This window comes from Streptomyces sp. NPDC056486 (assembly GCF_042795295.1).
Lineage (GTDB): Bacteria > Actinomycetota > Actinomycetes > Streptomycetales > Streptomycetaceae > Streptomyces.
Genome location: NZ_JBHTSF010000014.1, coordinates 11,623 through 68,449, shown reverse-complemented (window position 1 = coordinate 68,449; position 56,827 = coordinate 11,623). Strand labels below are relative to the sequence as shown.

The following is a 56,827-nucleotide window of genomic DNA, read 5'->3' as shown; positions in this document are numbered from 1 at the left end:
GCTCTGTCGGCTCTGTCGGCTCTGTTGGCTCTTCGGTCGTCGTGCCTGAGCAGGCTTCGCCTGCCACCGGTGGCGGGCGGCGGCGCGCTCGGCGGGCTGCTGGGCCCTCGGTGGACTCCTTCTTGGAGAGTTCGGATTCCGGGGGTGCTGCCGCCGGGAGCGAGGACGGGGCTTCTGGCGGGGTTTCCGGTGGGGTTTCTGGTGGGGTTTCGCCCAGCGGGACCGGGCGGCGTCGTGGGCGCCGTGCGGCGGAGGCTGCTGAGGCGCAGGCCGCCGCTGAGGCCGCGGGTTCGGGATCGGGATCGGGATCGGGTTCAACTTCAGGCTCGGGCATGGGCGCCGGCTCGGGTGAGGTTCCTGTTGCTCCGGAGACGCCCGCGCAGGGCGAGGGTTCGCAGGCTTCCAGTGGTACCGGGCGGCGTCGTGGACGGCCCAGTGCAGCGGAGGGCTCTGCGAGCTCCGTAGGTTCCTCTGTGAGCTCCGTCGGCTCGGTGGGCTCTGTGGTGACGGCTGCCGAACACGCGGCTGCCGGGTCGGCGACTCTGGGGCAGACGGTGCCGCCGCAGGGCGTGCCGGTTCGCGCGGGGGCTGTGGCCCCCGCCCCTTCGGGGCAGCGGGCGCGGCGGAGCGATGAGCAGTTGGCGTTGCCGCCTGCACTGCCTTCGGGCAGTGGGGGTTCCGGGGCCGGTGGATCCGGGACCGGGACGGCCGTGGCTGTCGCCGGTTCGGCTGCTTCCGCCGGTGACGCGGGCGAGGCCTCGCCCCGGCCGACGGGGCGGCGCCGCCGCGCGCTGGCCGCCGCCAAGGAGCGGGCCGCCGCCGAGGAGGCTCCCAGCGGGCGCGTCTTCGCGCTGCCGCCCGCGTCCGCCGACCAGGAAGACACGGGGCAGCACGAAGCCGCCCTGCACCATCCGGCCGACGACCACACCCCGCCGCAGCCTCACCCGGCCCAGGCGCCGACGGGCCGCCGCCGGTCCCATTCAGCATCGGGGGCATCGGGGGCTGCCGCTGCATCGGGTACGCCTGCTGCTCCTGGGGCGTCCACGGCTTCCGGTACGGCGGGGGACACGCAAGGCACCCCGCCCGCCGGTGTTCCCTCGCAGGCCACCACGTACGGCGAAGGCACTCCCGCGCGGGGCGTGCACACGCCCAGCAGGGGTGTCGCCCTCCCGCCCGAGCGCGGGACCGAGGCTCGGGCCGCGCAGCCGCTGCCCGCCGAGGCCGGCGACCCCAACTCGACGCAGGGGCGCGCGATCAGCGTGCGTACGCTCGGGCAGGGTGTGCCGTTCGGCCAGCAGATCGCCGAGCAGCAGCAGCGTCGGCTCGGGCTGCAGCAAGGCGGCCAGGCCTCGGCGGGGGCACCGCAGACGCCACAGAATCCGCAGATCCCGCAGGCACCGCAGCCTCCGCTGCCCCCGCAGACGCCTCCGGGGCAGCAGGCTCCCCAGCCGCAGCGGCAGCCACAGGCGCCGACCCAGGACCAGGCACAGCCCTCCGCGCCGACACCAGACGCCCCGCAGTCCGCCGCAGGCCCGCTGCCGGAGCAGGCACCGGCGCAGCCCTCTGCTGGGGGGCAGTCGCAGTCCCACACCCTCGGCGGCTCCGTCAGTGGCTCCGGGCGCCGCCGCAGGCTGTCCACTCCCCCGAACCCCGCGGGCGATGACCGCCCCGAGACCGCGGCCCGCCCGCACCCTCAGGCGCAAGCCCAGGCACAGGCACAGGCACAGCCGCAGTCCCGGATCGGGTCCTCCACCGAGGGCACGGGCCGCTCGTACGCGATAGGCGCACCGGACGAGGACGCCGACGAGGGCCCGGAGCCGCTGGACGGTCCCGGCGGCGCGGTCGAGGTCGCCAACCGGCCCCAGCCGCAGCCCATGGACGACGAACTGCCGCCCGAGCCGCTGGACAACCCGCGCCGCCTCCTCGTCTGGCCCGCGCCCGACGTCACCACGCAGCAGGCGCTCAGCGACCGCGGCTACCGTCCCGTGATCGTGCACTCCCGCGAGGAGGTCGACGCCCAGATCGCGGCGTTCCCCGCGGCGCTCTTCGTGGACCCGCTGACCGGACCGATCACGCGTACGGCCCTGCAGTCCCTGCGCACGGCCGCCGTGGCCGCCGAGGTCCCCGTGCTCGTCACGGCGGGACTCGGCCAGGCGACGCGCGAGGCGGCGTACGGCGCCGACCCCGCCGTACTCCTGAAGGCCCTCGCGCCCCGCGACAGCGAGCAGCACCCGCCCCGCGTCCTGCTCATCGAGGAGCACGAGGAGATCGCGCTCGCCCTGACCGCGACGCTCGAACGGCGTGGCATGCAGGTCGCGCGGGCCGAGAGCGACGCGGACGCGGTGACGCTCGCGGCACAGATGCGGCCGAACCTGGTGGTGATGGACCTGATGCAGGTACGTCGCCGCAGGGCCGGAATCATCGACTGGCTGCGCGCGAACGGCCAGTTGAACCGCACGCCGCTCGTCGTCTACACCGCCGCCGTCGACCAGACGGAACTGCCGCGGCTCGCGGCGGGGGAGACGGTGCTGTTCCTCGCGGAGCGTTCGACGAGCGACGAGGTGCAGGGCCGCATCGTGGATCTGCTGGCGAAGATCGGCACGAACTGATCGGCACGGACCAGGCCTGGGCGACCTGGGTCTGCGCGAACCGAGTCTGCGCGAACCAGGCCTGATTTCTCAGGCAGTGATGCGGCGCACCGCGGCCTTGATCGAGGTGCGCAGCCGCTCCCGGTCGTCGTCCCCGTCACCGACGAGGATCCTCCGCATCTGCGGAACCGCCGTCGACCAGCCGGCCAGCGCGACCAGCATGAACATCAGGTGGGGCGCGGGGATCTCGTCGCTTATGACGCCTCGGGCCTGGGCGTCGGTGAGCACGGCGACCTTGCGGTCGTAGTGGTTCTGGCGCTCCGGCTCGTCGGGGAGCTCGTCCGTGCGGTACTCGATGCCCTCCCAGAAGAGCAGGCGCAGGAGCTCGGGATGAGCGGCGTGGTAATCCATCAGCCGGTCCATCCAGCCGTCCATGTCGTCGGCGTCGACGGGATGACTCTTCGCCATCTCGAGCATCCGCTCCCCCAGGACCTGGGTGAACAGCTCGGCCTTGTTGCCGAAATAGGCATAGATGAGTTGCTTGTTCGCCTTCGCCTCGCTCGCGATGCGGTCGATACGGGCGCCCGCGATGCCGTACCGCGCGAACTCGGCCACCGCCGCCTCGTAGATCCGGGCCTTGGTGGCTTCGGGGTCTCTCACTGCCATAGAGACAGGGTAGCCAATCCATTTGGGTAACCAACTGGTTGGTTGCTTGACATTGCACCGATCGGCGGCGCAGACTTTTTCCAACCAACCAGTTAGTTGCTTCGCCGGATTGTCATCGCCTGATCGTCATCGCCTGATCGTCATCGCCTGATCGTCATCGCCTGATCGTCATCGCCTGATCGTCATCGCCTGATCGTCATCGCCTGATCGTCAGCGTCTGCTCGTCACCGCCTGCTCGTCATCGTCGGATCGCCAACGCCGGACCGGGCGTTGCCTTACGTATTCACGCAAGGAGTCCTGTCTCTCATGCCGCCCACACCCTCAGCCATCAGGAGCCGGACCGCCGGAACCCCGGGAAGCACGGGGAACACCGGGAGAACGGGGAAGACCGGCAGCACCGGGGCCGCGCCGCCCGGGCGCGTCGTCCGGCCCGGCGTGCTGCTCGCCGTCGTGGCGATCTGCACCGCGGTGACCGCCGCCAACATCTATCTTGCGGCTCCCCTGCTCCCCCTCATGGCGCACGACTTCGGCACCCAGCCCTCCGACCTGGCCTGGCTCGCCTCGGTGTCTCTTCTCGGGTACGCCACGGGACTGCTGTTCTTCGCCCCGCTGGGTGACACCGCGAACCGCCGCCGCCTCGTCGGCATTCTCTCGGTCGCCGCGACCCTGGCCCTGGCGGCGGCCGCGGTCTGCTCGGGCTCCGTCGCGCTCGCCTGCGCCCTGTTCGTCGCCGCGGCGGCGAGCGTCATACCTCAGCTTCTGGTGCCGCTGGTCGCCGAGCGCGCGCCTGCCGACCGCCGGGCCACGCATGTAGCGGCCGTGATCGCCGGACTCTTCGCGGGAGTTGTCGCCGCGCGGGTGCTCGGCGGGCTCGTGGGCCAGGCCCACGGCTGGCGCGTCGTCTTCGTGGGCGCGGCCGTCCTGACCCTGATACTCGGCCTCACCACCGCCGCACTGCTGCCCGCCGATGACCGGCCGCGCCACACGGGTCCTGCCCTGGCCGGTCTCGCCCGACTGCCCCAGGTCCTGAAGGACTCGCCGGAGCTGCGCCGCGCCTGCCTGCGCCAGGGCGGGATGTACGGAGCGTGGAGCGCGGTGTGGACCTCGCTCGCCGTGCTCCTCACGAGCGGTACGTACAGCATGTCGACCGGAGCCGCCGGGCTCTTCGGCCTCCTCGGGCTCTCCGCGACCGCGGTCGCCCCGCTGGCCGGCGGGCTCGTCGACCGTTTCGGAGCGGCGCGGGTCACGGCGACCGCGTACGTCGGGGCGGCGATCTGCCTGCCGCTGTTCTGGCTGGGCGGGCGGCAGCTGTGGGCGCTGTGCGCCGCCGGGATCCTGATCCACGCCGCCCTGGTGGCGAGCCATGTCGCCAACCAGACCCTGGCCCTGACCACCACCAGCCTGCCCGCCACCGCCAACACCGCCTATGTGGTGGCCGGTTTCGCGAGCGGCGCGGGAGCCTCGGCCCTGGCCGGGAGCGCCTTCACCCACTGGGGCTGGGGCGGGGTGTGCGCCATCGCGACGGCGTGGCTGGCCCTCGGCTGGACCACGGCGATACGCCGCTCCGGCTGGGCCACTGCGATACGCCGCTCCGGCGGGGGAGCGGCGTAACGCGCGGGCTACGGACCGAAGGGCCCCTGCCTTGCAGGGAAAGCCCTCAGATGCCTTGCAGGGAAGCCCGTCAGAGCTTCGTGACGTCCAGCTCCCCGTCGGCGTACTGCCTGCGCAGCACCTTCTTGTCGAACTTGCCGACGCTCGTCTTGGGCACGGCAGGCACGATCGCCCAGCGCTCGGGCAGCTGCCACTTGGCGATGGTGCCCGCGAGGAAGTCGCGCAGGACGGCGTAGTCGATGCTCGCGTCCTCCTTCAACACGACCGTGGCGAGCGGGCGTTCGCCCCACTTGTCGTCGGGTACGGCGACGACCGCCGCCTCGGCGACATCCGGGTGGGACATGATCGCGTTCTCCAGCTCGACGCTGGAGATCCACTCGCCGCCCGACTTGATGACGTCCTTCGCACGGTCGGTGAGCGTCAGGAATCCATCGGAGGTGATCACGCCGACGTCGCCGGTCTTCAGCCAGCCGTCCGCACTGAACTTGTCCTCGGGCTTGAGTGCCTCGCCGTCCGCGCCGCCGTAGTAGGCGCCCGCGATCCACGGCCCGCGCACCTCCAGCTCGCCCGCCGACTCGCCGTCCCACGGCAGGTGCTCGCCACCGGGTCCGACAAGGCGGGCCTCGACTCCGGTCGGGAAGCGGCCCTGGGTGAGGCGGTAGGCGAACTCGTCGTCGGTGCCGATGGACTTGGCCGGCGGACGGGCGACCGTGCCGAGCGGGGAGGTCTCCGTCATGCCCCAGGCGTGGCAGACGCGCATGCCCAGCTTGTCGAAGGCCTCCATCAGCGAGGGCGGGCAGGCCGAGCCGCCGATGGTGACCTGGCCGAGTGAGCTGACGTCACGCGGTTTCACGCTGAGTTCGGCGAGCAGGCCCTGCCAGATGGTGGGGACGGCGGCCGCGTGCGTGGGCCGCTCCGACTCGATCATCTCGGCGAGCGGGGCGGGCTGCAGGAAGCGGTCCGGCATCAGCATGTTCACACCGGCCATCAGGGTCGCGTGCGGCAGGCCCCAGGCGTTGACGTGGAACTGCGGGACGACGACGAGCGTGGTGTCCGCGTCCGTCAGGCCCATGGACTCGCTCATGTTGACCTGCATGGAGTGCAGGTAGATGGAGCGGTGCGAGTAGACGACGCCCTTGGGGTCGCCGGTCGTGCCGGAGGTGTAGCACATGGCGGCGGCCGTGCGCTCGTCGAGCTCGGGCCAGTCGTAGGCCGTGGGCTTGGCGGCGATCAGGTCCTCGTACTCGTGTACCTGCGCCTGGATTCCGGCCAACGGCGAGCGGTCGCCGGGGCCCGAGACCACCAGGTGCTCGACGGTCGGCAGCTGCGGAAGGAGGGGTGCGAGGAGCGGGATGAGGGAGCCGTTGACGATGATGATGCGGTCGGCCGCGTGGTTCACGATCCAGGTCAACTGGTCGGCGGGCAGCCGGAGATTAAGGGTGTGCAGGACGGCGCCCATACAGGGGACCGCGAAATAGGCCTCGACGTGCTCAGCGTTATTCCACATAAAAGTGGCAATTCGCTCGTCGCCGTCGACCCCGAGGTCTTCGCGCAGTGCGTGCGCCAGCTGGGCGGAGCGTTCACCGATCTCACGGAAGCTGCGGCGGTGCGGAGCGGCCTCGCCGGTCCATGTGGTGACCTGCGACGACCCGTGCACGGTCGTCCCATGCCGGAGGATGCGGGTGACGGTCAGTGGTACGTCCTGCATCGTGCTCAGCACGGCGTCCTCCCGGTGGGCGCGCGGCATTCATCCGGGGCGGCTCCCGAATGACCTACCTGGCAGTAGGGCTCGCCAGATTCTTGCCGCATACCGCACGGTATGTCACTAGGGCGGGAGAAGAAAGGTCCGGCGGAGCTGCGCTGATCACTGGACAGGCCGCGGTGATCACCGGACAGGAAGCGCGATGATCAGCGACCAGGAAGCGCGACGATCACCGGACCGGCGTGAGCTCCGGGTCCTCGCGCAGCTTGCCGAGAGCACGCGACACCGCGCTCTTGACGGTGCCGATGGACACCCCGAGCACCTCGGCCGTCTGCGCCTCGCTGAGATCCTCGTAGTACCGCAGGACGACCATCGCCCGCTGCCGCGCGGGCAGCTTCATGATCGCGCGCCACATCGCGTCCTTGAGCACCTGCTGCTCGGCCGGGTCCGCGACCGGCGTCACCTCGGGCTCGGGCAGCTCGTCGCACGCGAACTCGTCGACCTTGCGCTTGCGCCACTGCGAGGTCCGGGTGTTCAGCAGGGCCCGGCGCACATAGCCGTCGAGCGCCCGATGGTCCTCGATCCGGTCCCACGCGACATAGGTTTTGGTGAGGGCGGTCTGCAGCAGATCCTCGGCATCGCTCGGATTCGCTGTCAGCGAGCGCGCGGTGCGCAGCAACACAGGCTGCCGTGCCCGTACGTACGACGCGAACGACGGATACGCCGAAGGAACCGCTGTCCGCGTCGCGGCCTTCGATGCGCTGGTGCACATGGACACCATGGATACGGTCATGGCTCCACGCTAGGAGCACCCCCTACTTCAGCGGATCGGCCGCAGGTCCCGAAGCCGTGTCCGCCTCAGGTTGTACGCGGGGTGTTAGCCCCACCTCCTGAAGGTGGAGGAGGCGGAGCACGCCACTGAGGGTTCATCCCTGAGAAGTCGCGCTCCCACCCCATGAGATGCCGCGCTCCCGCCTAGCCGATCCGGGCCACCGGGGCATGCACGAGGTTCCGGTCGATCATCAGTTTGCGCCCGCCGTGCTTCTCCTTCACGTTCCCCGCGTACTGGTGAATGCGCCGCTCAGGGCGCCACGCGTTCTTCGCGAGCACGGGCTCGCGGTACAGGTGCGGCCGTGTGTGCCAGCGCGCGAACCACATCACCGCCGGCAGATCCCGCACCCCGGCCCGCCGCGCCGTCTCCATGTGCCGTACGCCCGAGTCCGCACTGCTGTAGAACCCCGGTACGTACCCGAGCCTGCGCACCTCACGGTCCCAGGCCCGCACGAAGGCCAGGGTGGTGTTGCCGCACGTGGCCTTCCGGTAGGTGTACGCCTCCATGTCCAGATAGAGCGGGCTGCTGCGCCGCATCCCGAGCGCCTTCGCCTTCTGTACCGCGTCACGCCCCTCCCGCGTCCCCTGTCGCCAGGGATACCGCCCGATGCGTACGCCCCTCTTGTGCTTCGCGGTGACACAGGGCGACTGCGAACCGACGTACACCGGAAGGACCTTCCACCCCTGCCCTCGCACCGAGCGCATCCAGCCGTGGTTCAGGTGCGGCTGGCGCTTGCACGCCCGGCCCCGGCCCGCGTAGTACACGCCCACCGCTTGGTAGGCGGAGGCGGACCAGCGGCGCATCGTGTCGACGGACGGGGCGAGGCAGGTGTCGAAGGCCCAGCCATGGAAAGTCGTGACCCCCGCCTGCCATCCGGCCGCGCGCCCCTCAGGCACAGTCGCGCGCCCCTCGGCCCCGGGTCTGCTCACGGCGCCCGCCGGCGGCGCGCCCATGGCCGGAGCGGTCAGGGCGACGGCGAGGACAAGGCCCATCATCAGCTTTTTGCAGCTCATGAGCCGAGTGAAAGGCCCCGGGCCCGCGCCCCGGCCGGGACACGCTCCGCGTTCAGCCGTCCGCCGCCAGAATCAACCCCGACGTGGGGACACCGGTGCCCGCAGTGACGAGCGTGCGCGCGGCCCCCGGTATCTGGTTCACGGATGTGCCGCGCACCTGCCGGACCGCTTCCGCTATGCCGTTCATCCCGTGCAGATACGCCTCCCCGAGCTGCCCCCCGTGCGTGTTCAGCGGCAGCATCTCCCCGGCCACGAAGTCCGCCGCCTCGCCCGGCCCGCAGAAGCCGAACTCCTCCAGCTGCATCAGCACGAACGGAGTGAAGTGGTCGTAGAGAATGCCCACGTCGATGTCGGAGGGCGCGAGCCCGGAACTCCGCCACAACTGGCGAGCCACCACGCTCATTTCAGGCAGCCCGCTCAGATCGTCGCGGTAGAAGCTGGTCATCTGCTCCTGCGCCCGGCCCGCGCCCTGGGCCGCTGCCGTGATGACGGCCGACGGTTTCGGCAGGTCCCGGGCCCGCTCCACGCTCGTCACGACGATGGCCTGCCCGCCGTCGGTCTCCTGGCAGCAGTCCAGGAGCCGCAGCGGCTCGACGATCCAGCGCGATGCGGCGTGATCGGCGAGCGTGATCGGCTTCCCGTGGAAGTAGGCCGCGGGGTTGGTCGCCGCGTACTTCCGGTCGGTGACCGCCACATGGCCGAAGACATCGGGGGTCAGGCCATAGGCGTGCAGATAGCGCTGGGCCGCCATCGCCACCCAGGAGGCGGGGGTCAGCAACCCGTACGGCAGGGACCAGCCGAGCGCCGCGCCCTCCGCCGACGGCTCCCGGTGCTGCACGCCCGAACCGAAGCGCCGGCCCGATCGCTCATTGAACGCGCGGTAGCAGACGACGACTTCGGCCACTCCTGTCGCCACCGCGAGCGCCGCCTGCTGGATGGTCGCGCAGGCCGCGCCGCCGCCGTAGTGGACGCGGGAGAAGAACGAGAGCTCCCCGATCCCGGCTGCCTGCGCGACGGTGATCTCCGGGTTCGTGTCCATCGTGAACGTGACCATGCCGTCGACGTCGGCGGGGCCGAGCCCGGCGTCGTCGAGCGCCAGGCCCACCGCCTCCACGGCGAGCCTGAGCTCACTGCGCCCCGAGTCCTTGGAGAACTCGGTGGCGCCGATCCCGACGACGGCGGCCTTCCCGCCGAGATGGTCGCCTCTGCTTACGCTCATGCCGCGCCCCCTGCTGATGCCCCGCCCAAGAACGCCCCACCCGTGACCGTGACCGTGCCGGTGACGTGCTTGCCGATGCTGTTGGCCCCGACCACCCTGACCGTGGCCGTATCGCCGTCGAGCTGCTCCACGGAACCGGTCAGCACCATCGTGTCCCCCGGATAGTTGGGTGCCCCAAGGCGGATCGCCACCTTGCGGAGGGTCGCCCCGGAGCCGAAGTGGTCGGTGATGTACCGGCCGACCAGGCCGTTCGTGGTCAGGATGTTCATGAAGATGTCGGGGGAGCCCTTCTCCCGGGCCGCCACGGCGTCGTGGTGCACGTCCTGGTAATCCCGCGACGCGATCGCGCCGGAGACGATCAGCGTCCGGGTGACCGGGATGGTGAGCTCCGGCAGCTCGTCACCGACCCTCATGCCGTCTCCTCCTGCGCGCTCGGTGCGTTGTGAGCGCTCTGCGCGCTCTGTACGTCTTGAACGCTCTGTGCGTTCCGAGCTATCAAGTCGCCCATTTCTTCGAGGACCTCACTCCCGCATCCCAGGTACGCGTCCAGCTGCCGCCCCCACAGAAAATGCCGGTGTACGGGATGGTCGAGGTCGGCCCCCATGCCACCGTGCAGATGCTGGCCCGCGTGCACGACGCGCTTGCCCGCCTCCGACGCCCACCAGGCGGCGGTCAGCGCATGCGTGCCGTACGGCAGTGCGGCATCGCGCCGCCAGGCCGCCTCGTACGCCGTGACCCGTATCGCCTCGGTGTCCATATGGGCGTCCGCCGCCCGGAGCTGGACCCCCTGCTTGGCGGCGAGCGGCCGCCCGAACTGTTCCCGCTCGTTCGTATGGGCGACCGCGCGGGCCAACGACCCCGCGCACACCCCGGCCTGCAGCCCGGCGAAGGCCGTACGCGCGGTCGCAAGGACGTCGTCGTACGCCCCTTGCCCGCCGATCCGCTCCCCAGGGGCCCCGTCAAGCACCAGCCGCCCCGCCGCCCATGGCGCGGTCAGCTCAACGGGTCCGGTGTCCGCGTCGGCCACCCGCACCCTCCACAGACTGTGGCCGCCGCGCGGCGCCGGATCGCGCACCGCCACCAGAACCTCCGTGGCATCCCGCAGCCACGGCACCCAGGGCACCACCCCGGTCAGCGTCCCCTCCACGGAGACCGCCAAGCCACCCCGCGCCGGGAACGCCCCCGTCGCGACCGCCGTGCCGTCCCGCAGCCCGGGAAGCAGCCGCCCCCGCTGCTCCTGCGTGCCATGCGCCGCCACAGCGAGCAGCCCATAGACACAGCTCGCCGCGAACGGCACCTGCGCGGTCACCCGCCCCTGCTCCTCGAGCAGCAGCACGAGCCCGAGCAATCCGACGTCCTCCACCGCACCCGGCAGCCCCGCCGCGCACAGCGCCTTCCACAGTTCGGCGTCCGGTCCTGTCCCCGCAGCCGCGAGCCGCTCGGGCGTGGACAGGTCCCCGAAGATCTCTCCGGCGAGGTCCCGTGCGGCGGCCTGCTCCTCCGTAGGTGTGAAGTCCATGTCAGACCCCGCCCCCCGTCATGCCCGCCGTACCCGTCATGCCCGCCATACCCGTCATGCCCTCGACGACCCGGAACACCGGGAGCTCCAGCTCCGCGTCCACCTGCTGGAATTCGAGCCGCACCGGCTGCCCGATCCGCACCTTGTCACTCGGCACGCCCACCACGTTGCTGACCATGCGCACGCCCTCCGCCAGCTCGATGAGCCCGACGGCGTACGGCGGATCGAAGGCGGGGAAGGGCGGATGGTGCATGACGACGTACGAGTAGACCGTGCCTTCGCCGCTCGCTTCGACCGTGTCCCAGACGAGCGACCCGCAGACATTGCAGCCGGGCAGCCAGGGGAAGCGCAGTGCCCGGCAGCCGCCGCAGCGCTGAATCAGGAGCTGATGCCGGGCCACGCCCTCCCAGAAGCCTGCGTTGTCGCGATTGATCACGGGGCGGGGCCGCTTGCCCTTGGGATTGCCCTGGGGATTGCCCTGGGAATTGTGCTGGGAATTGTCCTGAGGTTCGCCCTGGGGTTCGCCCTGGGTTTTGCGTCGCTGCGCGGGCGCGTACTTGAGGATCCGGAAGCGGTGTGTCCCCGCCGGCTCGCCGCCCGCTCTGACGTCCATCCGGGTCGTGACGAAGTGTCCCGTGCCCAGCTTCGTCGTCTTGCGCTCCGACACCGACTCGATGACCGCGTCGAAGGTGATCTCGTCCCCCGGCCGCAGCGCCCGCAGGTACTCCTGCTCGCAGTCGGTGGCGACGACCGAGGTGTACCCCGCGCCGTCCAGGAGCGCGAACAGCTCGTCGTACGCGGCCGAACGCCCCTGATGCCCGGAGAGGCCGCCCATCGTCCAGGCCTGGAGCATGGTCGGCGGCGCGATCGGGTCCGCCCCCGCGTAGGCCGTACTGGCGTCCCCCATGGCCTCGCACCAGTGCCGGATCATCGGTTCGTTGACCGGGTCCTTGCCCGCACCCGATGTGGCGGCCGCCCGCCCCTCGAACGCCTTCAGCGTCTCGTACGAAAGATCGGTCACCGCCGCCCCCTCCGCATCCCGAGGCGCATCGTCGCCACGATCTCCCGCTGCACCTCGCTCACCCCGCCCCCGAACGTATTGATCTGGGCCGCCCTGTTCATCCGCTCCAACTCCCCCTCAGCGCCTGCGCCGAGCGCCAGGGATCCAGGTGAACCGGCCCGCACCAGGCCCGCGTCGCCCGTGACTTCCTGACATATTCGGTAGACCTCCACCGCCGATTCGGTGCCCGCGAACTTCACGCCGCTCGCGTCTCCCGGCGCCAGGACACCCGCCCCGACATCCCCCACCAACCGCCAGTTGAGCAGGCGCGTCGCCGCAAGGCGTGCCTGCGCTTCGGCCAGCCTCGACCGGACCCACGGAGCGTCGATACGGCGCTCGCCCGTCACCGGATCGGGTGTGCGGGCGAAGGTGAGGGCCGCGTCGTAGAAGTCCTCGGCCTGCATGCCGATCGCGGCGAGCGCCACCCGCTCGTGGTTGAGCTGGTTGGTGATGAGCCCCCAGCCGCCGTTCTCCTCACCGACGAGGTTCGTGGCGGGCACGCGGATGCCGTCGTAGTACGTCGCTGTCGTCGTGAGGCCGCCCACGGTCTCGATCGGAGTCCACGAGAACCCGGGGGCGTCGGTCGGCACGAGGATGATCGAGATGCCTTGGTGCTTGGGAGCTTCGGGGTCGGTACGGCAGGCCAGCCAGATCCAGTCGGCGTTGTGGGCGTTCGACGTGAAGATCTTCTGCCCGTCGATGACCCACGCACCGCCGGGTGCCTCCTCGCCGTCGTGCCCCTCACCGACGGGCGCCTCATCACGCACCTCGGTATCGCACACCTCGGCATCACGCACCTCGGTATCGCACACCTCGGCATCACGCACCTCGGTACCGCACACCTCCGTATCGCGCACCGCCCGCGTCCGCAGCGAGGCCAGATCCGTCCCCGCCGAAGGCTCGCTGTACCCGATCGCGAAGACGAGGTCGCCGCTGAGGATGCGCGGCAGGAAGGCGGCCTTCTGCTCCTCGGTGCCGTACTTCATGAGGGTCGGCCCGACGGTGTTCAAGGTGACCATCGATACGGGCGCGCCCGCGCGGTAGGCCTCGTCGAAGAAGACGAACTGCTCGTCGGGGCCGCGCCCCTGCCCGCCGTACTCGACCGGCCAGCCGAGGCCGAGCATGCCGTCGGCCCCGATACGCCGCAGCAGTCGGCGCTGCCCCTCCAGGTCACGCCCTTCGGGCGGCCCTCCCGGCATCAGATCGCGGAAGTACGCGCGCAGTTCGCCGCGCAGCTGCTGTTGGCGTTCGGTGGGGGCGAGGTGCACGGCGGCGGCCTCTCCTTCGCGTAAGGGCGTCGCACCGACAATGGTTTCTGACTGTCCGTCAGAAACTGTTCCGGTGTCAAGAGATCACCCCGTATGCGAGCGCGGGCCGCGCCCTGTATGCGAGAGCGGCCCGCGCCCCGTATGCGAGAGCGGCCCACCCCGTACGTGACGTCGGACCACCTCGGCCGCAGCCCCCGAACGCTCCTGCACGGCGGCGCAGATGCCCCCGGACGCGCCTGCGCGGCGATGCAGAAGCACCGCCGCGCAGACCGCCACACACCCCATCGAGCGGGCTCCAGGAGACCCCCGTCCCGGAGCGCCGCCGCCTCACCAGAGATTGGTGAAGTTGACGGCGAGGTTCTCGTTCGACTGATCGATCGCCGTGAAGGCCGAGCCGTTCACCTGAGCGGTGTTGTTCTGGTTCGAGGCGCCGGAGCCCACCGCCTGCTGCTGCGTCGTGGACGAGTTGCCGCTGTTGTTGCCCCCGACACCACTGCCGTTGACCGACGCCACGCCCGCATTCGATCCGTCGTTCGCGAAGGAGCCGTTGTCGGCCGTCGCTACACCCGTGAAGAGTGCGGCAGCCAGGGGCAGGGCCGCGGCGGCAGCGATGACGCGGGCGGTACGGATGCTTGCCATGTCAATTCCTCCAGAACGGGGACACGCACCGGCGATATTGCCGGGCGCACCTCAAGTGCGTTGGTTTCCAAGGCAGTTGGCCGACCGCCTCGGGGGGTTCTGCACGACGTCGCGACTCCAGAGTTGCCCACCGAATCCCCGGCGAACCAGCCCGGAAGCCCCAATTCCCCCGCAAGCGTGAGTACAAGGCGATAAACACGCCCCGCGCCCCCAAAGCCCCAGCTCAGCCCCTAAAACCCCGCCCAAACCCAGTCGCCGCACGGGCTGAAGCGTTCCGCCGCACCGTGAAGATCGGCGGTCGCGCCCGCGTGTCGTCCGTGCGCCGTGCACGCCCCTCTTCCTTTCTTCGAACACTCGTACGAAAATGAAGGCATGGCCACCATCGACCGCCATGCCACGGCGCTCGCTCTCGCCCACGCCCTGTCCGCCGCCGAGCGCGGCCTCGCCGTCATCCCGCTCTCCCGGACCAAGCTGCCGGCGTTCCGCTCCCCCCACCACGAACAGCCCGAACCGAACCCCTGCCACGGAGAATGCGGCCGCCCCGGACATGGCGTGTACGACGCGTCGACCGATCCGCGCCGCATCCGCGAGCTCTTCACCGCCGCCCCCTGGGCCACCGGCTACGGCATCGCGTGCGGACTGCCCCCGCACCATCTGATCGGCATCGACCTGGACACCAAGTCCGGTACGGACGCTCCGGCGGCCCTGCGGGAGCTCGCGCTGCGCCACCTGTTCACGATCCCGGCCACGGTCGTCGTGGCGACCCCGAGCGGCGGCCGCCACATCTGGCTCGCGGGGCCGCCCGACACCGTCGTCCCCAACTCCGCGGGCCGCCTCGCCCCCGGAATCGACATCCGGGGCGCGGGCGGCTATCTCGTCGGCCCCGGCTCGCGCACCGAGCACGGCGTCTACAGCACCGTGGCCGACACCGCCCATCTCCCACCCGCGAGCTGCCCGCCCGCACTGCTGCGCCTGCTCACACCCCCGCCCCCACCCCGTACCCACCGCCTCGCGCTCCCGCAGGCATCGGCCCCACGCGGCCACGGCCTGGTCCAGTTCGTGCTCGCCGCGCATGAGGGCCAGCGCAACACCCGTCTCTTCTGGGCCGCTTGCCGCGCCTACGAGAACGGCATCGGCGAGTCCCTGGCCGAGGAACTCATCGATGCCGCGCTCCAGGTCGGCCTCACGGAACGCGAGGCCCGCTCGACGATCGCGTCGGCGGAGCGGCTCACGGGGCACGCCTGACAGGGACCACCAACCGCTCGCGCCCTTATCCGAGCATCGAACGCACAGCCGCACGGTCGATGTTCGTCAGAGCACGGACCAGCTTCGGGGTCAGGAAGACGATGACGAGGCCGACCAGGGACGCCCCCGCGATCTGCACCGGCGACTCCAGGTAGAACTCGTGGCGCTCGGCGCCGGAGGTGTAGTCGAACACCCGGTAGCCGGGCCAGTCGAGGTAGCGCGGGAAGACCCAGGAGTACGCCGGGAGGAGTGCGACCACCCAGCCGGTGACCAGGAAGGTCACGCTGAGGACGAAGGACACGACCCGCGACGGGAACATCACGACCTGGAAGAGCAGCGCCCGCCAGCCCGCCCCGTCCACGAGCCGTGCCCGCATCCCCGCCCACGCACCCGCGTCCTGCGGCCTCTTCACGGCAGCGGGACCGGCGACCTCGATCCCCAGCTGCGACCGCGCCCGCCCCCGCTCGGCGGCGCCGAACCCCCGCGCTCCGGCCAACGCGGCAGCGAGGACCGGCAGTCCGAGCACAGTGACGAACAGGCCCATGCCGAGCGCGAACATCGTCACGGCGAAGGTGAAGCCCACGATGGCGATGGGCAGCGACGCGACGGTATAGCCGATCTCCCGGTATGTGGAGGCAGCGAAAGGCGCCCGCCAGAACCCCGGGGAGTCCGGTGAGCCCGCGGAACGTACAGAGGAGGGAGCGGTGGGAGCGGCTGCGTACTGCAGTGCGGTGGGTGCGGTGCTGCTCATGACGGGCCTCGAATCTTCGCGGTGGGGACGTACCGGGGACGTGCCGTGCTGACGTCCTCCAGGTTCGCGAATCCGAACGGCCCGCAACATACGGTGCCCCGGCCTCTCCGGGGTGTTGCTGGCGCCACCCCCGGCACCACTCCCGGCGCTGCCCCCGGCACCAGCCCCTGAGCCACCCCGGAGCAAGGCAAAGGGTGCCTCTCAGCGAGAGGCACCCTTTTGGCCGGCAACACGCCGGCTTCCCTCGGTGAGCACTCAGCCCACCGACCGCCTGGGCGGAGAGGAGAAGCCGTCAGCCGTTGTAGCCGTCGAAGCCGTCGAAGGCCCCGTCGAGGGCGGTGCCGTTCCGGAACCCGCCGTCCGCCTGGCCGGCGGTGGTGATGCCGTAGGGGCCACCCATGTTGGTGAAGCTCTGGCCGGCATGGCGGCCCTCGCTGAAGGTGGTGCTGTGGTCGTCGTCGGCGACGGCAGGACCGGCCGCCAGGAAGCCGGCGACGGTGGCTACGGCGAGGGCAGATGCGATGCGCTTCAACACGAGTTTCTCCTCTGAGACGAATCCAGTGATCCCCCGCAGAGAACGAGACCGCACTCGGCCTGCACCTCCTCCGAGGCACGCCGGGCAACGCCCACGTGGAGTACTACGTTCATCCATTCATCCAAGGCGACTTGCACTGCTCACGGGCCGCGCCCCCCGCAGGACCCTGGCCGCGAACCACCGGAAACAGCGAGAGCCTCCGACCGATTCTGCTGGTCAGAGGCTCTCAAGCACTGCGGTGGGTGTGGGATTTGAACCCACGGTGGCTCTCACCACGACGGTTTTCAAGACCGTTCCCTTAGGCCGCTCGGGCAACCCACCCCGCACCGCCCACCAGGGGCGAAGCGGCTACAGCGTACCCGCATGGGGCGATTCGCGACGACCGTGGCCCACAGCTGTGCCTGCCTCGTGGTCATCCGTTCGTCATCCGCAGCGTGAAGGGCAAAAGCAGTGTCCGCCGACCGGCTTGAGAGTAGCCTCCCGGATACGGAACGTGACCGTCTCCATGGGTCGGTTCGTCTGCGCGGAACGCGGCCCGTTTCGGCACACCGGGGGTTGAGAATGAGCAGGGAAGAGAAGATCACCCGCACTTTCGTGGAGCTCGCCGACACCCTGGCGGACGACTTCGACGTCATCGACTTCGTGCAGCAGCTGGCCTTCCGCTGTTGCGACGTCCTCGACATCGCGGCTGCCGCCGTCCTGTTGGCCTCCTCGGAAAAGCAGCTCTACAACCCGGTAGCGCGCGGCACCGATACGCCAAGGGCCGCAGTACTCGATATGGCCGTACTCGATATGGCCGTACGCGAAGGCCCCGCCGTCGACGCCCACCGCACCGCCACCGCCGTCACCCCCAGGTACCTCAGCAGCGCTCCCTCCGTCTGGCACGACTTCACCTTCCAGGCCCGCGCCACCGGCTACACCTACGCCGGTGCCGTGCCCCTGCGGTTACGCCAGGAGAACCTCGGCAGCCTGCTGCTTCTGCGCACCGGCCACGACCCGCTGCCGGACGCCGACCTCGCTCTGGCGCAGGCGTTCGCCGACGCGGCCGCCATCGGTCTGCTCCACGCCCGCGCCTTCCGGCAGACAGACACGCTCAACGAACAGCTCCGTACCGCCCTGCACAGCCGCATCCTCATCGAACAGGCCAAAGGCTTCCTCGCCGCCCGCAGGGGCATCTCCCCCGCCGAGGCCTTCGAGACCTTGCGCCACCGCGCGCGCCACCACCGCGTCCGGCTGGCCACCGTCGCCCAAGAGGTCATCGCCGTACGAGATCTTCCCGAAGCACCTCCTGTCGCCAGAGACCCAGGCCGGGACGCGCCTGCCACGTAGGCAGGACGCGTTCAGCGGCCTGTCGTTCGGTTCGGTTCGGCAACCAATGAGGAGGCAAGATGCTCAACTCGGCCGATACCTTAGGCGTCGCGGACTCCTTCGATCGTTGCGAACGGCTGTGCCGCACGGCTCGGGAGACGATCGACAGGGCCCGCCGGACGCAGTCCGAGGCGGTGGAGATCCGGCTGCGGTCGAAGCAGATCCGTGCCGACCGACAGCGGCGGCTCTCGTTGCGCCGACGCGAGGACGGGGTGAGTGAGCTCGCTCCACCCGGCGCGATCCCGCCCGGCGCGACCCCACTCGGCGCGCTCCCACCCAGCGCGCTCCCGCTCGACAGCGCAGCGCCTGCCGTACAGCTCACCGCCCTGGCCGGCTTCGTGCACGCCCGCCTGGACGAGGAAGCGGCATCCGCGGACCTCTTCCACGAGGTCGGCTGCGCGGCAGGCGAAGCCCCCGGCAGCCTCGGCAGCCCGGCCGGGTGCCGCTGCCGTACCCCGCACCGCATCGACCCGTCCCGATGCGCCTGCCGTGCCCCACGTCTCATGTACCAGGAGATCGCTGACCGCCGGAGCATTGCCCACATCAGTGAGGCCGCCATCCGCGAGGCCGACCACACCGCCCCCGCTTGGCCCCGGAACGAGATGAACGCCCTGCTGGATCTGCAGGCACTCGCCGTGGCCTACGAGCTGCACCGGCTGTGGCAGGAGGAATGGCGGCCCTGACCCGGTCACGGGGCCCGCAGTGGCAATCGGTGCCACAGGCCTGCCCGGTTGATGGCCGCGCGGGCCACAGATCCGGTCTCGATGATGTCGACCGTGATGCCGGCCGCGTCCAGCGCCTGGCAGGAGCCCAGCAGGCTGAACAGGCCGGTGTTGTCGCAGTAGGTGAGGGCGGACAGGTCAAGGAGCAGTCGGCAGTAGTCGCCCGGGCGAGACGCCACCTGCACCATCGCGTCGCGAAGGGGAGCGGTGGTGTCGAGATCCAGTTCGCCGTACAGCCAGATGAGCAACACTGACCCGCCCAGCGGAACTTGGTGAAGCACCAAACGAGGTTCGGCGTACTGCACCATCGCCATTGCCTTCTACTCAGTCCCCTAGGTGGAACAGTGCCCGCTTTTCGGCGGGATGACGCGCCAACCCCCGGGACCGCAGAAGGGTGCCCCTCAGCTCGGCTCTACGTGCCCCTCGGCTCGACGACCCACCCCGCACCGCCGCTCCGAGCGGTGCGGGGACAGGAACAGCGGGTCAGCTCTCGCCCTTGCGCTGGCCGAGGACCACGTCGACCTTGTGCTCCTTGCCGTCGCGCTTGTACGTGATCTCGACGGTGTCGCCCGGCTTGTGGGTCCAGATCTGGCCGATCAGGGTCGGGCCGCTGTCGATCACCGTGTCGTCCAGCTTCGTGATGACGTCGCCGGGCTTGAGTCCCGCCTTGGCCGCGGGGCCGTTCGGAGTGACCGCCTGCGAATCGCTCGCGCCCTTCTGGGAGATCGTGGCACCGCCCGAGCTCTCCTCCAGGGAGACCGACGCGCCGATCACGGGGTAGACGGCCTGGCCGTTCTTGATGAGCTGCTCGGCGACGTACTTGGTCTGGTTGACCGGGATCGCGAAGCCGAGGCCGATGGAGCCGGACTGGCCGCCTCCGCCGCCGAGGCCGCCGCCGCTCTCCGCGGGCTTGATCGCGGAGTTGATGCCGATGACGGCGCCGCCCGCGTCGAGCAGCGGGCCGCCGGAGTTGCCGGGGTTGATGGAGGCGTCGGTCTGCAGGGCGCTCATGTACGAGCTCTTGCTGCTCGCGCCGTCGCTCGAGGTCACCGGGCGGTCCTTGGCGCTGACGATGCCGGTGGTGACCGTGTTCGAGAGGCCGAAGGGGGCGCCGATGGCGATCGTCGAGTCGCCGACGGCCACCTTGTCGGAGTTGCCGAGGGGGAGCGGCTTCAGGTTCGAGGGCGGGTTCTTGAGCTTGATGACCGCCACGTCATAGCCCTCGGCGCGGCCGACCACCTCGGCGTCGTACTTCTTGCCGTCCGAGAACGTCGCCGCGAGCTTGCCGCCGTCGGCCGCGGAGGCCACGACGTGGTTGTTCGTGAGGATGTGGCCCTGTGTGTCGTAGACGAAGCCGGTACCCGTGCCGCCCTCGCCGTTGCCGCCCTGGGCCTCGATGGTGACGACGCTGGGCAGCGCCTTGTTGGCGATGCCTGCCACTGTGCCGGGCTCGCGCTTGAGGTCGGCCGGCGTGTCCGACGCGGAGACCGTCGTCGAACCGGTGCTGTTGTCGTTGCGGTCGGCCGCCCAGAAGCCGATGCCGCCGCCGACACCGCCGGCGACCAGCGCGGCCACGAGCACCGCGGCGATCAGACCACCGCGCCGGCTCGCGGGCTTGGGCTCCTCCGGGTGCTGCGCCGCGTACGACGCGCCCCATCCGGATCCCGATCCGCCGTCCTGGGCGTACGAGGGAACCGCGGGCGGCGGCGGAGGCGGCCAGGCCCCTGCTCCGGAGGCGTGCGGGGGCGCGCCGGCGGTGGCACCGGCGTGCGCGGGAGCCTGGTGCGCCGCAGGGTCCTGGGCAAACCCCGCGGAAGACGGCGCCGCCGGGTGCGGTGCGGCGGAAGCGGGCGGTGCGGGCTCGGCGGAAGCTGCGGGAGTTTCCACCGGCACAGGAGGCGCTGACGGGGCCGGGGGTACCTCGTTGCCCTCGTTCTCGGTGCTCACAGCTCTTCTCCTCGGTCCACGCTGTCGATCTCGGTCACGGCCTGGCTGTGCCAACTGTGCATGTGTCTGCAGTCAGCTTTTCCCATGGGCTGTCAGGGCACCATAAGCCGATCCTGTGGATCCGGCTCTGTGTGCGCCACCCCTTGGGCACGCTGCGGGTACCCCGTGATGGCACCATGACGCGGTGACCCTCGCACGACAGCACCAGATCCAGGTCGTCGCCCACCGCGGAGCCTCCGAAGACGCGCCCGAGCACACGCTGGCCGCCTACAAGAGGGCGGTCGAGGACGGTGCCGACGCTCTCGAATGCGATGTACGCCTCACTGCGGACGGACACCTCGTCTGCGTCCACGACCGTCGCGTGAACCGCACGTCGAACGGCCGAGGGGCCGTGTCTGCCCTGGAACTCGCCGACCTCGCCACTCTCGACTTCGGCTCCTGGAAGAACAACCACGGCGAGGCCGACGAGGACCCCGACTGGGAGGACACCTCTGTCCTCACCCTGGAGCGGCTCCTCGATCTTGTGGCCGAAAGCAATGCTTCGGGGCGCAGCGTCCAGCTGGCCATCGAGACCAAGCACCCCACTCGCTGGGCGGGCCAGGTCGAGGAGAGGCTGCTTCTTCTACTGAAGCGCTTCGGTCTGGATTCCCCGCCCGCCGACGGCCCCTCTCCCGTACGTGTCATGAGCTTCTCTGCGCGCTCCCTGCACCGGGTGCGGGCCGCGTCCCCCACTCTGCCGACCGTCTATCTGATGCAGTTCGTCTCGCCGCGCCACCGCGACGGCCGCCTCCCGGAGGGCGTTCGGATCGCGGGACCGGGCATGCGGATCGTCCGCAATCACCCCGCCTACGTGGCCAAACTCAAGCGCGCGGGCCACCAGGTGCACGTGTGGACCGTGAACGAACCCGAGGACGTCGAGCTCTGCGTCGAACTCGGCGTCGACGCCATCATCACCAATCGCCCCAAGCAGGTGCTGTCCCAGCTAGGCCGCCGCTAACCGCAACCCCGTCGATTACAGGGTGTGCACCGGCGCGTTCGGTCCGTATTCGATCGATACGAGTGCGTCACCGCACAAGGATTGGCCGGTTTCCGGTCCAGTCCATTGGGGCATTCACACCGTGGCGTGGGGCGAAGGAGGTCTCGGGGGTGGCGTTGGTGGTGGCACGGGAGGTGCCCGCGTCGTCGAGTATGGCCGTACCTCATGGCCCGGCGGGCGTGGGGGAAGCAAGGCACCGGATGCGCGATCAACTGCGCATGAACGGAACGCCTGAATCGGTCGTCGACGATGCCGTACTGGTCCTTTCGGAATTGCTCAGCAATGCCTGTCGGCACGGCAGGCCGCTGGGCGAAGGAATGGTCGGCGACGGTGATGTCCGGGCCGCCTGGCACATGGACACGACAGGACGGCTGACGGTCGAGGTGACCGACGGCGGCGGCCCGACCCGCCCCGTTCCCGCCACGCCCTCGGTCACCGCACACGGCGGTCGCGGGCTCAACATCATCACGGCGATCGCCGACACGTGGGGCGTGCGCGACGACACCCACGGCGAGGTCACGGTGTGGGTCGTCGTCCATGCGGGGCACCGCCACGAGGACTTCGCTACGCGCGTCGCGGCCCCGTCGCGCGCCGCCATACCCGACCTCGCGTACGCGGACCCCTACGACGACCGCGACTGACGACCTCGGCTCACGGCTTCGACTGGCTCAGGCCGATTCCCGGCCCCCTGTGGGTGAGCGACTAGGCTCGCGCCCGTACGCCCAAGACGTACGAAGAGCCACGCTGGAAAGCCGCATCCGGGAGACACCCAAGATGGCCAAGAAGCGCCCTCAGACCAAGGGCAAGCAGCCGCAACTGACGGACGGGCAGGTCCCTGTCGTCGGTGCCCGCGAACCCTGCCCCTGCGGTTCGGGCCGCCGTTACAAGGCCTGTCACGGCCGGGCCGCCGCGCACGCGGTGACCGAGCTGGTGCAGCGCCCCTTCGAAGGCCTGCCCGGCGAGGGCGACTGGGTGGCTCTGCGCGAGCTCGTCCCGGCGGCGACCGTCGAACTGCCCCTCAAGGGCGGCCTGCCGGACGGTGTGCCCTCCGTCTCCCTGGCGACCGTCCTGCCGATGGCCTGGCCCGCGCTGCGCCGCGACGACGGCTCGGTCCTGCTCGGCCTGCAGAACGACACCGCGTCCGGCGACATCAGCCGCGACCTCGCCGACACCCTCCAGCGCGCCCTGACCGCCGAGCCCGGCTCTCCGGTCCAGGCCCGCCGCGCCCCCGCCGACGGACCGCGCCTGCAGGACGTCCTCGACCCCGACGGCGCATTCCAGCCGATCGTGCACGCGGGCTTCGAGTTCTGGGTGCCGGACTCGGAGAACGCGTCCACGGAGGTCTCCGCGTCCCTGGAGCGGGCCAACGCCGCCGCGATCCCGACCGTGAAGCTCTCCGGCGTGGACTCCGCGTACTGGTGCGAGACCCCGGAGAAGAACCACCTGCGCTGGGTCATGCCGCACCCCGAGGAGCAGCTCCTCGACGCGCTCGCCAGGCTGCACGCGGCGGGTAAGTCGAGTCTCGGCGAAGGCACCCGTCTGGTCGGCTCCTTCCGTGCGCACGGCCTGACGGTGCCGGTGTGGGACCTGCCGAGCGGAATGGGCGCCGAGGACATCGAGAAGCCCGCCGCAGAGTTCGCCGAGCGGCTCGCGGCGGCGCTGGACAGCGATGCCCCGCTCACGCCGGAGGAGCGCCGGGCGCGCGGCGGTCTCACCAACCGCCAGGTGACCCTGAGCTGACCCACCAGTCAGTCGGTCGGGAGGGGTGACTCCTGTCACAACTCCCCGTCGTCGCAGGTAAATCCCTGTCTGGATATCCGAGATCGAATTTGCCCAGAGCAGATCTCTTGTTACCGTTCAGATAGCCCGGTTGCTGGTGCATCCCCCGTCGCCAGCAACCGGGCGCTTTCATGTCCGGCCCGCCGCCCGGCCTGACCTGCGGTATCAACTGGCTGTCGGCCGCCCGGAGTTGCTGCCCGAGCGCAGGAGCAACGGTCCGCCACTCCCGTCGGCGAACTCCACCACCGCCGAATACGCCTCCGCATTCCCCGTCGTACGCTCCCGCGGCGTCTCGCACGCCCCCGGCTCGTCCGCCGCACCCACCGCGCAGTGCATCTGTACGGTGCGTCCCCCAGGCCCCATGACGGCCAGTACGGCGTCCAGCTCATCGCCGGTCGTGTTGCGGTAGTACGTGCGCCCCCAGGTGTCGTGCCCCTGGGTCAGGACGCAGGTCTGGGCTTCGATGCCCTTGGGCGAGGTCAGTTCGGGGCCGCATCGGGCGGCGCTGTCGAGGCCGAGTCCCGTGAGGAGCGACGAGTCGTCAGAAGACGAGCCCCGCGAAGACGTGTCCTTCGTAGAGGACCGTTTCGAAGTCGGCTTCTCCGTAGAGGGCTGTTTCGCGTCGGGATCCGGCGCCGCCCCCGGTGCCGCGTCCGCCTGCCGCTCCGACGGCCTGGCTTCGGCGTCACCGTCGCCCACGGGCCCTGCGGACGCGCCGGCGAGCGGCAGGAGAACCGTAATGGCCACGACGCCCATGAGCGCGATCAGGCGGGGGTTCATAGGGCCTGACATTAACGACGTTTGCTGGACGCCCGGCGCGCCGCACGCCCATTTCCCCTACAACTCGGGCGCGCTCACACCCGTACGAGTGAGGGCGTCCACCACCGCGTCCACCACGGCCTCGACATCGGGCACCCACGGCGCCGCCGACCCTGGCAGCGGAGCCCGCTCCCAGTTCACCGGACCCTGGCCCGTCTCGGAGGGGGGCAGGGCGAGATATCCGCCCTCTCCGTGGAAGCGCAGCGAACCGGGTACGAAGTCCTTGGCGTACAGCAGTTCGCCCAACTGCTCCATGGAGTACGGCGCGACGAGCAGGAAGAGGCGGGCGGGGGTCGCCACGACCGGGCCGAGCCTGATGCCCATCTGGTCGAGCGCGGCCAGGGCGCGCGCACCCGCGATCGCGGGCAGGCTGACGGCGCACGGAGCGCTGCCGCCGGTCGCGAGCACGATGGGCGCGTCCGGGCGGTTGGTCCACCACCAGCGCACCATGCGCTCGTCGGTCGTCGCGGCAAGGAGGCCGGGGTCGAGAGGATGCGCTCCTGGCACTGTGCAGTCGAGGTCGGGGCAGGTGCAGCGGGTACCGTCTCGCCGGTCGAGTCCGACGCCCGGCACCACAGACCACTTCCATGCCGTCGTGAAGGTCAAAGCCGCGCCGAGCAGACCGGGACTCTGGTCAGACTTCCTGCCGGTGAGCCTGGACAGGAGCCTGCGTCGCCTTCCGAGGATCTCGCGCATGAGCGCTCGTTCCTTTCCGTTTACACGCCGAGGAACACGGCGGGCCACATCACACCATGTGTGGATCACTTCGCTGTGCGTAGAACTGGCGCATCCCACCCCAGCCTGCGGCATGGGGAACCCCTAGGGGCCGAGCGTTAGCGTGGCGTGGGGTGGCGGTGCCTGGCGTTTGCTGTCCCGCATACTTCTCGCCGCCTCCCCCCACGGGAGGATGGGGCACGGTCGTCGTGAGTTAAGACGCCCGGTTCCTTCACCAGGTTCCGGGCTGATCTCAACTGCCCCTGGTCATCACCGAGTACGTACCCATCACGGCCGCTGTGACGCGCCTTCCGAGCCTGAGGGCTTAGGAGTACCCCCTTGTTGAACAATCTCAGTCGATCGCAATAGACCGCCGCCTCGGGCGCTTTTGAGCCAAGTTACCAAGATCGCCGATACGTCACAGAATTCCCACGGACACCAGGAATCCCAGCTGGACAATGCTGGACATCCCCTAACCAGTGCGTGTAGATGTGGAGAACATTGCTAGCGGCGCAGAACAACATGGGGGTTTGCGATGCTATTGAGCAATACGCACCGGCCGGAAAGCCGTCAGCCATGAACGCTCCGCATCTTCCGAAAGTGGCCGGAATCGATTCAACTGTTCCGTCCCCAGCCCACACTGTCGCGCCCGCACCACAGGCCCAGGGCGCACCGACCCTCATGATCCAGGACCGGCTCGCGGGCTGGATCTCCGATCTGACCACCCTCCAGGAGCTCACCGAACGCCTGGCGCGAACGGTCACCCTCGACGAGGCCCTGCACGAACTCCTGCACGCCGGAGCCGCCCTGGTCGGCGCCCGCCGCGGCCTGCTCGTCCTGGAGCCCGCCGACCGGCTCGGCCCCGACACCACCATCGGCCTCGGCCTCGCCCGGGCCGACCTCGGCCACATCGAGACGGTGCCACGCGCCGCCACCGCCTTCGGACGGCTCCTCGACGCACCGGCCGCGCCACCCGGCGCCGAGACCGAGATCGTCAACGCCGATCTGCTCGCCGACAGCAGCCTCGACCCCCGCCACCGCGAGGTCGCCACCCGACTCGGTTACGCCGCGAGCTACGCCCTGCCTCTGTCCACCGAGACCGTGGGCCGCATCGGCGCCACCGTCTGGCTGTACGACGAGCCCGCGGAGCCCGGCGAGCGCCAGCGGCACCTCGTCGGCCTCTACGCACGCCAGGCCGCCGAGCACCTGGCGCGGCTGATCGAACTGGACCGCGCCCGCACGACGGAGGCCACCCTGCGCGAAGAGCTGCTGCCCTCACGCCTGCCCCGGGTCGCCGGGGTGCAGCTCGCCGCCCGGCACCGCACCTGCGCGCGCGGGGGCGGCGACTGGTTCGACGCGCTGCCGCTGCCCGACGCCGCGCTCGGCCTCGCGGTCGGCTCCGTCACCGGGTCGGGACCGAGCGCCGTCGCCGCGATGGGGCGCCTGCGGGCCTCCTTGCGGGCGTATGCCGTGATGGAGGGCGAGGACCCCGTCGCCGTACTGTCCGATCTTGAGCTGCTCCTTCGGCTGACCGAGCCCGCGCGGTCGGCGACGGCCCTCTTCGCCTACTGCGAACCGGCGCAGCGCAAGATCGTCCTGGCGGGAGCGGGACACAGCCCGCCCCTGGTGATCGGCGAACGGCGCACGGAGTTCGTGGAGACCTCGCTCTCGGCGCCCCTGGGGATGCTCGCCTGCTGGGAGGCGCCGAGCATGGAGTTCAAGACCGAGCCTGGAGAAACGGTGCTTCTCTACACGGACGGCCTGCTGCACCGCACCGGCGACCCGATGGACCGCGCCTTCGCGCGACTGCACGCGGCGGCGGCGAGTGTGCCGAAAACGGTGCGCGACGACCCGGACGCGCTCGCCGATCACGTCCTGCGGACGATGCTGCCCGACGGGCTCGACACGGCCGAGAGCGACGAGGACGTGGTTCTCCTAGCGGCCCGTTTCGAGTGACGCCCGCAATACGGCATGTAATGGGCCTTCCGGCTCTGGGCCCCCTTCCGTACGCCCGTACGATGGAGGGGGCCCAGTGTCGTACATAGGAGGCAGATCGTGTCGGAGGAGCTCATTCGGGAGATCCCGGAGAACCCGGAAGACCTGGAGATCGAGTCCGAGGAAGAGCCGATCAAGCAGCGCAAGAACGGGCTGTACCCGGGCGTCTCCGACGAGCTCGCCGAGAACATGAAGTCCGGATGGGCCGACACCGAGCTGCACGACCTGCAGCCGATCGCCCAGGCCGCGCACACCGCCGCCCGCCGCGCCGCGCTCTCCGCGCGCTTCCCGGGCGAGCGTCTGGTGATCCCGGCGGGCAATCTCAAGACCCGCTCGAACGACACCGAGTACGCCTTCCGCTCCTCCGTCGAGTACGCGTATCTGACCGGCAACCAGACAGAGGACGGCGTCCTGGTCCTGGAGCCCACGGACTTCGCCGACGGCACGGGCGGCCACGAGGCCACCATCTACCTGCTGCCGCGCTCCGACCGCGAGAACGGCGAGTTCTGGCTGGACGGCCAGGGCGAGCTGTGGGTCGGCCGCAGGCACTCCCTCACCGAGGCCGAGACCGTGTACGGCATCCCGGCGTCCGACGTGCGCGAGCTCGCCGACCAGCTGCGCGAGGCGACCGGTTCCGTCCGCGTCGTCCGCGGCTACGACGCCGGTATCGAGGCCGCGCTGACCGACAAGGTCACCGCCGAGCGCGACGAGGAGCTGCGCGTCTTCCTCTCCGAGGCCCGTCTGGTCAAGGACGAGTTCGAGGTCGGCGAGCTGCAGAAGGCGTGCGACTCGACGGCCCGCGGCTTCGAGGACGTCGTCCGCGTCCTGGACAAGGCCGAGGCGACCAGCGAGCGCTACATCGAGGGCACGTTCTTCCTGCGCGCCCGCGTCGACGGCAACGACATCGGCTACGGCTCGATCTGCGCCGCGGGCCCGCACGCCACGACGCTGCACTGGGTGCGCAACGACGGCGCCGTGCGCTCCGGGGAGCTGCTGCTGCTCGACGCCGGTGTGGAGACGCACACGTACTACACCGCCGACGTGACGCGGACGCTGCCGATCAACGGCCGTTTCGACGAGCTGCAGCGCAAGATCTACGACGCCGTGTACGAGGCCCAGGAGGCCGGCATCGCGGCGGTGCAGCCGGGCGCCAAGTACCGCGACTTCCACGACGCCGCGCAGCGCGTGCTCGCCGAGAGGCTCGTGGAGTGGGGGCTCGTCGAGGGCCCGGTCGAGCGCGTCCTGGAGCTGGGTCTCCAGCGTCGCTGGACCCTGCACGGCACCGGTCACATGCTCGGCATGGACGTCCACGACTGCGCGGCCGCGCGCCGTGAGACGTACGCCGACGGTGTCCTTGAGCCCGGCATGTGCCTGACCGTCGAGCCCGGTCTGTACTTCCAGGCGGACGACCTGACGGTGCCGCAGGAGTACCGCGGCATCGGCGTGCGGATCGAGGACGACATCCTCGTGACGGCCGACGGCAACAAGAACCTGTCGGCGGCGCTGCCGCGGCGTGCCGATGACGTCGAGTCGTGGATGGCCGAGCTCAAGGGCTGATCGCAGAGGCTGAGCATCCTGCCGAACCGGGCTCCTTCTTTAAGAAGGGGCCCGGTTCTGCGTTTTCGGGGCCTGGCGCTCATCTTTGGGGCCTAGCGCTCGTCCTCGCCCGCCACCTTGGCCGTGCTCAGGGCGATGCGGTTCCAGGTGTTGATGGCGAAGATCAGGGCCAGGACGTGGCCAAGCTCCGTCTCGTCGAAGTGCGCGGCCGCGCGGGCGTAGACGTCGTCCGGCACGCCGCCCTGGTGGACGAGCGTGACGGCCTCGGTCAGGTCGAGCGCCGCCTGCTCCTTCTCCGTGAAGAAGTTCCTGGCCTCGCGCCAGACGCCGACCATGTGCAGCCGCGCCTCGTCCTCGCCCGCCTTGCGCGCGTCGGATGTGTGCATGTGCAGGCAGTAGGCGCAGCCGTTGATGAGCGACGCGCGGATCTGGATCAGCTCGACCAGGGCCGGGTCGAGGCCGTCGCGGGCTGCGGCGTCGAGTCCGATCACGGCCTTGAAGGCCTTGGGGGCGACCTTGGCGAAGTTGAGGCGGGGGGCGTGGGTGTGGGTGTGGGTGTGGGTCCGCTCGGGGGCGTGCGCGGGGGCCTGTGCGGCGGTCTTGACGGGGGCAGGTGCGGCGGTCTGCGTGGCGTTCTCGTTGTTCGTCATGACCATGAATCTACGGGCCGGAAAGACCTCGACTAGGGTGCATTCCCATGCCAGAATCATGGGTCAATTTGGCCGAGCGCATCGGGACTGACCTGCACTTGGAGCTCTCCGGGGCCGGAGGCCGCCGCGCCGTCCTCATCCGCGCGCTGCGCGACGCCGTGCGCGAGGGGCGGCTCGCTCCGGGGACACGGCTTCCGCCCTACCGCTCACTCGCCGCCGATCTGGGCATCGCCCGCAACACCGTCGCCGATGCCTACGCCGAGCTGGTCGCCGAGGGCTGGCTGACCGCGCGGCAGGGGTCCGGCACGCGGGTGGCCGAGCGTGCGGCGCCTCCCGCGCGCACCCGCATCGCCAAGCGGGCGCCCACCCGGCCGACGACGCCCGCGCCGCCCACGTACGACCTGCGCCAGGGCCAGCCGGACGCCGCTTCCTTCCCGCGCACCGCCTGGCTCGCCGCGGCCCGGCGCGCCCTCAACTCGGCTCCGAACGAGGCCTTCGGGCCGGGTGATCCGCAGGGGCGCATCGAGCTGCGCCGGGCGCTCGCGGGCTACCTGGGGCGCGCCCGCGGGGTGCGTACCGACCCGGAGCGGATCGTGGTGTGCTCCGGGTTCGCGCACGCTCTGCGGCTGCTCTTCGGGAGCGGGGGAGGCGGGATGCTGCGCGGGCCCCTGGCCGTGGAGTCGTACGGACTCGGCTTCCATCGGTCGATCCTCGCGACCGCGGGCGTACGGACGGTCCCGCTCGGTCTCGACGAAAAGGGCGCCCGGGTCGAGGAGTTGACCGAGGGTCAGCGGGTCCGGGGTGTGCTGCTCACGCCCGCACACCAGTTCCCGACCGGCGGGCCCCTGCACCCGGCCAGGCGCGCCGCGGTGATCGACTGGGCGCGTGCCCGCGGCGGTCTCGTCCTGGAGGACGACTACGACGGCGAGTTCCGCTACGACCGGGAGCCCGTGGGCGCCGTACAGGGGTTGGACCCCGAACGCGTCGTCTACATGGGCTCGGTGAGCAAGAGCCTCTCTCCGGGGGTGCGCCTGGGGTGGCTCGTTCTGCCCGAACACCTCATCGACGGAGTGCTCGCGGCGAAGGGCGAGCGGGAGGCGTGGGCCAGTGTCATCGACCAGCTCACGCTCGCCGACCTCATCGAGTCGGGCCACTACGACCGGCACATCCGCCGCATGCGTCAGCGCTACCGCCACCGCCGCGATCAGCTCGTGTCCGCGCTCGCCACGCACGCCCCGCACATCAGCCCGACCGGCGTCGCCGCGGGCCTGCACGCCGTCCTGCGGCTGCCTCCCGGCACCGAACAGTCCACGGCGAAGGCGGCCGCCTGGCAGGGCCTCGCGCTGGAGGGCCTGGCCGAGTTCCGCCACCCGCAGGCCACGATGCCCGCGCCCGACGGCCTGGTCGTCGGCTACTCCACGCCGCCGGAGCACGCCTACGGAGCCGCGCTCGACGCCCTGTGCAGGGCGCTGCCGCCCGGCTGAGGCTGCCACCCTGCTGAACTTCAGGGGCCCTCAGGCAGTGACGAGCGGCGGCGTGTCCTCACGCCACTTGAGGATCTTGTCGAAGCTGATCACCGCGCCGCCCCTGCCCCCCGGCCTGGGGCCGAAGTGCACATGATCGGCGAGTTCCTGGATGAGATACAGACCCCGGCCGTGCTCGGCGGTGTCGGACGCGCGCTGCGCGACGGGAACGAATCCCGGACCGGAATCAGCCACTTCGATGCGGCACTTCTCGCCGTCGAGGTACGCCGTCACCCGGTAGGCCCCGGCCGCCCCCTCGGAGACCGTCGTCCCGCCGTGCTCCACCGCGTTGGCACAGGCCTCGCTGAGAGCCACCGACAGGTCGTACGAGACGTCAGGATCCACCCCCGCGGTCTCCATCGTGCCGATCAGCAGCCGACGGGCCAGCGGGACGCTCGCAGCTTCGCGCCGCAAATGGAGAGACCACCACATGCTCATGCTCCAGCCTCCTGGCCGCGGCTCGACATACCGATACGTATTGCCGCAAGCGCCGGTGTATAAGCGCGCAGTTGACGTGATGCCGCCCATACGGCGGACGCGCGGACGAGTCGGGACGGTGTAGACACGTCCCTCACAAGGCACTTCGGGGCCCTACGGAGGAATCCGCAAAGGCACCCATTCGGTGCTGATGGGTATTGATCGGCACCCATCGGCACGCATGGGAGCTTGCGGACCTGCCGTATGCGGCGGGTAAGCCCAGTGCAATGATGTTCCGGCCATGACTGCCCCCCACCAGCGCGAGGCGCGCGCCGGATTCGACCTCCGGCTGTTGAGAGCCGCGGTGTTCGCCGTGCTCTGCGTCGTGCTGTCCGCCGGGGGCCATGTACTCGCTTCCTGCGCCGCCGTCCCGCTGTGGACGCTCGGCGTCGGCTTCATCGCCGTCCTCGCCGTCGCGGCGCCGCTCGCCGGGCGTGAGCGCTCGCTGCCGGGCATCGCCGCCCTGCTCGCCGCCGGGCAGGTGGGCCTGCACGCGCTCTTCGGGGTCGGCCAGCACGGCGGCTCCACGGTGGCGACCGGCTCCACGGTGGCGACCGCCGACACCTCCCTGGTGGAACGTGCCGCGCGCCTGGTGTGCGGGGCGGGCGCCGCCAACCTCAGCCCCGCCCAGGCCCACCGGATCCTGACGACGTCGGGCATGGAGCCGGGCGGCGGGGCCGGCGGCGGGGCCACGGGCCACGCCATGCACCAGCACAGCGCCCCGGCCGCGGCCTCGGCCACGTCCTCGGCGGCGGACACCGCGATGGACTCGATGTCGCTGCTCCCGTCGCTTCCGATGCTCCTGGGGCACGTGCTCGCCGCCGTCGCCGCCGGATGGCTGCTGCGCCGCGGCGACATCGCGCTCCTTCGACTCGTGCGGCTCTCGGCACACGGGGCATACGGAGTCGCCGAAGGGGCGCTCGTACGTTCCCTGCGCGGGGCGCTCGCACTCGTACGCGCCCTGCGAGCCGGACTCCCCGGAGCGCCCGGCGTGGATGCCCGCGCGCCCCGTACAGCGTTCTTCGGACCCGCGAAGCCGCAGACGACCGCGCTCCAGCACACGGTGATCAGGCGAGGTCCGCCGGCCGCCGCCGCACTCGCACTCGCTGCCTGACGCGACGCACTCCTACCGCAGCACTACGGAGAGGTGCCTCACGCCCTGCGGCATCCACGCGCGCGTGCCGCTCGGCTCGTCGCCGCGCGCGCACTCTCCCCTGATCACCACCGCTGACCTCGTCAGCGGCACTGGTCACCACCGCTGAAAGTGGAGTGTTCCGCCATGTCTGCTCTGTCTGCTCTGTCCGGCCTGTCCAGCCTGTCCGCCGGGAAGGCCTCCCGCGTCTCCGTCGTCGGTGGCGTCGCCGCCACCGCCGTCCTGCTGCTCTCCGTCCCCGCCTTCGCGCACGTCAGCGTCACGGCCGAGGGTGAGGCCGCCAAGGGCGGCTACGCCACGGTCAACTTCAAGGTGCCGAACGAGATGGACGACGCCTCGACCAACAAGCTCGAGGTGTCCTTCCCCGAGGACCACCCGCTCGCCTCCGTCATGACGCAGCCCGTACCCGGCTGGACCGCGAAGGTCACCAAGACGAAGCTCGACAAGCCGCTCGAGATGCACGGCGAGAAGATCGACGAGGCCGTCTCCAAGGTCACCTGGACCGCCGACGGCAAGGGCGTCCAGCCCGGCACCTTCCAGAAGTTCCCGCTCTCCCTCGGCGCACTGCCGGAGAACGCCGACGAACTCGTCTTCAAGGCCGTCCAGACGTACGACAACAAGGAAGTCGTCCGCTGGATCGAGCCGCAGCAGAAGGGCAAGGAGGAGCCGGAGCACCCGGCTCCTGCCCTCGCGCTCACCGCCGCCTCCGAGGACGGCCACGGCGCCGCCGCCTCGCACGACGACGCCAAGGGCGACGCGAAGTCGGACGACAAGAGCGAGTCCGCCGCCTCCTCCTCCGACAGCAGCGACTCCACCGCCCGTGTCCTCGGCATCGTCGGCATCGTCGTAGGCGTCGCCGGCGTGGCGTTCGGCGTGCTCGCCGGACGTCGGCGCACCAACAGCTGAGCCACTCCTTCGGGCCGCGCCGGGGGCCTTTCACCTGCCCCCGGTGCGCCCGGGCCCCCTCACATCTGGGACATTTTCGTATGCGCAAGAAGAAGCTGCTCGCCGCCGCCATGCTGGCCGCGGCCACCCTCACCCTGTCCGCCTGCGGCAGCGGTGACGACAGCAAGAAGCCCGTCGCGGACGTCTCCGTCGAGTCCAACGGCGACAAGGCCGCCACCATCCTCGACAAGCCCTTCGAGAAGCCGGACCTCGTCCTCAAGGACACGCACGGCAAGAAGTACGACCTGCGCGAGCGGACCAAGGGCAAGCCGACGCTCATCTACTTCGGCTACACCAACTGCCCGGACGTCTGCCCCTTGACGATGAGCAACATCGCCGTCGCCAAGAAGCAGCTGCCCAAGGCCGAACAGGACAAGCTCCAGGTCGTCTTCGTCACCACCGACCCCGAGCGCGACACCCCTGCCGCCCTCGGCAAGTGGCTCAAGGCCCAGGACACCGACTTCATCGGTCTGACCGGTGACTTCGAGACCATCCAGGGCAGCGCCCGCACCCTCGGCATCAGCATCGAGCCCTCCAAGAAGGAGAAGGGCAAGGTCGTCTCGATGCACGGCACACAGGTCATCGGGTTCTCGCCGAAGACCGACGCCGGGTACGTCCTGTACGGCGAGGACACCACCGTGGACGACTACACCAAGGACCTCCCCAAGATCATCAAGGGAGCGACTCCGTGAACCGCCGCACACTCATCAGCGGGGCCATAGCGCTGACGGTGGGGCTCGCCCTCGCGGGCTGCTCGGACTCGTCCGGCGACAAGGACGGCGCCAAGGCGTCGGACAAGCCGGAGCTCAAGGTCGCCGGTGCCTTCATGCCCGAGCCCGCCATGGACGACATGGCCTCCGGGTTCTTCACCGTCACGAACAAGGGCGGCGCGGACAAGCTCACCTCGGTCACCAGTTCCATCGCCGAGAAGGTCACGCTGCACAGCACCAAGAACAACGCGATGAAGGAGCAGAAGTCGTTCGACGTACCCGCGAACGGCGAGCTCGACTTCGCACGGGGCGGCAACCACCTCATGTTCGAGGAGCTCAAGCACAAGCCGAAGCAGGGCGACAAGGTCGCGGTGACGCTGCGCTTCGAGAAGTCGGACCCGATCGAGATTGAGGTTCCGGTGAAGGCCGCCACGTACAACCCCAAGCCCGGCAAGCACGCGTCGCACTGAGGGACTGATCGCTGATGCAGACCATCGCTCCCCGCTGTGGAGCTCGCTCCGGGGCCACCAGAGCTCGCTCCGGGGCCGCCGCCCGCTTCGGGATCGCGCCCGGCGTCGGACGGCTCCTGCTCGTCGTCGCCGTCTTCCTGGGCGCGCTGCTCGGCACGGCGGCACCCGCCTCCGCGCATGCCGCGCTGACGGGAAGCGACCCCAAGCAGGGGGCGGTGGTCGACAAGGCGCCCGCCAGTGTGTCGCTGACCTTCTCCGAGAAGGTCGCCATGTCCGACGGCTCCGTACGGGTGCTCGACCCGGCCGGCAAGCGCGTCGACACCGGCAAGACCAGTGACCTCGGGTCCAACACGTACGGCGTGAAGCTGCACAAGGGGCTGCCCGACGGCACCTTCACCGTCGCCTACCAAGTCGTCTCCGCCGACAGCCACCCCATCTCCGGGGCCTTCACCTTCTCGGTGGGCGCGCCGTCCGACACGAAGGTCGCGCTGCCGGACCAGGAGGTGGGCGGTGGATTCGTCGGCGGCCTGTACGGCTTCGCGCGCTACCTCTCGTACGCCGGGTTCATCCTCGTCGTCGGCGGGGCGGCCTTCGTGCTCGGCTGCTGGCCGCGCGGCGCCGGTGTACGGCCCCTGCAGCGCCTCGTGGTGTCCGGCTGGGTCACGCTCACCGCGTCCACCCTCGTGCTGCTGCTTCTGCGCGCGCCCTACACCGGGTCGGGGAAGCTCGCCGACGCCTTCGACATGGCCAAGCTCGGCGACGTACTTCAAACGAAGACGGGAGCCGCGCTGGTCTCACGGCTGCTGCTGCTCGCCGCCGCCGCGCTCTTCATCGCGGTGCTCTTCGGTGCGTACGAGAAGCGGACCGACCCCAAGGAGCGCAGGGACCTCACCTTCGGGCTCGCGATCGGCGGAGGCGTCGTCGCCCTCGGGCTCGGCGCGACCTGGGCCATGGCCGAGCACGCGTCGACCGGCATCCAGGCCGGACTCGCGATGCCCGTGGACGTCGTACACCTGCTCGCCGTCGCCGCCTGGCTCGGCGGGCTCGCGGCGCTCGTCGTCGCCCTCTACTTCGCGCCGTCGGTGGATGCCGGGGCGGTGAAACGCTTCTCCCGGGTCGCGTTCTGCAGCGTCATCGCCCTCGCCGCGACCGGGCTCTACCAGTCGTGGCGGCAGGTCGGCTCGTGGTCGGCGCTCACCGGTACGTGGTACGGACAGCTGCTCCTCATCAAGGTCGGCCTGGTGGCCGTCCTCGTCGGCATCGCAGGGATCTCGCGGCGCTGGACGGCACGGATCGCGGGCCAGGCGGGCGATCTGGCTCCGGAGGCCGCGGCGGCGTCCGTCGTCGAGAAGCGCGCGGAGAAGCGCGCGGAGAAGCGTGCGGAGAAGAACGCCGCGGCCGAGCGCGTGGAGAAGAAGCCGGTGACGGTGCCCGCCGCCGGGGGCACCGGCGCGGACTCCAAGGAACCCAAGGGCTCCAGGGACACCAAGGAATCCAAGGACTCCACGGACTCCACGGACTCCACGGACTCCAAGCGTTCCGCCCAACTCGCCCGCCAGCAGGCCGCCATGAGCACCGCCCGCGAGAAGCGGATCCGCGACGCCGACCCCAACCGCTCCGGCCTGCGCCGCTCCGTGCTCGCCGAGGCGGGAGTCGCCGTCGTCCTGCTCGCCGTCACCACGATCCTCACCTCCACCGAGCCGGGGCGCACGGAGGAGGAAGCGGCCGCTTCGAAGACGGCCGCCGCCGCGCAGCGGTCAGGACCGCTCACCCTCAAGATCCCCTTCGACACCGGCTCCAGCGACGGCAAGGGCACCGTGCAGCTCGACCTCGACCCGGGCCGTACCGGCAGCAACGAGATGCACATCTTCGTGAAGCGGCCGAACGGCAGCGCCTTCGACATCCCCGAGGTGAAGGTCTCCTTCACCCTCAAGTCGAAGGACGTCGGCCCGCTGCCCGTCGCTCCCGACCACATCGCCACCGGACACTGGAGCTCCAGCGGGGTGCAGATTCCGATGGCGGGCGACTGGAAGATCGCGGTGACCGTGCGCACCTCCGACATCGACCAAGTGACCGTGAACAAGAACGCGCAGATCGGCTAGAACGGAACCACCATGGCGGACAACGGGATTTCGAGGCGGCGGCTGATCGGCACCGCCGGCGCCACCGGTCTCGCGCTCGGCGCGGCTGGCGGTGCGGCCGGGTACGCCGCGGCGCCGTCGGAGGCGTCTTCAGCGGCTCGTGCGGCGTCACTGACGTCCCTCGGCGCGGACGAGGTCATGTTTCACGGGAAACATCAGCCGGGCATCACCACGCCCGTCCAGTCCCGCGGCCATCTGGTGGCCTTCGACCTGGCGGCGGGCGCGGGCCGCAAGGAGGCGGCCGCTCTGCTGCGCCGCTGGTCGGCGACGGCCGAGCGGCTGATGGCGGGCAAGGCCGCGGCGGGCGAGGACACGGATGTCGCCCGGGACGCGGGGCCGTCGTCCCTGACCGTCACCTTCGGCTTCGGCCACGGCTTCTTCGGGCGCACCGGCCTGGAGAAGCAGCGCCCGTCCGCGCTCGACCCGCTGCCCGACTTCTCCTCCGACCACCTCGACAAGGCGCGCAGCGACGGCGACCTGTGGGTGCAGATCGGCGCGAACGACCCGCTCGTCGCCTTCCACGCGCTGCGCGCGATCCAGAAGGAGGCCGGTGACGCGGCACGGGTGCGCTGGCAGATGAACGGGTTCAACCGCTCGCCCGGCGCGACCGCGCAGCCGATGACGACGCGCAACCTCATGGGCCAGATCGACGGCTCGAACAACCCGAAGCCGTCGGAGGACGACTTCGACCGACGGATCTTCGTGCCCGCCGCAGGAGCCACGGGAGCCCCGGGAGCCGCAGGGGACCCTTCGTGGATGGCCGGGGGCTCGTACGTCGTCGTACGCCGCATCCGGATGCTCCTCGACGACTGGGAGAAGCTCGGCGTCAAGGACCAGGAGGCGGTCATCGGGCGCCACAAGTCGGACGGCTCACCGCTGACCGGCGGTACGGAGACCACCGAGCCGAAGCTGGAGAAGGCGGGCGCGGACGGCAAGTACGTCATCGCTCTCAACGCCCACGCCCGCATCACCCGGCCCGACCAGAACGGCGGCTCCGCGATGCTGCGCCGCCCGTTCTCGTACCACGACGGCTTCGACAAGGGCGGGGAGCCGGACGCGGGCCTGCTCTTCGTGTGCTGGCAGGCCGACCCGCTCCGCGGCTTCGTGCCGGTGCAGCGCAAGCTCGACCGCGGGGACGCCCTTTCGGAGTTCATCCGGCACGAGGCGAGCGGCCTCTTCGCGGTGCCGGGCGGGGCGGCCAACGGGGAGTACGTGGGTCAGCGGCTGCTGGAGGGGTGACTCTCTTCCTTCGTCCGTGGGGCGGGTGCCGCTTCGTGAGACGCGTGAGCCATGCCACGTACAGGCCATTAGGGTGACGGTATGTCGGCGATGCGCTACACCTATCTCGGCCCCGAGGGCACCTTCACCGAAGCCGCCCTCCGCACACTCCCGGAAGCGGCAACCCGGGAGCTCGTCCCGATGGTGTCCGTGCCGGCCGCGCTCGACGCGGTCCGGAACAGCGACGCGGCGGCGGCGCTCGTGCCGATCGAGAACTCGGTCGAGGGCGGTGTCACGACCACCGTCGACGAACTCGCCAAGGGCGAGCCCTTGATGATCTACCGCGAGGTCGTCCTGCCGATCGCCTTCGCGCTGCTCGTGCGGCCAGGCACGCAGCTCAAGGACATCAAGACCGTGACCGGCCACCCCGTGGCCCAGCCCCAGGTCCGCAACTGGCTCGCCGCGAACCTCCCGGACGCCCTGTGGGAGTCGGCGGCCTCGAACGCGGACGGCGCCCGCCTGGTCCAGGAAGGGCGCTTCGACGCGGCCTTCGCGGGCGAGTTCGCGGCGGCGACGTACAGTCTCGAACCGCTGGTCAGCGACATCCACGACGCGGCGACCGCCGAGACCCGCTTCGTCCTGGTCGGCCGCCCGGCCCGCCCCGCCGCGCCGACCGGTGCGGACAAGACCTCGGTGGTCATCTGGCTCGGCGACGACCACCCGGGCGCCCTGCTCGAACTGCTCCAGGAGTTCGCCGTACGCGGGGTCAACCTGATGCGGATCGAATCGCGGCCCACCGGCCAGCGCATCGGTAATTACTGCTTCTCCGTGGACGCCGAAGGGCACATCACGGACCGCCGTGTGGGCGAGGCCCTTATGGGCCTCAAGCGGATCTGCCCGCAGGTGCGTTTCCTCGGGTCCTACCCGCGGGCGGGGGTGTCGCCCGGCGACCTGCCGCCGCTGCGGCCCGGGACGACCGATGGCGAGTTCCTCGCGGCGTCGGACTGGCTGACGCAGTGCCAGGACGGCCGGTTCTAAGCGATCCCCGGGCGATCCCCCGGCGATCCCCGCGCGATCCCTCTGGCGGTTCCTGAGCTGCTCCTGGGCTGCTCCTGGGCGGTCTTACCTGCTGATTTACGTTGTCCACAAAGTTATCCACAGGCCCCCTTCTCGACCTGGGGACAAGTCGACAACGAAGCGTGACATGGTCGACAAATCGGCCTACAACCCACAAGTCCGTCCACAGTCGCGCACGTCACCCCTCGTCCACTCTTTTCCATTGATCAACTCTTTGGAGCGAACCATTTCCACTCGAAAGTGGGTGTGAGGGTGGTTTGGGACGGGAATCCTTCGTCGCGCATGCGGCTTTCGGAACGATCCCTTCCGGCATCCACAGATCTTTCGCACAGCCTGTGGATAACTTTTCAGCAGGGGATATTCCTGTGGACAACCGGCACGCCAAGTCCCGCTCCACGCAAGGGGATCGGGTCAATGGGGCACGCCCACTCTGCCCCATTTCGGGGAATGACACGCTTTCCGTTGACCTGGAACCGACCCCTGGGCCGACCCGGAATCCTTCGTGCCGCTTTCCGGAATTCACATTCCGGCAAATCGGTCATAACGCTACAGCGTGGAATATCGAGTCGAGAGCCGGAACCGCTCGACGGTAGCCTGGTGGGGTGATTGACCTTCGCCTGCTCCGTGAGGACCCCGACCGTGTTCGCGCCTCCCAGCGCGCCCGTGGAGAGGACGTCGCGCTCGTCGACGCCCTGCTCTCCGCCGACGAGCGGCGCAGGTCCTCCGGACTCCGCTTCGACGAGCTCCGTTCCGAGCAGAAGGCGCTCGGCAAGCTCATCCCCAAGGCCTCGGGTGACGAGAAGGCCGAGCTCCTGAAGAAGGCCGGCGAGCTCTCCGCCGCCGTCAAGGCGGCCAACACCGCTCAGGACGAGGCCGACGAGGAGACCAAGCGTCTCCTGCAGCAGCTGGGCAACATCGTCCACCCGGACGTCCCGGTCGGCGGCGAAGAGGACTTCGTCGTCCTCGACACCATCGGCACCCCGCGCGACTTCGCGGCCGAGGGCTTCGAGCCCAAGGACCACCTGGAGCTGGGCGAGGCGCTCGGCGCCATCGACGTCGAACGCGGCGCGAAGGTCTCAGGATCGCGCTTCTACTACCTGACCGGTGTCGGCGCGCTGCTCGAACTGGCCCTGGTGAACGCGGCGATCGCGCAGGCGACGGAGGCCGGGTTCATCCCGATGCTGACGCCCGCCCTGGTCCGCCCGCGCGCCATGGAGGGCACGGGCTTCCTCGGCCAGGCCGCCGAGAACGTCTACCACCTGGAGAAGGACGACTACTACCTGGTCGGCACCTCCGAGGTCGCGCTCGCCGGTTACCACATGGACGAGATCATCGACGCCGACAAGCTGCCCCTGCGGTACGCGGGCTTCTCGCCCTGCTTCCGCCGTGAGGCCGGCACGTACGGCAAGGACACCCGCGGCATCTTCCGCGTGCACCAGTTCGACAAGGTCGAGATGTTCTCGTACGTCGACCCGGCGGACGCGGAGAACGAACACCAGCGGCTCCTGGAGTGGGAGAAGCAGTGGCTGACCGGCCTCGGCCTGCCGTTCCAGGTGATCGACGTGGCCACGGGTGACCTGGGCTCCTCGGCGTCGCGGAAGTTCGACTGCGAGGCGTGGATCCCGACGCAGGGCAAGTACCGCGAGCTGACCTCCGCGTCGAACTGCGACAGCTTCCAGTCCCGCCGTCTGTCGATCCGGATGCGCGAGAACAGCGACGGCAAGAAGGTGACGCAGCCGCTCGCGACGCTGAACGGCACGCTCTGCGCCGTCCCGCGCACGATCGTCGCCCTTCTGGAGAATCACCAGCAGGCCGACGGCTCCGTGTGGGTGCCCGAGGTACTGCGTCCGTTCCTGGGGGGACGAGAGATCTTGGAGCCCATCAACAAGTGAGTCACCCTGCTCCTGCCACACCGTCCGTTTCCACGCCGCCCTTCCCGTACAAGCTCGTCGCGACCGACCTCGACGGAACGCTCCTGCGCTCCGACGACACGGTCTCGCCGCGTACGCGCGACGCGCTCACCGCGGCCACCGCGGCGGGCGCCGCGCACATCGTCGTCACCGGCCGTGCCGTTCCCTGGACCCGGCACATCCTCGACGATCTGGGCTATGACGGCCTGGCGGTGTGCGGGCAGGGCGCGCAGGTCTACCACGCGGGCGAGCACCGGCTGCTCACGTCGGTCACGCTCGACCGGCAGCTGGCAGGCATCGCCCTCGCCAAGATAGAGGCGGAGATCGGCCCGCTGGCGCTTGCCGCGAGCCGTGACGGCCTCGACGGCGAGGTGATCGTCGGTCCTGGGTACCTGGTGCAGGAGGGCCCGCTGCCCGTCGTCCCCTTCACGGATGTCGCCGATCTGTGGTCGGCTCCGCTGAACAAGGTGTACGTCCAGCACCCGGGCCTCAGTGACGACGAGCTGGCCTCGGTGGCACGTCAGGTGGCGGGTGGTCTGGTCGGCGTGACGATGGCCGGCGAGGGCGTCGTCGAACTCCTCCCCCTCGGCCTCTCCAAGGCAACGGGACTGTCCCTCGCGGCCCGCCGCCTGGGCGCGAAGGCCGCGGACACGATCGCCTTCGGGGACATGCCCAACGACATCCCGATGTTCGGCTGGGCGGCACATGGCGTGGCGATGGCCAACGCCCACGAGGAGCTCAAGACGGTGGCGGACGAGGTGACGGCGTCGAACGAGGACGACGGCATCGCGACGGTGCTCGAGCGGTTCCTGGTCTGATTTCAGCCCGTCCGGCGTTTGAGGACGAACTCGGCGAAGCCGGTGATCGACGGCAGCGCGGTGCCGGGCGCCGATGAATCGGCTCGAGCCCAGTACAACGTCTTGCGGAGGATGCGCGGATCGAACGCGCGCGGGATTTTCGGTCCCGACGACGGCTTAGCAAGCCGCTGCCTTACCACTCGGCCAATCCTCCGGGTGGGCGACCCGCGCAAGAAGTGCGCGCTCGAAGTGGCCGCCCCGGGCAACTCCCCCGTGGGCGGGGCTCTACGGAGTGAGTAACTACTCCGAGGCCTGCCGCGGGCTGCCCTGCTGGGAACTCGACGGACTACTGATGGACACGTCGGCTCCTCTCCCAGTAAGCGGGCGCCAGGGTCGTGGCGCGGTGACAACAACTACTGTGCCCGCGCCTCCACATCGCCCGCCACTGAATTAATGACTCCTCAGTTACTTACTCCTCCCCGGCCAGCTTCAGCGACCGGAGCTTCTGCCCGGCGTACCACGTGGTGAGGACCGTGACGCCGACAAGCAGCACCGTGGCGACCGGGAGACCGACGTCCGAGGTGACCAGGTCGCCGCCCGCGGTCTTCTGGGCGACGGCGAGCGACCACTGCTGGACGCTGAGCGTGCGCGCCCCGGGGACCAGGGACCCGAAGAGGGCCTCCCACACGAGGGCGTAGACGAGTCCGAAGACCACCGCGTGCCGGGTGATGGTGCCCAGGAGCAGGAAGATCGCGGCGTACGCGATGGAGGCGACCAGGGCGGCGATGGTGTACGCCACGGCGATCTGCTGGCCGTTGCCGTTCAGGATCATGCCCGCGATGAAGGTCGGGACCGCGGAGAAGGCCATCGTCACGGCGATGGCGACGGTGAGCTTGGTGAGGATGATCGTGGGCCGCTTGATCGGCTTGGAGAGGAGATAGACGACGGAACCGTCGTCGATCTCCGGGCCGATGGCTCCGGTGCCCGCGATGACGCCGATGATCGGCACCATCGTGGCGAGCGCGAAGCCGCCGAGGAGGTCGGATGCGACCTGGTCGTCGGCGCCGCTGAAACCGCGGACGGCGGCGGAGATGACGATCAGGAGGACGGGCAGGGCGAGGAGGATCAGAGCCCGGCGGCGGCCGAGCAGGGCCCGGTAGGTGAGCCGGGCGACAGTGGGGTCGTACACGAGAGCTCCCTTCAGGCCGCGACGAGATAGGAGAAGACCGACTCGAGGGACTCGTCCGATGGCGAGACCGTGAGGAGCCGGATGTCGTGATCACGGGCGATGCGTGGCAACAGGGCGGTGAAGCGCCCGAAGTCGATGGCTTGGATGCGCAGGGCGCCTTCCTTGAGGTCGACTTCGATTCCTGCCGTCGACGGGTCTGCGATCAGGGCGGCGGCCAGCGCGCGGTCGTCGCTGGAGCGCACCAGGTAGCGGTGCGGGCGGTCGGTCATCAGGCGGCGGATCTTGCGGAAGTCACCGCTCGCCGCGTGCCGTCCTGCCACGATCACCTCGATGTGCGAGGCCAGTTGCTCGACCTCTTCGAGGATGTGCGAGGAGAAGAGGACCGTGCGGCCCTCGTCCCCCATGCGCCGCAGCAGGTCCATCAGCTGCATGCGCTGGCGAGGGTCCATGCCGTTGAACGGCTCGTCGAGCAGGAGTACGGACGGTTCATGGACGAGGGCGGACGCCATCTTCACGCGCTGGCGCATGCCCTTGCTGTACGTCGAGATCTTGCGGTCCTGCGCGTACTCCATCTCGACCGTGGCGAGGGCCTTGTGGGCGGCCCGCTCGTCCAGGCCGTGCAACTCGGCGTTGGCGACGACGAATTCGCGTCCGGTGAGAAAGTCGTACATCGCCTCGCGCTCGGGGACGATGCCGATGTCCTTGTAGATCTGTTCGTTGCGCCATATCGGCTTGGCGTCGAGGGTGACGCTGCCGGTGGAGGGGGCGAGGAAGCCGCCCATCATGTTGATCAGGGTGGACTTGCCCGCGCCGTTCGGGCCGAGGAGGCCGGTGACGCCGGGGCCGACGTTCATCGTGATGTCGTTGACCGCCACCACGTTGCCGAACCAGCGGGAGGTGTGGTCGATGTTGATCGTGCTCACAGCCCGACCTTTCGGTAGCGGCGCATCAGCGCGCCGTAGCAGCCCGCGATGAGGGCGAGGACGACGACCACGTAGACCACGCCCGTGCCGGACGAGGGGCCTTCCCCTCCGGGGAAGGCGGAGGTCGCGCCGAGGAAGGCGGTCTGCACGCCGTCGATGAGTGTGATCGGCGAGAAGAGGCCGAGCCAGGCGATGACGTCGGTGCTGCCCTGTTCGTACGCGATGGCCTGGACCGTGGACACCGCCCCGTAGCTGATGGTCAGTACGGCGATGACGGCGGCGATCCCGAAGCCGCGGCGGGGTGTGATCGCCGAGACGATGAGGGCGATTCCAGAGAAGAGGAGCGAGAGCAGCGCCACGGAGACGAGCCCCTGGCCGAAGCCCTTCGTCTGGTCCGCGAAGTCGAGCTTGGCGAGCAGCGCCCCTACGTAGAGGACGAGCAGCGGTGCGGCCGTGAGGACGAAGAGGGCCGAGGACATCGCCGCGAACTTGGCGCGTACGTAGTCGCTGTGCTCGATGGGGCGGGAGAAGTAGAGGGGGACGGTCTTGAAGCGCAGGTCGCGGGAGACCGTCTGGGGGGCCTGGGCGGCGAGGTAGAGACTGATGACGGCCTGCAGCACGATCGCGTATCGGGTGTAGTCGAGGGGGAGGTCGTTCGCCTTGGTGGTCACGGCGACCGCCACCATGATCGCGGCGGGGACGCACATCACCGCGAAGAGGATCATGGGCAGGACCTTGGACTTGGCCGAGCGGCCGAGTCCGTACGCCCCGCGCAGGCTCTGGGAGAAGAGCGAGCGGCGGGCGTAGGCGCGGCCCAGGCGCGGGCCGTCGTAGTTGCGATAGCCGATGTTGTGGATCTGGGTCTGTTCGCCGGCGTGTGCCGGGGGCTGCTCAACCGCCATGACGGACCGCCTCCTTCCGCGCTTCCGTCTTCTCGGACTGTTCGGGCTGCTCGGCCTGCTCGGACTGGAAGACCTCTGCGATGTGGTGCCTTCGCTGTTCCATCCGGACCAGGCCGAGGCCGAGGTCCGCGACGAGGTCGCGGACGAGGTCGTACGTCTCGTCGCCGTCCGCTTCGAGCAGCACGGTGTGCCCGGCACCCGGCAGGCCGCTGCCCTCGTGGGTGGAGACCCCGCGTCCCTGCAGCGCCTCACGGAACGCTTTGGTGCCGTCGGGGTGTTCGTCGCTGTCCGTCACCTCGATGGCCAGCGTCGTGGTGATCTGGGTGAAGTCGGTGGTGGAGCTGGACCGCAGGAGCTTGCCGCCGTCGATGACGACGACGTGGTCGCAGGTGCGCTCCAGCTCGCCGAGCAGGTGCGAGGTGACCAGGACGGAGATGCCGAAGTCCGTGTGGACGCGGCGGATGAGGCCCAGCATCTCGTCGCGGCCCACGGGGTCGAGGCCGTTGGTCGGTTCGTCCAGGAAGACCAGGTCGGGGTCGTGGACGAGGGCCTGCGCGAGCTTCACGCGCTGCTTCATCCCCGTCGAGTAGCCCCCGATGGGGCGGTAGCGCTCTTCGTAGAGGCCGACGTGCCGCAGCGTGTCCGCGGTGCGTTCACGGGCCGCCGTGGGCGGCAGGCCCGACATGCGCGCCATGTGGACGACGAACTCGGTGGCCGACACATCGGGCGGCAGGCAGTCGTGCTCGGGCATATAGCCGACGCGCTCACGGATCTGGCCGCCGCTGGTGGCGACGTCGAGACCGAGCACAGCGGCGGTGCCCTCCGTGGCGGGGGACAGACCCAGCAGGATCTTGATCAGTGTGGACTTGCCGGCTCCGTTGGCTCCGACGAGTCCGGTTACACCGGGCCCGATATCCATGGAGAGCCGGTCAAGCGCGGTCACCCTCGGGAACCGCTTGCTCAGGCTTTCGGTCGCGATCACAGTCACGTTTCGAAGGTAGTGGCGCAGGCCACATCGGGCGTCAGACCAGGGTGCTGTCCTCGTATCACTCTCGGGTATTACGGGCCCGTAAGGGTCGTCCTGAGGTCGCCCCCTGGGGGACAACCCTCGGCTTCCCCCGGAGTCGGGCCCGGCTCGTGCACAGCTATTGACGTAGCCGCTGAGCATTGTCACATTCATCAGTGTCAAGTTACGGACGCGTACTGCGATGGACCGGTCACGCGTACGGCGACGACGGACACGGACGGACGGTGGCATGACCTCAGCAGTGGCAGGCGAACTCACCGCGGAACTGCGGGGGTTCAGGGAAGTGCAGACCCTCGCGTATGAATGCGCGGAGGCGGTCGCGGCGCAGCTCAAGCCGGGTGTGACCGAGCGCGAGGCAGCGCGGATGCAGCGTGAGTGGCTGCGTGAGCGGGGTGTGCGGGACTGGTTCCACCTGCCTTTCGCCTGGTTCGGGGACCGCACGGCGTTCGCGAACTTCCGGATACCGCTGCAGTTCTTCCCCACCAACCGCCGCCTCGAGCCGGGGATGCCTTTCATCCTCGACATGGCCCCGGTCCACAAGGGATACACGGCGGACATCGGCTACTCGGGCTGCCTCGGGCTCAATCCCCTGCACGACAAGCTGCTCTCTGATCTGGAGGCGCACCGCGAGCTGCTCCTGCGCGAGGTGCGTGAGCGCCGCCCGCTGCGCGAGATCTATGAGGACGTGGACCGGCTCATGGTCCGCCAGGGCTATGCCAACCGCCATCGCGCGTATCCCTTCGGAGTCATCGCGCACAAGATCGACCGGGTCAAGGAGCGCCGCAGGTCGCCGCATGTCTTCGGCTTCGGCACCCAGTCCCTGAAGGGGCTGGCGAGCGACGCGCTCCATGGCCACAGGGACGGCTGGTCCCCGCTGTGGTCGCCGTACAAATTCTCCGACCACCCGCCCCAGCCGGGGCTCTGGGCGGTCGAACCGCACCTCGGATTCAGGGGTACGGGCGCGAAGTTCGAGGAGATCCTGGTCGTCACCGACTCCAAGGACCCCGAGCAGAGCGCGTTCTGGCTGGATGACGATCTGCCGCATGTGCGGCGCTGGGCTGAGGAGAGGGCCGCCGCATGACCACGGAAGGAATCACCAAGGGGATCAAAGACGCCCGCGAGCGCTGGGTGCGCACGGGCGGAGTGGAGCTGTGCGTCGCCGAGCTGGGCGATCCGACGCAGCCCACGGTGCTGCTCGTACACGGCTATCCGGACTCCAAAGAGGTGTGGTCGGATGTCGCCGAGCGCCTCGCCGACCGCTTCCATGTCGTGCTCTACGACGTGCGCGGCCACGGCAGGTCGACGGCTCCGCAGCCGCTGCGCGGCGGATTCACGCTGGAGAAGCTGACCGATGACTTCGTGGCCGTCGCCGATGCGGTGAGCCCGGACAAGCCGGTGCATCTGGTCGGCCACGACTGGGGTTCGGTGCAGGCCTGGGAGTTCGTCACGGTCAAGCGCACCGAGGGGCGCATCGCGTCCTTCACGTCGATGTCGGGGCCCTCGCTCGACCACTTCGGGCACTGGATCAAGAAGCGGATGACCCGGCCCACACCGCGCAAGGTCGGCCAGCTCCTCGGTCAGGGCGCCAAGTCCTGGTACGTGTACATGCTGCACACGCCGGTGCTCCCCGAGCTCGCCTGGCGCGGCCCACTCGGCAAGCAGTGGCCGAAGATCCTCCAGCGCATGGAGAAGGTGCCTGCGGGCGACTACCCGACGTCGTCGCTGCCGTCGGACGCCGCACACGGAGCGTGGCTCTACCGCGACAACGTCCGCCCACGGATGCGCAGGCCCCGCGCCGACGCCTACGCGCACGCGCCCGTGCAGCTCATCACGCCGTCCGGCGACATCTTCCTGTCGGAACGGCTCTATGACGAACTGGAGCTGTGGGCTCCGGACCTGGTGCGCCGCAGCATCCCGGCCAAGCACTGGGTGCCCCGCACCCGCCCCGACCAACTGGCGTCTTGGATCACCGACTTCGTCACCTCCAACGAGGACGGTGTGCCCGCGAAGGACACTGTGGCCACGGGGAAGCACGCCGATCGCTTCGGCGGCCAGCTGGTCCTGGTCACCGGCGCGGGCAGCGGCATCGGCCGGGCCACCGCCTTCGCGTTCGCCGAGGCGGGCGCACGCGTCGTGGCCGTCGACCGGGACGCGGAGAGCGCGGCGCGCACGGCGGAGATGTCCCGTCTGGTCGGCGCCCCCGAGGCCTGGGGCGAAACGGTCGACGTCACCGACGAGCAGGCCATGGAGAAGCTCGCCGAGAAGGTCGCCAGGGAGTACGGCATCGTCGACGTCCTGGTGAACAACGCGGGGATAGGCCTCTCCGGCTCCTTCCTCGACACCAGCGCCGAGGACTGGAAGAAGGTCCTCGACGTCAATCTGTGGGGCGTGATCCACGGCTGCCGGCTCTTCGGCAAGCAGATGGCCGAGCGCGGCCAGGGCGGCCACATCGTCAACACCGCGTCCGCGGCGGCCTATCAGCCGTCCAAGGCTCTGCCCGCCTACAGCACCTCCAAGGCGGCGGTCCTGATGCTCAGTGAGTGCCTGCGCGCGGAGTTGGCGGGCAAGGGCATCGGAGTCTCCGCGATATGCCCGGGTCTCGTGAACACGAACATCACGGCGACCGCGCGCTTCGCCGGAGTCGACGCCGAGGAGGAGAAGCGCCGCCAGAAGAAGGCCTCGCGCCTGTACGGCCTGCGGAACTACCCGCCGGAGAAGGTCGCCGACGCGATCCTGCGCGCGGTCGTCAAGAACCAGGCCGTCGTCCCGGTCACCCCGGAGGCCCGTGGCGCCCACCTCATGTCCCGCTTCACGCCCAGGGCCCTGCGTGCGATCGCCCGATTGGAGCCGCCGCTGTGAGCACGGAGAAGAGCACCGACGCGGACGCCGAGGAGCACTACACGATCGTTCCGCGCCGGGTCTCGTTCGACTGGGAACGGACCCCGCTGCACTGGATCCCTGACGAGCCCACCGCAACGCACGTCATCAACGTGCTGCATCTGCTTCTCCCGGCGGGGGAGCGGTGGTTCGTGAAGGTCTTCAAGGAAGGCCTGCCCCTGGTCACCGACCCGGTGCTGCTTGGGGACGTCAAGGGGTTCATGGGCCAGGAGGCCACGCACAGCGTGCAGCACGCGCATGTGCTCGACCACCTGGCGGCGCAGCGCCTCGACACCGCCGCCTTCACCAGGTACGTCGACTTCCTCTTCGAGAAACTTCTCGGCGAGAAGCCGCCGTTGGGGGCGCCGATACCGACGCAGGAGTGGCTGCGCTTCCGTCTCGCGGTCGTCGCGGCGATCGAGCAGTTCACGGCGGTCCTGGGGAACTGGGTGCTGCACGCCGAGGGCCTGGACCACGCGGACGCCGACGAGGTCATGCTCGATCTGCTGCGCTGGCACGGCGCGGAAGAGGTCGAGCACCGCTCCGTCGCCTTCGACATGTACCAGCACTGCGGCGGCGACGGCCTGCCCCGCTATGCCCGCCGCATCGCGGGCATGACGGTCACGGCTCCCGTGATGCTGTATCTGTGGATCTGGGGCACCGCCTATCTGATGCGCCGGGATCCCCAGCTCGCGGGGCGCCTTCGCTACTCCCTGGCCGAGCACAACAAGGCGGTCAGGAAGGGCCTGCTGCCCACCTGGCGAGAGCTCGGTACGGCCATACCCCGCTACCTGCGGCGGTCGTACCATCCCTCGCAGGAAGGCTCGCTGCGCAAGGCCGTCGAATACCTGGCGGAGTCACCCGCGGCACGGGCCGCGGCCGCTGCGGTCGGCCGAGCGGCCATCGCCTAGCACGAGGTTCTACGGAGGCGGGGAGCGTGGACGAACAGTCGGGCGCGGGACAGAGGCCGGTGGATCACCACGCCACCGAGCACAGGCCGGTGGATCACCACGGCACCGAGCACAGGCCGGTGGAGTACCGCATCGAGGACCTGGCGCACCACAGCGGCGCCACGGTCCGTACGATCCGCGCCTACCAGGACCGCGGCCTGCTCCCCCGGCCCGAGCGGCGCGGCCGGGCCAATGTGTACGGCGACGCGCACCTGGCCCGGTTGAGGCAGATCGCCGATCTGCTCGACCGGGGCTACACCCTGGCCTCCATAAAGGAGCTGCTCGAGGCCTGGGACACGGGCCGGGGACTCGGCGGCGTCCTGGGGCTCGCTGTCGAGGTCGACGGGCCGTGGACGGACGAGAAGGCCGACCGGATGACCCGGGCGGAGCTGGACGCGGCGTTCGGCGGCGATCCGGACGATGCCGCGGTGGCCGACGCGATCGCGCTCGGCGTGCTCGAGCCCATGCCGGGGCGGGACGACGAATTCCTGGTTCCGAGCCCTCAAGAGCTCGCGGTCGCCGTCGAGTTGCACGCCGCCGGTGTTCCGCTGTCGGCGATCTCGGGCCATCTACGGGAGTTGAGGGGGCAGGTCGAGCACATAGCCTCCCGTTTCCTGGAGTTCACGACCGAGCATGTCTTCGCCCGCTATCTCGGGCATCACCCGCCGAGCGAGGCAGACGCGGCGGAGGCGGCCGCTCTCGTACGGCGCCTGAGGCCGCTCGCCCAGCAGTCGGTCGACGCCGAACTGGCTCGGGCCATGCGTCTGTTCGCCACCCGGCACCTCCAGCATCACCTTGCTTCGGGGCAACCGGCCCAACGGACGAATGAGCCGTTCCCGGTGGCGCTGCCCGCCGCGACAATGCAGGCCGTGGAGGGGCTAGTTGGACGGGAGAACGCCGACGCGTTCGTTGCTGCCGCCACTGAACGGGAAGTACAGGCCAGGACATTGGACGCACTTGCCGCAAGTCATGGCAATATCGGATCCGTTGATCAAAAGGCCTAAATCGGCAGGGTGTTGTCCACAGAATCGCCAATTCCCCTGTGGATAACTGGACTTGGCTGTGGATCAAACCTGTGGACGAAAAGTGACGGATGAAAAGTCGGTGGACGAAAATCAAGTGCGGGGAGAACGGTTCGGAGCGAGGCTGAATGGATGAATGCAGAACCCCCCTCCGACGAGGCGGCCGACGACATGGCCGACGAGGTGGCCTATGAGGTGGCCTATGAGGTGGCCTATGAGGTGGCCGCCGAGCGGCGCACCGTGAAGGTGTCGAAATACCTCTCCAAGCACCTGCGCCACCAGCCCGAGAAAATCGGACTCTCGCTCGACGAGAACGGCTGGGTGGAGATCGATGCCCTCATCGCCGCCGCGACGGCACACGGTTTCCGCTTCACCCGTGCCGAGCTCGAGCACGTGGTGGCCGTGAACGACAAACAGCGCTTCGCCGTAGAAGACAGCCGGATCCGCGCCAGTCAGGGCCACTCCGTCGACGTCGACCTCAATCTGCCTCCGGCGACCCCGCCCTCGTATCTCTTCCACGGCACGGTGGCACGCAATACGGCCGCGATCCGCGCCGAAGGCCTGCGGCCCATGAATCGCCATGCCGTTCATCTCTCGCCCGACCGCGAGACAGCCACCCGCGTCGGCGCCCGCCGCGGTCGACCCGTCGTGCTCTCCGTCGACGCGGGCGCTATGCACCGCGACGGACACGTGTTCCAGGTCAGCGCCAATGGCGTCTGGCTCACCGCCGCCGTGCCCCCTGGCTATCTCCGTTTCCCGCACAAGCACTGACCAGGCAGGATCGGTGGGCATGGAGCACCTGCACAGTACCGAGGCCGCACTCGCCGCACTCCGTGAGATCGCACGGGAGTACGAGCGGGAGGTGGAGATCTCGCACGACATCGGCGCCGACCAGACCTCACGCCGGAGCTCGGCGGGCATCGGCGTGACCACGGACCCCGACGGATCACTGCCTCATGAAGCGTTCGTGGAATTCGGCGGATCGCCCCGGCTTTCGGTGCGGCTCTACCCCGACGACGATGCGCTGATCACCGTCGAGGGCGTCGAATGCGCCGACATCCCCCGCGACCACGTGCCCGCCTTCCTGCGATCGGTCCTCGGCGGTCTCGCCCATGTGAAGGGTCGGCGTTTCCCGCCCGGCTACCACCTGATCGTGCCGCTGCCGGGCGACGAGACGCACAAGGAGTACATCCCCATGGTCGCCCTCACACCCTGGCTGAACAGCAGATTCCAGTGAAATCCCGACAGGTCGGCGGGGCATACGCTCTGATACATGAGTTTGCGTCTGAGCACCGTGATCCTGCCCGTCCGCCGCTGGCACGAGGGCGGCAAGGAGCGTTGGCAGCGAGCTGAGGAGCTCGGCTTCCACACCGCGTACACCTATGACCACCTCTCCTGGCGGACCTTCCGCGACGGGCCCTGGTTCGGTGCCGTCCCGACCCTGACCGCCGCCGCGGCCGCCACCGACCGGCTGCGCCTCGGCACCCTGGTCACCTCGCCGAACTTCCGGCACCCGGTGACCCTCGCCAAGGACCTGATCACGCTGGACGACGTGTCCGACGGCCGGATCACCCTCGGCATCGGCGCGGGCGGCAACGGCTTCGACGCCACCGCGCTGCTCAAGTCCGGCGAGGAGCCCTGGACGCCGCGCGAGCGTGCCGACCACTTCGGCGAGTTCCTCCCCCTTCTCGACCGCCTTCTTACCGAAGACGTCGTTTCGCACGAGGGCGAGTACTACTCGGCATCCGAGGTGCGGAACATCCCGGGCTGCGTCCAGCGCCCCCGGTTGCCCTTCGCGGTGGCCGCCACCGGGCCGCGCGGCCTGAAGCTCGCCGCGCGCCACGGGCAGGCATGGGTGACGACGGGCGACCCGAAGCTCTTCGAGAACGGCACCCCGGAGCAGTCACTTCAAGCCATCCGCGGACAGGCGGACAAGCTCGCCACGGCCTGCGACGCGATCGGGCGCGACGCCGCCGAGCTCGACAAGATCCTGCTCACCGGGTTCACCCCGGGCCGCCCCATGGACTCCTTCGACGCCTTCGTGGACTTCGCCGGCAACCACGCTGAGCTGGGCTTCACCGAGATCGTTCTGCACTGGCCGCTTCCGGGGACGGATTTCGCCGCAGACGAGAAGATCTTCGAACGGATCGCCACGGAGGCCCTGGTCCAGCTGGGAAGCGGCACAGCAGGGGCGTAAAGGCACTCAGATGTGCGCCCCAGCGCACGCCCGTGCACCTATGTGCGGGACAATCGATGGCGTGACCTCAGCTACCCCACGGCCCAGGACCCCGGCCGCCTCCGTCCCCCACCGGCCCAAGGCCCGGCTGATCGCCACGGACCTGGACGGCACCCTGCTGCGTGACGACAAGTCCGTGTCCGACCGCACCGTCGCCGCACTCGACGCCGCCGAGCGGGCCGGGATCGAAGTCTTCTTCGTGACCGGCCGCCCGGCCCGCTGGATGGACGTCGTCAGCGCCCACGTCCACGGCCACGGCCTCGCCATCTGCGGCAACGGCGCCGCCGTGGTCGACCTGCACGACGGCTCGGGCGGCCACCGCTTCGTCAAGGTGCGGGAGCTGCGGCGCCAGGACGCCCTTGACGTCGTCGGCCTGCTGCGCGCGGCGGCCCCCGGTACGTCCTTCGCGGTCGAGCGGACCGGCGGGCTGCACCACGAACCGACCTACCCTCCCCTGCACTTGGAGCCCGGCGAGAGCGTCGCCCCCGCGGAGAAGCTCCTCGCCGAGGACTCCGACAACGCGACCCAGCCCATCCTGAAGGTCCTCGCCTTCCACCCCGAACTCGCGCCCGACGACTTCCTGGTCGTGGCCCGCGCGGCCGTGCGCGGACAGGTGGAGATCACCCGCTCAAGCCCGAGCGCCCTGCTCGAGATCAGCGGTCCCGGCGTCTCCAAGGCCAGCACCCTGGAGCTGTGCTGCGCCGAGCGCGGCATCATGCCCGAGGAGGTCGTCGCCTTCGGGGACATGCCGAACGACATCGAGATGCTCACCTGGGCGGGCACCTCGTACGCGATGGGCAACGCACACCCGGACGTGCTCGCCGCCGCTTCGGGACGCACGGTCGCCAACAACGAGGACGGCGTCGCGGTCGTCATCGAACGGATCCTGAGCGAACAGCAGGACGAACAGCAGGACGAGTAACAGGGCGAGCAGCGAGGCGCCCAGAGCGACTGACCCCGGCGCCGGAGCCGGGCCGCTAGACCCGCACTCCCCGCTCGTCCAGCCACTTGACGGGGTCCACCCCGGACCCCGGATACGGCGTGAGCCGCACCTCGAAGTGCAGGTGCGGCCCCGTCGAGTTGCCGGTCGTGCCCGCCTGCCCGAGCCACTCACCGGGGCGCACCCGCTCCCCCTGGCCGACGGTGACGGCGGCCAGATGCGCGTACTGCGTGTAGTAGCCGCCCTTGTGCGACACCACGACCTCGATGCCGAAGCCGCCTCCGCACGACACGGACACCACCCGGCCCGTGCCGACCGCCCGCACCGGCGCCCCGATGCCGACCGCGAAGTCCTGCCCTGTGTGCCGATGCGACCAGCGCGAACCGGCGCTGTCGAAGCCCGCCGACAGTTCGTACGTCTTCACGGGCGTCCTCCACGCGCGCGTGGAGGACGTTTTCGGCTGATCCAGGCGGACGGCACCTCTGCACTGCCCGGCCGCGACCGACTGGTCGGCCTCGCCCTGCAGGGTCCACTGCGCCGACTCCAGCTTGCTCTCGATCCCGCGCTTGAGCTTCGTGAGGCCTTCGTTGCGCCGATCCAGGGTGCGTTTGGCGCGGTCCGCCGTGCGTTTGGCGTCCGTGAGCCTGGCGGCGGCCCGCTGGGTCTTGGTGACGGCGTTGGTGACGGCGAGGTCCGCCTGCCACATCAGCCGCTGACCGCGCATCAGTTCTTCCGGGCTGTCGGCGAGCAGGAGTTGGGCGGTCTGAGGGAGGCCGCCACCGCTGCGGTACTGGGCGCTGGCCATCCGGCCGAGATCTCCGTGCAGCACATCGACCGCTTGCCGCTCCTTCGTGAGGAGCCGGTCCAGTTTCCGGACCTTCTTGCGTTGCACCTTGGCGGCGTGCCGCCCCTCTTCGTAGCGCACGGTCGCCGCGGAAGCCTCCTCGTAGAGGCGTGCCACTTCAGCGCTCGCGTCCGGCGCTTCAGAGGTGTCGGCGGGCATGGGGCACAGGAGCGCGCACAGCAGTAACGACACGATGACGAGCGGGAGGTGGGTACCGCGGTGGCTCAAGCGCATTCAAGGATCGTTGCCCGGCGGCCGTGGCCGGGTCCTGCGGGACTCGTGCACCCGGGGCAACCGGTGCCCCGAACAGCCCACTTCCGTACGGCCGAACAGGGGCCCTGCCATTCCCCCGATCCCCACCCATGCCGACCCCCGCTAATAGGGCGCCTGCCACACCACCGTCGTGCCGCTGCCGTCCTCCCCGATGCCGGCTCCGTACCAACTGTCCCCGCCCAGCGACTCCGCCCGCCGCTTGAGGTTCCTCAGGCCGCTGCGCCTGCCGCCCTCAGCGATGCCGACCCCGTCGTCCGACACCGTCAGGCGTACGCCCTGCTGCTCGTCGGGAAGGCTCACCGTCGAGTCGACGACGACATCGATATGGTCGGCCCGCGCGTGCCGGAACGCGTTGGACAGCGCCTCGCGCAGCGCCGCGATGAGGTTCTTGCCGGTGAGCTCGCCGACCACCGTGTCCACCGGTCCCACGAAGTGGTGCGTGGGCTTGAAGCCGAGCGGCACAGCAGCCATGTTGATCTCGCGCAGGACACGCGTACGCAGCCCGGAGGGAGCCTCGGCCGGGCCCTGCTGCAAGGCGAAGATCGCAGTCCGGATCTCCTGGATCGTCACGTCCAGCTCGTCGACGGCCTTGCCCACGCCCGTCTGCACCTCGGGCACGACGGACCTGCGCTGGGCGCTCTCCAGCATCATCCCGGTGGCGAACAGGCGCTGGATGACCAGGTCGTGCAGGTCCCGCGCGATCCGGTCGCGGTCCTCGTACACCGCGAGCCGTTCACGGTCGCGCTGCGCCTCGGCCATCATCAGCGCGAGCGCGGCCTGCGAGGCGAACTGGGTGGCGAGGGTCCGCTCGGTCTCGCTGAACGGCCGTGCGCCACGCGCGCGTGGCGTGACGAGGGTCCCCATGACGCGGCCGTCGCTCTGCAGCGGAAGCATCATGACGGGTCCGTAGTCGCGGGCGTGGTCGGTCATGACGCGCGGATCCGTCGCCGCGTCGTCGAGGAACACGGAGTCCCCTGCGAGCAGATCGGTGATGATCCGGCTCTCCGGGGGGATGATCACGCCGAGCAGCCCGGAGGGTTCGTCCGAGGAGACGGCGACGATCTCCATGCCGCCCTCCTCGTCGGGCAGGAGCACGATCCCGGCGGCCGAGTCGGCGAGATGGCGGGCCTGTTCGGCGACGACGGCGAGCGCCTCTTCCGCGTCGCTGCCCGAGAGCAGTGCCGTGGTGACCGCCACGGAGCCGTCGATCCAGCGCTCGCGCTGCATGGCGGCCTCGTAGAGGCGGGCGTTGCCGATGGCGATGCCCGCCTCCGTGGCGAGCACGCGGACCATGTGCGCGTCGTACTCGTTGAAGTCGGCGTCGCCCCTCTTCTCGGTCAGATAGAGGTTGCCGAAGATCTCGCCCTGGACGCGGATGGGGACGCCGAGGAAGGTCCGCATCGGCGGGTGGTGGGCCGGGAAGCCGCACGAGCGCGGGTCGGCCGACAGGTCCGCGAGGCGCAGGGTCTCCGGCTGGTGGATGAGGGCGCCGAGCAGCCCCTTGTGTCCGTCGGGCAGGCGCCCGATCCGGTCGGCGGTCTCCTCGCCGATGCCGAAGTAGACGAAGTCGGAGAGCCCCTTGCCGTCTTCGGAGACGACGCCGATCGCCGCGTAGTGGGCGTCCGCGAGCTCGGCCGCCGTCTCGCAGATGCGGTCCAGCGTGGTGTGCAGTTCGAGTCCGGCGCCGACGGAGCGCATCGCTTCGAGGAGCTGCGGCACGCGCGCGGTCAGCTCGGGGGAGAGCCCCTGGAGGCCGCGGGTCGCCTTCTTCGCCGCCTCGATCGGGTCCGGTGTGCCCGGTGTGCCGTCGGGGTGCGGAGAAGCGGCGGAGGCCGAGGGGACTGACATGCCTTTGAGAGTAGTTAGTCCTATTTGGCGAGGAAAGTCGAGGCGGGTGCCCTGAAGGGCACCCCCCCCCCCACCCCCCAACCCCAAAAACAACCCACCCCACCCCCCCCCAAAAAACCCAAGCCAAAACCACACACCCC

52 protein-coding genes and 2 tRNA genes (1 of these 54 cut by a window edge) are annotated in these 56,827 nt (G+C 70.0%); 28 read left to right on the top strand and 26 right to left on the bottom strand.

Features of this window, described 5'->3' with window-relative positions; genetic code table 11:
* Nucleotides 1-2,609 carry the 3' portion of a PAS domain-containing protein gene (locus ACFQ7F_RS09035; protein ID WP_383268335.1) on the top strand. Its footprint begins 1,783 nt before the window's first position, so only the last 2,609 of its 4,392 coding nucleotides appear in the window; the start codon falls outside the window, past its left edge; it ends in the stop codon at nt 2,607-2,609.
* A 69-nt stretch (nt 2,610-2,678) separates the two neighbouring features.
* Here ACFQ7F_RS09035 and ACFQ7F_RS09030 read toward each other — a convergent pair whose 3' ends face one another.
* Nucleotides 2,679-3,254, bottom strand: a complete 576-nt coding sequence (locus tag ACFQ7F_RS09030; RefSeq protein ID WP_383268332.1) for a TetR family transcriptional regulator — start codon at nt 3,252-3,254, stop codon at nt 2,679-2,681.
* A gap of 306 nt (nt 3,255-3,560) precedes the next feature.
* Here ACFQ7F_RS09030 and ACFQ7F_RS09025 point away from each other — a divergent pair, with 306 nt between their 5' ends.
* Nucleotides 3,561-4,865, top strand: a complete 1,305-nt coding sequence (locus ACFQ7F_RS09025) for an MFS transporter (protein WP_383268329.1) — start codon at nt 3,561-3,563, stop codon at nt 4,863-4,865.
* A 70-nt stretch (nt 4,866-4,935) separates the two neighbouring features.
* On the opposite strand, the gene ACFQ7F_RS09020 is transcribed toward ACFQ7F_RS09025, so the two are convergent.
* The 9 genes from ACFQ7F_RS09020 to ACFQ7F_RS08980 form a co-directional block, all read right to left on the bottom strand.
* Nucleotides 4,936-6,585, bottom strand: coding sequence for a long-chain fatty acid--CoA ligase (locus tag ACFQ7F_RS09020; RefSeq protein WP_383268326.1), 1,650 nt, complete (start codon nt 6,583-6,585; stop codon nt 4,936-4,938).
* Between the two features lie 211 nt (nt 6,586-6,796).
* Complete coding sequence (locus tag ACFQ7F_RS09015; RefSeq protein ID WP_383268323.1) at nt 6,797-7,360, bottom strand: SigE family RNA polymerase sigma factor; 564 nt, start codon at nt 7,358-7,360, stop codon at nt 6,797-6,799.
* 182 nt (nt 7,361-7,542) lie between these two features.
* On the bottom strand, nt 7,543-8,412 hold the full coding sequence (locus tag ACFQ7F_RS09010) for a glycoside hydrolase domain-containing protein (RefSeq protein ID WP_383268320.1): 870 nt from the start codon (nt 8,410-8,412) through the stop codon (nt 7,543-7,545).
* 52 nt (nt 8,413-8,464) lie between these two features.
* A complete protein-coding gene (locus ACFQ7F_RS09005; RefSeq protein WP_383268317.1) occupies nt 8,465-9,631 on the bottom strand; it encodes a lipid-transfer protein in 1,167 nt (388 codons plus the stop codon).
* Nucleotides 9,628-10,044 (bottom strand): MaoC family dehydratase, encoded by a 417-nt coding sequence (locus ACFQ7F_RS09000; protein WP_383268314.1) that lies wholly within the window; start codon nt 10,042-10,044, stop codon nt 9,628-9,630. Before ACFQ7F_RS09000 ends, ACFQ7F_RS09005 begins: the two co-directional genes overlap by 4 nt.
* Nucleotides 10,041-11,150, bottom strand: coding sequence for an acyl-CoA dehydrogenase family protein (locus ACFQ7F_RS08995; protein WP_383268311.1), 1,110 nt, complete (start codon nt 11,148-11,150; stop codon nt 10,041-10,043). The genes ACFQ7F_RS09000 and ACFQ7F_RS08995 overlap by 4 nt, the downstream gene beginning before the upstream one ends.
* 1 nt (nt 11,151) lies before the next feature.
* A complete protein-coding gene (locus tag ACFQ7F_RS08990) occupies nt 11,152-12,171 on the bottom strand; it encodes a bifunctional MaoC family dehydratase N-terminal/OB-fold nucleic acid binding domain-containing protein (RefSeq protein ID WP_383268308.1) in 1,020 nt (339 codons plus the stop codon).
* Nucleotides 12,168-13,478 carry an acyl-CoA dehydrogenase family protein gene (locus ACFQ7F_RS08985; protein ID WP_383268306.1) on the bottom strand — a complete coding sequence of 437 codons (1,311 nt, stop codon included), beginning with the start codon at nt 13,476-13,478 and terminating at the stop codon, nt 12,168-12,170. Before ACFQ7F_RS08985 ends, ACFQ7F_RS08990 begins: the two co-directional genes overlap by 4 nt.
* A 327-nt stretch (nt 13,479-13,805) precedes the next feature.
* Nucleotides 13,806-14,117, bottom strand: a complete 312-nt coding sequence (locus ACFQ7F_RS08980) for a hypothetical protein (RefSeq protein WP_383268303.1) — start codon at nt 14,115-14,117, stop codon at nt 13,806-13,808.
* 372 nt (nt 14,118-14,489) lie between these two features.
* On the opposite strand from ACFQ7F_RS08980, the gene ACFQ7F_RS08975 reads away from it, so the two are divergent.
* Complete coding sequence (locus tag ACFQ7F_RS08975; protein WP_383268300.1) at nt 14,490-15,362, top strand: bifunctional DNA primase/polymerase; 873 nt, start codon at nt 14,490-14,492, stop codon at nt 15,360-15,362.
* A 25-nt stretch (nt 15,363-15,387) separates the two neighbouring features.
* Here the strand turns inward: ACFQ7F_RS08975 and ACFQ7F_RS08970 are convergent, their stop codons facing one another.
* The 3 genes from ACFQ7F_RS08970 to ACFQ7F_RS08960 all read right to left on the bottom strand — a co-directional run bounded on the left by ACFQ7F_RS08970 (nt 15,388) and on the right by ACFQ7F_RS08960 (nt 16,969).
* Nucleotides 15,388-16,113, bottom strand: a complete 726-nt coding sequence (locus ACFQ7F_RS08970; RefSeq protein ID WP_383268297.1) for a sensor domain-containing protein — start codon at nt 16,111-16,113, stop codon at nt 15,388-15,390.
* Nucleotides 16,114-16,405: 292 nt separating this feature from the next.
* Nucleotides 16,406-16,648: a hypothetical protein gene (locus ACFQ7F_RS08965; RefSeq protein WP_383268294.1), complete on the bottom strand. Its 243-nt coding sequence runs from the start codon at nt 16,646-16,648 to the stop codon at nt 16,406-16,408.
* Nucleotides 16,649-16,884: 236 nt separating this feature from the next.
* Nucleotides 16,885-16,969 (bottom strand) — tRNA-Ser (locus ACFQ7F_RS08960).
* A gap of 240 nt (nt 16,970-17,209) precedes the next feature.
* Here ACFQ7F_RS08960 and ACFQ7F_RS08955 point away from each other — a divergent pair.
* Together ACFQ7F_RS08955 and ACFQ7F_RS08950 are read left to right on the top strand one after the other, a co-directional pair.
* On the top strand, nt 17,210-17,977 hold the full coding sequence (locus tag ACFQ7F_RS08955) for an ANTAR domain-containing protein (protein ID WP_383268292.1): 768 nt from the start codon (nt 17,210-17,212) through the stop codon (nt 17,975-17,977).
* Between the two features lie 59 nt (nt 17,978-18,036).
* Nucleotides 18,037-18,699, top strand: a complete 663-nt coding sequence (locus ACFQ7F_RS08950) for a hypothetical protein (RefSeq protein ID WP_383268290.1) — start codon at nt 18,037-18,039, stop codon at nt 18,697-18,699.
* A gap of 5 nt (nt 18,700-18,704) precedes the next feature.
* Here the strand turns inward: ACFQ7F_RS08950 and ACFQ7F_RS08945 are convergent, their stop codons facing one another.
* Together ACFQ7F_RS08945 and ACFQ7F_RS08940 are read right to left on the bottom strand one after the other, a co-directional pair.
* Nucleotides 18,705-19,019, bottom strand: coding sequence for an STAS domain-containing protein (locus ACFQ7F_RS08945; protein ID WP_383268288.1), 315 nt, complete (start codon nt 19,017-19,019; stop codon nt 18,705-18,707).
* 202 nt (nt 19,020-19,221) lie between these two features.
* Complete coding sequence (locus tag ACFQ7F_RS08940) at nt 19,222-20,685, bottom strand: S1C family serine protease (RefSeq protein WP_383268285.1); 1,464 nt, start codon at nt 20,683-20,685, stop codon at nt 19,222-19,224.
* A gap of 184 nt (nt 20,686-20,869) precedes the next feature.
* On the opposite strand from ACFQ7F_RS08940, the gene ACFQ7F_RS08935 reads away from it, so the two are divergent.
* The 3 genes from ACFQ7F_RS08935 to ACFQ7F_RS08925 all read left to right on the top strand — a co-directional run bounded on the left by ACFQ7F_RS08935 (nt 20,870) and on the right by ACFQ7F_RS08925 (nt 23,461).
* On the top strand, nt 20,870-21,682 hold the full coding sequence (locus ACFQ7F_RS08935; protein WP_383268283.1) for a glycerophosphodiester phosphodiesterase: 813 nt from the start codon (nt 20,870-20,872) through the stop codon (nt 21,680-21,682).
* Nucleotides 21,683-21,744: 62 nt separating this feature from the next.
* A complete protein-coding gene (locus tag ACFQ7F_RS08930; protein ID WP_383268280.1) occupies nt 21,745-22,362 on the top strand; it encodes an ATP-binding protein in 618 nt (205 codons plus the stop codon).
* A gap of 133 nt (nt 22,363-22,495) precedes the next feature.
* Nucleotides 22,496-23,461 (top strand): DUF5926 family protein, encoded by a 966-nt coding sequence (locus tag ACFQ7F_RS08925; protein ID WP_383268277.1) that lies wholly within the window; start codon nt 22,496-22,498, stop codon nt 23,459-23,461.
* A 204-nt stretch (nt 23,462-23,665) separates the two neighbouring features.
* Here the strand turns inward: ACFQ7F_RS08925 and ACFQ7F_RS08920 are convergent, their stop codons facing one another.
* Entirely contained in the window at nt 23,666-24,280 is a 615-nt protein-coding gene (locus tag ACFQ7F_RS08920) for a hypothetical protein (protein ID WP_383268275.1), read from the bottom strand.
* Between the two features lie 57 nt (nt 24,281-24,337).
* Nucleotides 24,338-25,015 carry a bifunctional DNA primase/polymerase gene (locus tag ACFQ7F_RS08915; RefSeq protein ID WP_383268272.1) on the bottom strand — a complete coding sequence of 226 codons (678 nt, stop codon included), beginning with the start codon at nt 25,013-25,015 and terminating at the stop codon, nt 24,338-24,340.
* Between the two features lie 540 nt (nt 25,016-25,555).
* Here ACFQ7F_RS08915 and ACFQ7F_RS08910 point away from each other — a divergent pair.
* Nucleotides 25,556-26,989, top strand: a complete 1,434-nt coding sequence (locus ACFQ7F_RS08910; protein WP_383268270.1) for a PP2C family protein-serine/threonine phosphatase — start codon at nt 25,556-25,558, stop codon at nt 26,987-26,989.
* A 99-nt stretch (nt 26,990-27,088) separates the two neighbouring features.
* Entirely contained in the window at nt 27,089-28,585 is a 1,497-nt protein-coding gene (locus ACFQ7F_RS08905) for an aminopeptidase P family protein (protein WP_383268268.1), read from the top strand.
* 92 nt (nt 28,586-28,677) lie between these two features.
* On the opposite strand, the gene ACFQ7F_RS08900 is transcribed toward ACFQ7F_RS08905, so the two are convergent.
* Complete coding sequence (locus ACFQ7F_RS08900; protein WP_383268265.1) at nt 28,678-29,235, bottom strand: carboxymuconolactone decarboxylase family protein; 558 nt, start codon at nt 29,233-29,235, stop codon at nt 28,678-28,680.
* Between the two features lie 47 nt (nt 29,236-29,282).
* On the opposite strand from ACFQ7F_RS08900, the gene ACFQ7F_RS08895 reads away from it, so the two are divergent.
* Nucleotides 29,283-30,719: a PLP-dependent aminotransferase family protein gene (locus tag ACFQ7F_RS08895; RefSeq protein ID WP_383268263.1), complete on the top strand. Its 1,437-nt coding sequence runs from the start codon at nt 29,283-29,285 to the stop codon at nt 30,717-30,719.
* A gap of 30 nt (nt 30,720-30,749) precedes the next feature.
* Here the strand turns inward: ACFQ7F_RS08895 and ACFQ7F_RS08890 are convergent, their stop codons facing one another.
* Nucleotides 30,750-31,196, bottom strand: coding sequence for an ATP-binding protein (locus tag ACFQ7F_RS08890; protein WP_383268260.1), 447 nt, complete (start codon nt 31,194-31,196; stop codon nt 30,750-30,752).
* A gap of 280 nt (nt 31,197-31,476) precedes the next feature.
* Between ACFQ7F_RS08890 and ACFQ7F_RS08885 the strand changes: the two genes are divergently transcribed.
* From ACFQ7F_RS08885 to ACFQ7F_RS08845, 9 genes are all read left to right on the top strand, one after another.
* Entirely contained in the window at nt 31,477-32,349 is an 873-nt protein-coding gene (locus tag ACFQ7F_RS08885) for a hypothetical protein (RefSeq protein WP_383268257.1), read from the top strand.
* Nucleotides 32,350-32,514: 165 nt separating this feature from the next.
* Nucleotides 32,515-33,294 (top strand): YcnI family protein, encoded by a 780-nt coding sequence (locus ACFQ7F_RS08880; protein ID WP_383268255.1) that lies wholly within the window; start codon nt 32,515-32,517, stop codon nt 33,292-33,294.
* A gap of 80 nt (nt 33,295-33,374) precedes the next feature.
* Entirely contained in the window at nt 33,375-34,025 is a 651-nt protein-coding gene (locus ACFQ7F_RS08875) for an SCO family protein (protein ID WP_383268253.1), read from the top strand.
* Nucleotides 34,022-34,513, top strand: coding sequence for a copper chaperone PCu(A)C (locus ACFQ7F_RS08870; RefSeq protein WP_383268250.1), 492 nt, complete (start codon nt 34,022-34,024; stop codon nt 34,511-34,513). Before ACFQ7F_RS08875 ends, ACFQ7F_RS08870 begins: the two co-directional genes overlap by 4 nt.
* Nucleotides 34,514-34,527: 14 nt before the next feature.
* Nucleotides 34,528-36,615: a copper resistance protein CopC gene (locus tag ACFQ7F_RS08865; RefSeq protein ID WP_383268247.1), complete on the top strand. Its 2,088-nt coding sequence runs from the start codon at nt 34,528-34,530 to the stop codon at nt 36,613-36,615.
* Nucleotides 36,616-36,627: 12 nt separating this feature from the next.
* Entirely contained in the window at nt 36,628-37,893 is a 1,266-nt protein-coding gene (efeB, locus tag ACFQ7F_RS08860; RefSeq protein WP_383268245.1) for an iron uptake transporter deferrochelatase/peroxidase subunit, read from the top strand.
* A gap of 81 nt (nt 37,894-37,974) precedes the next feature.
* The gene (gene pheA / locus ACFQ7F_RS08855; protein WP_383268243.1) at nt 37,975-38,910 is read left to right on the top strand and encodes a prephenate dehydratase; all 936 of its coding nucleotides are present in this window, start codon (nt 37,975-37,977) and stop codon (nt 38,908-38,910) included.
* Between the two features lie 641 nt (nt 38,911-39,551).
* The gene (gene serS / locus ACFQ7F_RS08850) at nt 39,552-40,841 is read left to right on the top strand and encodes a serine--tRNA ligase (protein ID WP_383268240.1); all 1,290 of its coding nucleotides are present in this window, start codon (nt 39,552-39,554) and stop codon (nt 40,839-40,841) included.
* Nucleotides 40,838-41,677, top strand: coding sequence for an HAD family hydrolase (locus ACFQ7F_RS08845; RefSeq protein ID WP_383268238.1), 840 nt, complete (start codon nt 40,838-40,840; stop codon nt 41,675-41,677). The genes serS and ACFQ7F_RS08845 overlap by 4 nt, the downstream gene beginning before the upstream one ends.
* Before the next feature lie 105 nt (nt 41,678-41,782).
* Here the strand turns inward: ACFQ7F_RS08845 and ACFQ7F_RS08840 are convergent.
* From ACFQ7F_RS08840 to ACFQ7F_RS08820, 5 genes are all read right to left on the bottom strand, one after another.
* Nucleotides 41,783-41,870, bottom strand: a tRNA-Ser gene (locus ACFQ7F_RS08840).
* 255 nt (nt 41,871-42,125) lie between these two features.
* Nucleotides 42,126-42,845: an ABC transporter permease gene (locus ACFQ7F_RS08835; RefSeq protein ID WP_383268235.1), complete on the bottom strand. Its 720-nt coding sequence runs from the start codon at nt 42,843-42,845 to the stop codon at nt 42,126-42,128.
* A gap of 11 nt (nt 42,846-42,856) precedes the next feature.
* Nucleotides 42,857-43,768 (bottom strand): ABC transporter ATP-binding protein, encoded by a 912-nt coding sequence (locus ACFQ7F_RS08830; protein ID WP_249588953.1) that lies wholly within the window; start codon nt 43,766-43,768, stop codon nt 42,857-42,859.
* Entirely contained in the window at nt 43,765-44,670 is a 906-nt protein-coding gene (locus tag ACFQ7F_RS08825) for an ABC transporter permease (protein WP_383268232.1), read from the bottom strand. The genes ACFQ7F_RS08830 and ACFQ7F_RS08825 overlap by 4 nt, the downstream gene beginning before the upstream one ends.
* Nucleotides 44,660-45,652, bottom strand: coding sequence for an ABC transporter ATP-binding protein (locus ACFQ7F_RS08820; protein ID WP_383268407.1), 993 nt, complete (start codon nt 45,650-45,652; stop codon nt 44,660-44,662). The genes ACFQ7F_RS08825 and ACFQ7F_RS08820 overlap by 11 nt, the downstream gene beginning before the upstream one ends.
* A gap of 274 nt (nt 45,653-45,926) precedes the next feature.
* Here ACFQ7F_RS08820 and ACFQ7F_RS08815 point away from each other — a divergent pair, with 274 nt between their 5' ends.
* From ACFQ7F_RS08815 to ACFQ7F_RS08780, 8 genes are all read left to right on the top strand, one after another.
* Nucleotides 45,927-46,778: a M24 family metallopeptidase gene (locus ACFQ7F_RS08815; RefSeq protein WP_383268229.1), complete on the top strand. Its 852-nt coding sequence runs from the start codon at nt 45,927-45,929 to the stop codon at nt 46,776-46,778.
* Entirely contained in the window at nt 46,775-48,556 is a 1,782-nt protein-coding gene (locus tag ACFQ7F_RS08810; protein ID WP_383268226.1) for an SDR family oxidoreductase, read from the top strand. Before ACFQ7F_RS08815 ends, ACFQ7F_RS08810 begins: the two co-directional genes overlap by 4 nt.
* Complete coding sequence (locus ACFQ7F_RS08805) at nt 48,553-49,485, top strand: metal-dependent hydrolase (RefSeq protein ID WP_383268223.1); 933 nt, start codon at nt 48,553-48,555, stop codon at nt 49,483-49,485. Before ACFQ7F_RS08810 ends, ACFQ7F_RS08805 begins: the two co-directional genes overlap by 4 nt.
* A gap of 119 nt (nt 49,486-49,604) precedes the next feature.
* Nucleotides 49,605-50,528, top strand: coding sequence for a MerR family transcriptional regulator (locus ACFQ7F_RS08800; protein ID WP_383268404.1), 924 nt, complete (start codon nt 49,605-49,607; stop codon nt 50,526-50,528).
* A gap of 189 nt (nt 50,529-50,717) precedes the next feature.
* The gene (locus ACFQ7F_RS08795; protein WP_383268401.1) at nt 50,718-51,317 is read left to right on the top strand and encodes an RNA 2'-phosphotransferase; all 600 of its coding nucleotides are present in this window, start codon (nt 50,718-50,720) and stop codon (nt 51,315-51,317) included.
* Between the two features lie 19 nt (nt 51,318-51,336).
* A complete protein-coding gene (locus ACFQ7F_RS08790) occupies nt 51,337-51,783 on the top strand; it encodes a hypothetical protein (RefSeq protein WP_383268220.1) in 447 nt (148 codons plus the stop codon).
* A gap of 36 nt (nt 51,784-51,819) precedes the next feature.
* Nucleotides 51,820-52,743, top strand: a complete 924-nt coding sequence (locus tag ACFQ7F_RS08785; RefSeq protein WP_383268217.1) for an LLM class flavin-dependent oxidoreductase — start codon at nt 51,820-51,822, stop codon at nt 52,741-52,743.
* A 61-nt stretch (nt 52,744-52,804) separates the two neighbouring features.
* On the top strand, nt 52,805-53,704 hold the full coding sequence (locus ACFQ7F_RS08780) for a Cof-type HAD-IIB family hydrolase (protein ID WP_383268214.1): 900 nt from the start codon (nt 52,805-52,807) through the stop codon (nt 53,702-53,704).
* 55 nt (nt 53,705-53,759) lie between these two features.
* Here ACFQ7F_RS08780 and ACFQ7F_RS08775 read toward each other — a convergent pair whose 3' ends face one another.
* The gene (locus ACFQ7F_RS08775; protein ID WP_383268211.1) at nt 53,760-54,800 is read right to left on the bottom strand and encodes a murein hydrolase activator EnvC family protein; all 1,041 of its coding nucleotides are present in this window, start codon (nt 54,798-54,800) and stop codon (nt 53,760-53,762) included.
* A gap of 141 nt (nt 54,801-54,941) precedes the next feature.
* Complete coding sequence (locus tag ACFQ7F_RS08770; protein WP_383268208.1) at nt 54,942-56,687, bottom strand: GAF domain-containing sensor histidine kinase; 1,746 nt, start codon at nt 56,685-56,687, stop codon at nt 54,942-54,944.
* Nucleotides 56,688-56,827: the final 140 nt, after the last annotated feature.

Bases quoted from the DNA above. Each gene is read 5' to 3' on its own strand.
- ACFQ7F_RS09030 (WP_383268332.1), bottom strand. From the start codon at position 3,254: ATGGCAGTGAGAGACCCCGAAGCCACCAAGGCCCGGATCTACGAGGCG.
- ACFQ7F_RS09025 (WP_383268329.1), top strand. From the start codon at position 3,561: ATGCCGCCCACACCCTCAGCCATCAGGAGCCGGACCGCCGGAACCCCG.
- ACFQ7F_RS09015 (WP_383268323.1), bottom strand. From the start codon at position 7,360: ATGACCGTATCCATGGTGTCCATGTGCACCAGCGCATCGAAGGCCGCG.
- ACFQ7F_RS09010 (WP_383268320.1), bottom strand. From the start codon at position 8,412: ATGAGCTGCAAAAAGCTGATGATGGGCCTTGTCCTCGCCGTCGCCCTG.
- ACFQ7F_RS09005 (WP_383268317.1), bottom strand. From the start codon at position 9,631: ATGAGCGTAAGCAGAGGCGACCATCTCGGCGGGAAGGCCGCCGTCGTC.
- ACFQ7F_RS09000 (WP_383268314.1), bottom strand. From the start codon at position 10,044: ATGAGGGTCGGTGACGAGCTGCCGGAGCTCACCATCCCGGTCACCCGG.
- ACFQ7F_RS08995 (WP_383268311.1), bottom strand. From the start codon at position 11,150: ATGGACTTCACACCTACGGAGGAGCAGGCCGCCGCACGGGACCTCGCC.
- ACFQ7F_RS08980 (WP_383268303.1), bottom strand. From the start codon at position 14,117: ATGGCAAGCATCCGTACCGCCCGCGTCATCGCTGCCGCCGCGGCCCTG.
- ACFQ7F_RS08975 (WP_383268300.1), top strand. From the start codon at position 14,490: ATGGCCACCATCGACCGCCATGCCACGGCGCTCGCTCTCGCCCACGCC.
- ACFQ7F_RS08970 (WP_383268297.1), bottom strand. From the start codon at position 16,113: ATGAGCAGCACCGCACCCACCGCACTGCAGTACGCAGCCGCTCCCACC.
- ACFQ7F_RS08955 (WP_383268292.1), top strand. From the start codon at position 17,210: ATGAGCAGGGAAGAGAAGATCACCCGCACTTTCGTGGAGCTCGCCGAC.
- ACFQ7F_RS08950 (WP_383268290.1), top strand. From the start codon at position 18,037: ATGCTCAACTCGGCCGATACCTTAGGCGTCGCGGACTCCTTCGATCGT.
- ACFQ7F_RS08925 (WP_383268277.1), top strand. From the start codon at position 22,496: ATGGCCAAGAAGCGCCCTCAGACCAAGGGCAAGCAGCCGCAACTGACG.
- ACFQ7F_RS08920 (WP_383268275.1), bottom strand. From the start codon at position 24,280: ATGAACCCCCGCCTGATCGCGCTCATGGGCGTCGTGGCCATTACGGTT.
- ACFQ7F_RS08915 (WP_383268272.1), bottom strand. From the start codon at position 25,015: ATGCGCGAGATCCTCGGAAGGCGACGCAGGCTCCTGTCCAGGCTCACC.
- ACFQ7F_RS08910 (WP_383268270.1), top strand. From the start codon at position 25,556: ATGGGGGTTTGCGATGCTATTGAGCAATACGCACCGGCCGGAAAGCCG.
- ACFQ7F_RS08900 (WP_383268265.1), bottom strand. From the start codon at position 29,235: ATGACGAACAACGAGAACGCCACGCAGACCGCCGCACCTGCCCCCGTC.
- ACFQ7F_RS08895 (WP_383268263.1), top strand. From the start codon at position 29,283: ATGCCAGAATCATGGGTCAATTTGGCCGAGCGCATCGGGACTGACCTG.
- ACFQ7F_RS08890 (WP_383268260.1), bottom strand. From the start codon at position 31,196: ATGAGCATGTGGTGGTCTCTCCATTTGCGGCGCGAAGCTGCGAGCGTC.
- ACFQ7F_RS08885 (WP_383268257.1), top strand. From the start codon at position 31,477: ATGACTGCCCCCCACCAGCGCGAGGCGCGCGCCGGATTCGACCTCCGG.
- ACFQ7F_RS08880 (WP_383268255.1), top strand. From the start codon at position 32,515: ATGTCTGCTCTGTCTGCTCTGTCCGGCCTGTCCAGCCTGTCCGCCGGG.
- ACFQ7F_RS08875 (WP_383268253.1), top strand. From the start codon at position 33,375: ATGCGCAAGAAGAAGCTGCTCGCCGCCGCCATGCTGGCCGCGGCCACC.
- ACFQ7F_RS08865 (WP_383268247.1), top strand. From the start codon at position 34,528: ATGCAGACCATCGCTCCCCGCTGTGGAGCTCGCTCCGGGGCCACCAGA.
- efeB (WP_383268245.1), top strand. From the start codon at position 36,628: ATGGCGGACAACGGGATTTCGAGGCGGCGGCTGATCGGCACCGCCGGC.
- pheA (WP_383268243.1), top strand. From the start codon at position 37,975: ATGTCGGCGATGCGCTACACCTATCTCGGCCCCGAGGGCACCTTCACC.
- ACFQ7F_RS08825 (WP_383268232.1), bottom strand. From the start codon at position 44,670: ATGGCGGTTGAGCAGCCCCCGGCACACGCCGGCGAACAGACCCAGATC.
- ACFQ7F_RS08815 (WP_383268229.1), top strand. From the start codon at position 45,927: ATGACCTCAGCAGTGGCAGGCGAACTCACCGCGGAACTGCGGGGGTTC.
- ACFQ7F_RS08810 (WP_383268226.1), top strand. From the start codon at position 46,775: ATGACCACGGAAGGAATCACCAAGGGGATCAAAGACGCCCGCGAGCGC.
- ACFQ7F_RS08795 (WP_383268401.1), top strand. From the start codon at position 50,718: ATGGCCGACGAGGTGGCCTATGAGGTGGCCTATGAGGTGGCCTATGAG.
- ACFQ7F_RS08790 (WP_383268220.1), top strand. From the start codon at position 51,337: ATGGAGCACCTGCACAGTACCGAGGCCGCACTCGCCGCACTCCGTGAG.
- ACFQ7F_RS08785 (WP_383268217.1), top strand. From the start codon at position 51,820: ATGAGTTTGCGTCTGAGCACCGTGATCCTGCCCGTCCGCCGCTGGCAC.
- ACFQ7F_RS08775 (WP_383268211.1), bottom strand. From the start codon at position 54,800: ATGCGCTTGAGCCACCGCGGTACCCACCTCCCGCTCGTCATCGTGTCG.
- ACFQ7F_RS08770 (WP_383268208.1), bottom strand. From the start codon at position 56,687: ATGTCAGTCCCCTCGGCCTCCGCCGCTTCTCCGCACCCCGACGGCACA.